This window comes from Streptomyces sp. NPDC093149, assembly GCF_044754145.1.
Lineage (GTDB): Bacteria > Actinomycetota > Actinomycetes > Streptomycetales > Streptomycetaceae > Streptomyces.
Genome location: NZ_JBIVON010000001.1, coordinates 816,606 through 871,826, shown reverse-complemented (window position 1 = coordinate 871,826; position 55,221 = coordinate 816,606). Strand labels below are relative to the sequence as shown.

54 protein-coding genes and 1 pseudogene (2 of these 55 running past the window's edge) are annotated in these 55,221 nt (G+C 69.8%); 26 read left to right on the top strand and 29 right to left on the bottom strand.

Annotated features, from left to right (window positions below):
• The 3 genes from ACIQCZ_RS04195 to ACIQCZ_RS04185 form a co-directional block, all read left to right on the top strand.
• A protein-coding gene (locus ACIQCZ_RS04195) for a hypothetical protein (RefSeq protein WP_402279502.1) crosses the window boundary here: on the top strand, positions 1-1,801 show its 3' portion. 194 nt of this gene lie to the left of the window's left edge; only the last 1,801 of its 1,995 coding nucleotides appear in the window; its start codon lies beyond the left edge, outside the window; it ends in the stop codon at positions 1,799-1,801.
• A gap of 74 nt (positions 1,802-1,875) precedes the next feature.
• Positions 1,876-2,460 (top strand): hypothetical protein, encoded by a 585-nt coding sequence (locus ACIQCZ_RS04190; RefSeq protein WP_402279500.1) that lies wholly within the window; start codon positions 1,876-1,878, stop codon positions 2,458-2,460.
• 20 nt (positions 2,461-2,480) lie between these two features.
• Complete coding sequence (locus ACIQCZ_RS04185; protein WP_402279498.1) at positions 2,481-2,930, top strand: DUF3592 domain-containing protein; 450 nt, start codon at positions 2,481-2,483, stop codon at positions 2,928-2,930.
• Positions 2,931-3,047: 117 nt separating this feature from the next.
• Here the strand turns inward: ACIQCZ_RS04185 and ACIQCZ_RS04180 are convergent, their stop codons facing one another.
• From ACIQCZ_RS04180 to ACIQCZ_RS04170, 3 genes are all read right to left on the bottom strand, one after another.
• A complete protein-coding gene (locus ACIQCZ_RS04180; RefSeq protein WP_402279495.1) occupies positions 3,048-3,776 on the bottom strand; it encodes an Imm52 family immunity protein in 729 nt (242 codons plus the stop codon).
• A 50-nt stretch (positions 3,777-3,826) separates the two neighbouring features.
• Positions 3,827-6,202 (bottom strand): Tox-REase-5 domain-containing protein, encoded by a 2,376-nt coding sequence (locus ACIQCZ_RS04175; RefSeq protein ID WP_402279493.1) that lies wholly within the window; start codon positions 6,200-6,202, stop codon positions 3,827-3,829.
• Between the two features lie 214 nt (positions 6,203-6,416).
• Positions 6,417-7,010: a hypothetical protein gene (locus tag ACIQCZ_RS04170; protein ID WP_376211685.1), complete on the bottom strand. Its 594-nt coding sequence runs from the start codon at positions 7,008-7,010 to the stop codon at positions 6,417-6,419.
• 237 nt (positions 7,011-7,247) lie between these two features.
• Between ACIQCZ_RS04170 and ACIQCZ_RS04165 the strand changes: the two genes are divergently transcribed.
• The 3 genes from ACIQCZ_RS04165 (at position 7,248) to ACIQCZ_RS04155 (ending at position 8,809) form a co-directional block, all read left to right on the top strand.
• The gene (locus ACIQCZ_RS04165) at positions 7,248-7,751 is read left to right on the top strand and encodes a DinB family protein (RefSeq protein ID WP_402279490.1); all 504 of its coding nucleotides are present in this window, start codon (positions 7,248-7,250) and stop codon (positions 7,749-7,751) included.
• Between the two features lie 106 nt (positions 7,752-7,857).
• Complete coding sequence (locus ACIQCZ_RS04160; protein WP_376211690.1) at positions 7,858-8,250, top strand: helix-turn-helix domain-containing protein; 393 nt, start codon at positions 7,858-7,860, stop codon at positions 8,248-8,250.
• 148 nt (positions 8,251-8,398) lie between these two features.
• Complete coding sequence (locus ACIQCZ_RS04155) at positions 8,399-8,809, top strand: VOC family protein (RefSeq protein ID WP_376211693.1); 411 nt, start codon at positions 8,399-8,401, stop codon at positions 8,807-8,809.
• A gap of 147 nt (positions 8,810-8,956) precedes the next feature.
• Here ACIQCZ_RS04155 and ACIQCZ_RS04150 read toward each other — a convergent pair whose 3' ends face one another.
• Positions 8,957-9,826 carry an LLM class F420-dependent oxidoreductase gene (locus ACIQCZ_RS04150; RefSeq protein ID WP_402279487.1) on the bottom strand — a complete coding sequence of 290 codons (870 nt, stop codon included), beginning with the start codon at positions 9,824-9,826 and terminating at the stop codon, positions 8,957-8,959.
• A 741-nt stretch (positions 9,827-10,567) separates the two neighbouring features.
• On the opposite strand from ACIQCZ_RS04150, the gene ACIQCZ_RS04145 reads away from it, so the two are divergent.
• The 6 genes from ACIQCZ_RS04145 (at position 10,568) to ACIQCZ_RS04120 (ending at position 17,620) form a co-directional block, all read left to right on the top strand.
• A complete protein-coding gene (locus tag ACIQCZ_RS04145; protein ID WP_402279485.1) occupies positions 10,568-11,086 on the top strand; it encodes a toxin-antitoxin system HicB family antitoxin in 519 nt (172 codons plus the stop codon).
• A gap of 82 nt (positions 11,087-11,168) precedes the next feature.
• Positions 11,169-12,011 (top strand): DUF4097 family beta strand repeat-containing protein, encoded by an 843-nt coding sequence (locus tag ACIQCZ_RS04140; RefSeq protein WP_402279483.1) that lies wholly within the window; start codon positions 11,169-11,171, stop codon positions 12,009-12,011.
• Positions 12,012-12,084: 73 nt separating this feature from the next.
• Positions 12,085-13,128 (top strand): ATP-binding cassette domain-containing protein, encoded by a 1,044-nt coding sequence (locus ACIQCZ_RS04135; RefSeq protein ID WP_402279481.1) that lies wholly within the window; start codon positions 12,085-12,087, stop codon positions 13,126-13,128.
• Positions 13,125-13,916, top strand: coding sequence for an ABC transporter permease (locus ACIQCZ_RS04130; protein ID WP_402279479.1), 792 nt, complete (start codon positions 13,125-13,127; stop codon positions 13,914-13,916). Before ACIQCZ_RS04135 ends, ACIQCZ_RS04130 begins: the two co-directional genes overlap by 4 nt.
• A 213-nt stretch (positions 13,917-14,129) precedes the next feature.
• On the top strand, positions 14,130-16,784 hold the full coding sequence (locus ACIQCZ_RS04125; RefSeq protein ID WP_402279477.1) for an MFS transporter: 2,655 nt from the start codon (positions 14,130-14,132) through the stop codon (positions 16,782-16,784).
• A 254-nt stretch (positions 16,785-17,038) separates the two neighbouring features.
• Complete coding sequence (locus ACIQCZ_RS04120; RefSeq protein ID WP_402279475.1) at positions 17,039-17,620, top strand: hypothetical protein; 582 nt, start codon at positions 17,039-17,041, stop codon at positions 17,618-17,620.
• Positions 17,621-17,650: 30 nt separating this feature from the next.
• Here the strand turns inward: ACIQCZ_RS04120 and ACIQCZ_RS04115 are convergent, their stop codons facing one another.
• Positions 17,651-18,175, bottom strand: coding sequence for an ATP-binding protein (locus ACIQCZ_RS04115; protein WP_402279472.1), 525 nt, complete (start codon positions 18,173-18,175; stop codon positions 17,651-17,653).
• A gap of 315 nt (positions 18,176-18,490) precedes the next feature.
• Between ACIQCZ_RS04115 and ACIQCZ_RS04110 the strand changes: the two genes are divergently transcribed.
• Both ACIQCZ_RS04110 and ACIQCZ_RS04105 read left to right on the top strand, forming a co-directional pair.
• Complete coding sequence (locus tag ACIQCZ_RS04110; protein WP_376322713.1) at positions 18,491-19,342, top strand: helix-turn-helix domain-containing protein; 852 nt, start codon at positions 18,491-18,493, stop codon at positions 19,340-19,342.
• Positions 19,343-19,353: 11 nt separating this feature from the next.
• Positions 19,354-19,545, top strand: coding sequence for a hypothetical protein (locus tag ACIQCZ_RS04105; RefSeq protein WP_402279469.1), 192 nt, complete (start codon positions 19,354-19,356; stop codon positions 19,543-19,545).
• Positions 19,546-19,613: 68 nt separating this feature from the next.
• Here ACIQCZ_RS04105 and ACIQCZ_RS04100 read toward each other — a convergent pair whose 3' ends face one another.
• The 14 genes from ACIQCZ_RS04100 to ACIQCZ_RS04035 form a co-directional block, all read right to left on the bottom strand.
• Positions 19,614-20,219 (bottom strand): OmpA family protein, encoded by a 606-nt coding sequence (locus tag ACIQCZ_RS04100; RefSeq protein WP_376211779.1) that lies wholly within the window; start codon positions 20,217-20,219, stop codon positions 19,614-19,616.
• Positions 20,220-20,272: 53 nt separating this feature from the next.
• Positions 20,273-20,887 carry a hypothetical protein gene (locus ACIQCZ_RS04095; protein WP_376211726.1) on the bottom strand — a complete coding sequence of 205 codons (615 nt, stop codon included), beginning with the start codon at positions 20,885-20,887 and terminating at the stop codon, positions 20,273-20,275.
• 31 nt (positions 20,888-20,918) lie between these two features.
• Positions 20,919-21,530 (bottom strand): pilus assembly protein TadG-related protein, encoded by a 612-nt coding sequence (locus tag ACIQCZ_RS04090; RefSeq protein ID WP_402279467.1) that lies wholly within the window; start codon positions 21,528-21,530, stop codon positions 20,919-20,921.
• Complete coding sequence (locus ACIQCZ_RS04085; protein ID WP_329818171.1) at positions 21,530-21,760, bottom strand: hypothetical protein; 231 nt, start codon at positions 21,758-21,760, stop codon at positions 21,530-21,532. The genes ACIQCZ_RS04090 and ACIQCZ_RS04085 overlap by 1 nt, the downstream gene beginning before the upstream one ends.
• A 245-nt stretch (positions 21,761-22,005) precedes the next feature.
• On the bottom strand, positions 22,006-23,115 hold the full coding sequence (locus ACIQCZ_RS04080) for a response regulator (RefSeq protein ID WP_402279465.1): 1,110 nt from the start codon (positions 23,113-23,115) through the stop codon (positions 22,006-22,008).
• Between the two features lie 53 nt (positions 23,116-23,168).
• Positions 23,169-24,485, bottom strand: coding sequence for a sensor histidine kinase (locus ACIQCZ_RS04075; RefSeq protein ID WP_376211735.1), 1,317 nt, complete (start codon positions 24,483-24,485; stop codon positions 23,169-23,171).
• Between the two features lie 53 nt (positions 24,486-24,538).
• Positions 24,539-25,426 (bottom strand): DUF5936 domain-containing protein, encoded by an 888-nt coding sequence (locus tag ACIQCZ_RS04070; protein ID WP_376211737.1) that lies wholly within the window; start codon positions 25,424-25,426, stop codon positions 24,539-24,541.
• Positions 25,427-25,440: 14 nt separating this feature from the next.
• The gene (locus ACIQCZ_RS04065) at positions 25,441-26,379 is read right to left on the bottom strand and encodes a type II secretion system F family protein (RefSeq protein ID WP_351080313.1); all 939 of its coding nucleotides are present in this window, start codon (positions 26,377-26,379) and stop codon (positions 25,441-25,443) included.
• A gap of 10 nt (positions 26,380-26,389) precedes the next feature.
• Positions 26,390-27,727 carry a CpaF family protein gene (locus tag ACIQCZ_RS04060; protein WP_351080315.1) on the bottom strand — a complete coding sequence of 446 codons (1,338 nt, stop codon included), beginning with the start codon at positions 27,725-27,727 and terminating at the stop codon, positions 26,390-26,392.
• Between the two features lie 59 nt (positions 27,728-27,786).
• The gene (locus ACIQCZ_RS04055; protein ID WP_402279460.1) at positions 27,787-28,185 is read right to left on the bottom strand and encodes a TadE/TadG family type IV pilus assembly protein; all 399 of its coding nucleotides are present in this window, start codon (positions 28,183-28,185) and stop codon (positions 27,787-27,789) included.
• A complete protein-coding gene (locus ACIQCZ_RS04050; RefSeq protein WP_402279458.1) occupies positions 28,182-28,574 on the bottom strand; it encodes a TadE family protein in 393 nt (130 codons plus the stop codon). Before ACIQCZ_RS04050 ends, ACIQCZ_RS04055 begins: the two co-directional genes overlap by 4 nt.
• 90 nt (positions 28,575-28,664) lie before the next feature.
• Complete coding sequence (locus tag ACIQCZ_RS04045; protein WP_402279456.1) at positions 28,665-29,951, bottom strand: CpaE family protein; 1,287 nt, start codon at positions 29,949-29,951, stop codon at positions 28,665-28,667.
• Between the two features lie 7 nt (positions 29,952-29,958).
• Complete coding sequence (gene cpaB, locus ACIQCZ_RS04040) at positions 29,959-30,666, bottom strand: Flp pilus assembly protein CpaB (RefSeq protein ID WP_402279454.1); 708 nt, start codon at positions 30,664-30,666, stop codon at positions 29,959-29,961.
• A gap of 75 nt (positions 30,667-30,741) precedes the next feature.
• Positions 30,742-31,608 carry a hypothetical protein gene (locus tag ACIQCZ_RS04035; RefSeq protein ID WP_402279451.1) on the bottom strand — a complete coding sequence of 289 codons (867 nt, stop codon included), beginning with the start codon at positions 31,606-31,608 and terminating at the stop codon, positions 30,742-30,744.
• 763 nt (positions 31,609-32,371) lie between these two features.
• Here ACIQCZ_RS04035 and ACIQCZ_RS04030 point away from each other — a divergent pair.
• A complete protein-coding gene (locus ACIQCZ_RS04030) occupies positions 32,372-34,039 on the top strand; it encodes a chitinase (protein WP_402280214.1) in 1,668 nt (555 codons plus the stop codon).
• A gap of 409 nt (positions 34,040-34,448) precedes the next feature.
• Complete coding sequence (locus ACIQCZ_RS04025; protein ID WP_402279448.1) at positions 34,449-34,955, top strand: SigE family RNA polymerase sigma factor; 507 nt, start codon at positions 34,449-34,451, stop codon at positions 34,953-34,955.
• Between the two features lie 16 nt (positions 34,956-34,971).
• Here the strand turns inward: ACIQCZ_RS04025 and ACIQCZ_RS04020 are convergent, their stop codons facing one another.
• Positions 34,972-35,502, bottom strand: a complete 531-nt coding sequence (locus tag ACIQCZ_RS04020; protein WP_402279445.1) for a hypothetical protein — start codon at positions 35,500-35,502, stop codon at positions 34,972-34,974.
• A 74-nt stretch (positions 35,503-35,576) separates the two neighbouring features.
• Here ACIQCZ_RS04020 and ACIQCZ_RS04015 point away from each other — a divergent pair, with 74 nt between their 5' ends.
• Together ACIQCZ_RS04015 and ACIQCZ_RS04010 are read left to right on the top strand one after the other, a co-directional pair.
• On the top strand, positions 35,577-36,800 hold the full coding sequence (locus ACIQCZ_RS04015) for a glycosyltransferase (protein ID WP_402279443.1): 1,224 nt from the start codon (positions 35,577-35,579) through the stop codon (positions 36,798-36,800).
• On the top strand, positions 36,797-38,077 hold the full coding sequence (locus ACIQCZ_RS04010; protein WP_402279440.1) for a glycosyltransferase family 39 protein: 1,281 nt from the start codon (positions 36,797-36,799) through the stop codon (positions 38,075-38,077). Before ACIQCZ_RS04015 ends, ACIQCZ_RS04010 begins: the two co-directional genes overlap by 4 nt.
• Positions 38,078-38,159: 82 nt before the next feature.
• Here ACIQCZ_RS04010 and ACIQCZ_RS04005 read toward each other — a convergent pair whose 3' ends face one another.
• The 3 genes from ACIQCZ_RS04005 to ACIQCZ_RS03995 all read right to left on the bottom strand — a co-directional run bounded on the left by ACIQCZ_RS04005 (position 38,160) and on the right by ACIQCZ_RS03995 (position 40,461).
• The gene (locus ACIQCZ_RS04005; RefSeq protein ID WP_189545226.1) at positions 38,160-38,570 is read right to left on the bottom strand and encodes a RidA family protein; all 411 of its coding nucleotides are present in this window, start codon (positions 38,568-38,570) and stop codon (positions 38,160-38,162) included.
• A 6-nt stretch (positions 38,571-38,576) separates the two neighbouring features.
• Complete coding sequence (locus tag ACIQCZ_RS04000) at positions 38,577-39,335, bottom strand: IclR family transcriptional regulator (protein ID WP_402279436.1); 759 nt, start codon at positions 39,333-39,335, stop codon at positions 38,577-38,579.
• Positions 39,336-39,408: 73 nt separating this feature from the next.
• A complete protein-coding gene (locus ACIQCZ_RS03995) occupies positions 39,409-40,461 on the bottom strand; it encodes a sugar kinase (RefSeq protein ID WP_402279433.1) in 1,053 nt (350 codons plus the stop codon).
• A gap of 127 nt (positions 40,462-40,588) precedes the next feature.
• Here ACIQCZ_RS03995 and ACIQCZ_RS03990 point away from each other — a divergent pair, with 127 nt between their 5' ends.
• From ACIQCZ_RS03990 to ACIQCZ_RS03980, 3 genes are all read left to right on the top strand, one after another.
• Positions 40,589-41,923 (top strand): alanine racemase, encoded by a 1,335-nt coding sequence (locus ACIQCZ_RS03990; protein ID WP_402279431.1) that lies wholly within the window; start codon positions 40,589-40,591, stop codon positions 41,921-41,923.
• 104 nt (positions 41,924-42,027) lie between these two features.
• Complete coding sequence (locus ACIQCZ_RS03985; protein WP_402279429.1) at positions 42,028-43,659, top strand: amidohydrolase family protein; 1,632 nt, start codon at positions 42,028-42,030, stop codon at positions 43,657-43,659.
• A 172-nt stretch (positions 43,660-43,831) separates the two neighbouring features.
• On the top strand, positions 43,832-45,373 hold the full coding sequence (locus ACIQCZ_RS03980; RefSeq protein ID WP_402279426.1) for a S8 family serine peptidase: 1,542 nt from the start codon (positions 43,832-43,834) through the stop codon (positions 45,371-45,373).
• 273 nt (positions 45,374-45,646) lie between these two features.
• On the opposite strand, the gene ACIQCZ_RS03975 is transcribed toward ACIQCZ_RS03980, so the two are convergent.
• A complete protein-coding gene (locus ACIQCZ_RS03975; RefSeq protein ID WP_402279424.1) occupies positions 45,647-46,498 on the bottom strand; it encodes a siderophore-interacting protein in 852 nt (283 codons plus the stop codon).
• Positions 46,499-46,582: 84 nt separating this feature from the next.
• On the opposite strand from ACIQCZ_RS03975, the gene ACIQCZ_RS03970 reads away from it, so the two are divergent.
• Positions 46,583-47,404 (top strand): TetR/AcrR family transcriptional regulator C-terminal domain-containing protein, encoded by an 822-nt coding sequence (locus tag ACIQCZ_RS03970; protein WP_402279422.1) that lies wholly within the window; start codon positions 46,583-46,585, stop codon positions 47,402-47,404.
• 114 nt (positions 47,405-47,518) lie between these two features.
• Here the strand turns inward: ACIQCZ_RS03970 and ACIQCZ_RS03965 are convergent, their stop codons facing one another.
• The 4 genes from ACIQCZ_RS03965 to ACIQCZ_RS03950 all read right to left on the bottom strand — a co-directional run bounded on the left by ACIQCZ_RS03965 (position 47,519) and on the right by ACIQCZ_RS03950 (position 51,845).
• Positions 47,519-48,664, bottom strand: a complete 1,146-nt coding sequence (locus ACIQCZ_RS03965) for an RNA polymerase sigma factor (protein WP_402280212.1) — start codon at positions 48,662-48,664, stop codon at positions 47,519-47,521.
• Positions 48,665-48,672: 8 nt separating this feature from the next.
• The gene (locus ACIQCZ_RS03960) at positions 48,673-49,080 is read right to left on the bottom strand and encodes a YciI family protein (RefSeq protein WP_402279419.1); all 408 of its coding nucleotides are present in this window, start codon (positions 49,078-49,080) and stop codon (positions 48,673-48,675) included.
• A gap of 697 nt (positions 49,081-49,777) precedes the next feature.
• Complete coding sequence (locus ACIQCZ_RS03955) at positions 49,778-50,656, bottom strand: serine protease (protein ID WP_402279417.1); 879 nt, start codon at positions 50,654-50,656, stop codon at positions 49,778-49,780.
• Between the two features lie 286 nt (positions 50,657-50,942).
• Positions 50,943-51,845 (bottom strand): DUF3626 domain-containing protein, encoded by a 903-nt coding sequence (locus ACIQCZ_RS03950; RefSeq protein WP_402279415.1) that lies wholly within the window; start codon positions 51,843-51,845, stop codon positions 50,943-50,945.
• Positions 51,846-51,982: 137 nt separating this feature from the next.
• Between ACIQCZ_RS03950 and ACIQCZ_RS03945 the strand changes: the two genes are divergently transcribed.
• On the top strand, positions 51,983-52,195 hold the full coding sequence (locus tag ACIQCZ_RS03945; RefSeq protein WP_402279413.1) for a DUF4287 domain-containing protein: 213 nt from the start codon (positions 51,983-51,985) through the stop codon (positions 52,193-52,195).
• Positions 52,196-52,371: 176 nt separating this feature from the next.
• Here ACIQCZ_RS03945 and ACIQCZ_RS03940 read toward each other — a convergent pair whose 3' ends face one another.
• Positions 52,372-52,719 carry a winged helix-turn-helix transcriptional regulator gene (locus ACIQCZ_RS03940; protein ID WP_402279411.1) on the bottom strand — a complete coding sequence of 116 codons (348 nt, stop codon included), beginning with the start codon at positions 52,717-52,719 and terminating at the stop codon, positions 52,372-52,374.
• A gap of 96 nt (positions 52,720-52,815) precedes the next feature.
• Between ACIQCZ_RS03940 and ACIQCZ_RS03935 the strand changes: the two genes are divergently transcribed.
• The 3 genes and pseudogenes from ACIQCZ_RS03935 to ACIQCZ_RS03925 form a co-directional block, all read left to right on the top strand.
• A complete protein-coding gene (locus tag ACIQCZ_RS03935; protein WP_402279408.1) occupies positions 52,816-53,697 on the top strand; it encodes an NAD(P)-dependent oxidoreductase in 882 nt (293 codons plus the stop codon).
• Positions 53,688-54,028: pseudogene (locus ACIQCZ_RS03930) on the top strand (arylamine N-acetyltransferase); the annotation flags it as partial. The gene ACIQCZ_RS03935 and the pseudogene ACIQCZ_RS03930, both read left to right, overlap by 10 nt.
• Positions 54,029-54,436: 408 nt before the next feature.
• A protein-coding gene (locus ACIQCZ_RS03925) for a pyridoxal phosphate-dependent aminotransferase (protein ID WP_351080351.1) crosses the window boundary here: on the top strand, positions 54,437-55,221 show its 5' portion. Its footprint extends 427 nt past the window's final position; the window shows 785 of its 1,212 coding nt (coding positions 1-785); it begins with the start codon at positions 54,437-54,439; its stop codon lies off the right edge, out of view.

Here is a 55,221-nt window from a genome sequence, read left to right as displayed (position 1 = left end):
GCTCACGTCGTTCGGCTGGCGGCTCGCCCTGCTGCATGTGCCGAACGTCATCACGACCGTGCTCACGGTGCTGGCCGCGGCCCGCGTCCTGCCCGACGAGCGCCGCGAGTCGCGCCCGCTCACCCTGCTCGCCGCGCTCGGCGTCCCGCTGGCCGCGCTCCTGTACGGATTCGCGGTGTCCTGGCATCTCGTGGGCCTCGAGGGCACGTTGATGCCGGTCGTCACGCTCGTGACGGGTTCGGCCGCGGGACTCGCCGTCGACCGGCTGCTGGACGACCGCGAGGAGCAGGCACCCGTGCCCCACTCGTACTCGTGGCGGGACGGCGGAGCCACCGCGATGGAGTACCTCGGGGTGATCGTCCTCGTCGTCACGCTGATCGGCGCGATGTCCATGGCGGGCGTGGGCGGCCAGATCGGCGAACGCATCCGCTGTGCGATCAGTTCGATGGGCGGCGGCGGTGCCGCCTGCTCCACGGGCGGCGGGACCACCACCGCGAAGCCGAAGACGGACGCCGACTACGAGCCCAAGATGTGCCAGGTCTCCAGCGTCTCCGACACCGTCGGCGACAAGGTCAAGATCGGCTGGTTCGAGTGGGGCAACGAGTACGGCTTCCAGCAGAAGGTCAGCCAGGCCAAGACCGATGTGAACGGCGACGGCAAGGTCGACGAGAACGACAAGCTGGTCTACATGACCTTCACGGACGCCGCCTCGGCCGGCGCGACCGCCAGCACCCCCGGCATCAAGCTCGGCAAACTGGGCAAGGCGGATGTGGACGTCGGCGGCGGTATCAAGATCACCAACGGTGACACCTGGGTCTTCAAGAGCGAGGAAGAAGCCAAGAAGATGCGGGACGACATCGAGGAAATGAAGATGTGGGAGACCTCCACCAAGTACAGCGGTGGTTACGGCGGCGGCTGGTACTCCGGCATGAAGTGGGCCGACAAGAAGAAGGACGTCGAGAAGAAGATCGGCGACAAGAAGATCTCCTACTCGACCATCGGCCTCAACGCGTACGCGGACGGCGGCCTCTCCATCAGCGCGGGCGACGACACCAAGCTCGGCGCCAAGCTCGGCGGCAAGGCCAAGTTCTCCCCCGAGGTGACCATCACCAAGGACGACGTGAACGGCAACGAGTCCTACACCTACACCGCCAAGCTCGAACTGGAGGGCAAGGTCGGCGGTACGGCCGGTCCGCTCGGCGGCACGGCCGCGGCGAAGGACAGCCGGACCGGCGCGATCACCGTCACCCGCGACCAGAAGACCGGCAAGATCGTCCGCATCGACATGACCCAGACCCTCGAAGGCGGCGCCCAGTCCGACAAGGGCGACATCAGCGGCGACAACGGCAAGAAGGACGGCGACAAGCGCGGCGGCAAGGTCAGCGGCACCGACTCCTCCAGCGAGACCGGCATCGAGGTCCTGACCAACTCGATCGTCTTCGGCAAGGACACGGACCAGGCCACCGAGGACAAGCGGGCCGTCGCCGAGCAGTGGCTGAACGGCTCCGGCGACAACACCGCCCCGTTCGAGTACATGTTCGGCGACCACTCCATGCAGCAGAAGCCCACCGGAACCGACCCGTTCGAGCAGCTGATGTTCCAGGACGGGCTGTCGAGCAGCATGAAGTACCACGGTGAGACGGACGCCCAGGAGTTCGGCTTCGAGGTGTCGCTCGGCATGAGTCTCGGATTCTCCATCTCGGACGAGCACAAGAAGGAGACACTGACGGACGCACAGTTCCTCGGGGCTCCGCAGGGCGACAAGCGCTCGTACCTTCCGTACAGCTACTGCGCCAAGTAGCCAAGGCGGTCCGGCTACGGCACGGTACAGCTACGGCACAGCACCGACCACGCACGACGAAGAGGCGATAGGCGATGACGACGACGATGAAGATGTCCCGGGCAATCGGCGCAGCTGCTGCCGCCGCCATCGGCCTCACCCTGCTCACCGGCTGCGGCGGCGACGCCGCCGCACTCCCGGAGGGCTGGGGAAAGCTCGACACCAAGAGCCTCTCCGTCGGCTACCCCGAGAACAAGGGGTACAAGGAGCAGTCCGCGGCCGACCGCGCCAAGGCCAACGCCGCCGTCGCGCTCAAGGAGGAGGGCGGGCTGCACAGCGGCATGGTCTCCGTGCAGCTCGACTTCGCCACGGGCGTGGACGACGCCGCTGAGGCGGCGGCGGCCGCGGGTGCCGGTATCGGTCTCGGGGCGACCCGCAAGAACACCTCGGACGTGCGGCTCGCGGGCGTGGAGAGCGCCCGCGAGGCGCGCAGGATCGACTACGAGTTCACGTCCAGCGGCGAGGACCGGACCCCGGCTCCGGGCACCCCGATGACGGGTGTCGTGGTGGCGGGCGTCGATTCGAAGCATGTGCCGTTCGCGGTCCGGATCAACGCGGTGAAGGGCTCGCTGAGCCGGCAGGACCTCGACGCGTTCGTCGATTCGATCACGGTCAAGTAGCGGATCAGGGGCGCTCGTTCATGCAGATCCTGCCCGGCGGCACGGCCACGTTCCTGCTTCTGTTCGGACTCCTCCTCGGCTCGTTCGCCATCCGGTCGGCGCTCCGTCTGAACCGGGTGCTGCGGCTGGTGCGGCACGGCGAGCACGCCGAGGGACGGTGCGCGGACCGCCGGACCGTCGACCGAGGTCCGGGCATGGACCGGAGTTACGCCACCGAGTACGTCTTCGCGTTCCGCACCAGGGACGGCCACGACATCGAGTTCACCGACCATGCCCCGGGCCCCTTCGGCTTCGAGATCGGGGCGCCGGTCCGCGTCAGCTACGACCCGGCCGACCCTTCGGGGCGCGCCACGGTGGCGGGGCGGGGGGCGTGGGGGCCGGTGGTGATGCCGGCGGTGTTCGCGGTCGTGCTCGGGTTGTTCGCGGTGGGACTGCTGGTCGGATTCGCGGCGATGCGCGGGTGGCTCTGACGAGTTCGGCTCTGCCGGGCTCGGCTCTGCCGGGCTCGGCTCTGCCGGGCTCGGCTCTGCCGGGCTCGGCTCTGCCGGGCTCGGCTCCGAGACCCGCCGCTCATGGGCGCGCGGGGGTCAGAACGTGGCCCGGTCGAACGGCATCGGGAGCTTCTCCAGCGCCCCGGCGGCCCGCAGTCGTGTGTTCGCCTCGATGATCGTCTCGATGTCCGGGGACTCCGTACCGCCATGGGTGAGGTCGATGACCAGTCCCCCGTGTGTGGTGCGGACGTACGTACCGGGCAGCCCCTCGGGTGCGAGGGCGGCACGGCCGGCGGAGAGAAAGACCGCACGGCCGCAGCGAGGGTCGCTGTTCGCCAGCTCGAACCGCTCGGCCACCGCCCGGTACTGGGGCCGGTCGTAGACCTGCCCGGCGTCGATCTCCCAGTTCTCCGCGAGGAGGCGCAGGATCTCCGGAGCGCGCCGGATCACCTCCGCGGTTTCGTCCACCTCGCGCGACCGGAAGGCGAGCAAGACGGAGTTCACCGCGTAACGCGAGGTGCTGCCCGCGTGAATCGCCATGGACACGCGCGCCGCGGCGGGGTTCTGCGCCCACAGCGACGTCGTGTAGCCCACCACGTCGAGGTCGGGGCCCGTGTTCTTCCGCTCGATGTACGCCGCCAGTGCGGGGACCGAGGGCTCCAGCACGGGATCGGACGGGAGGTCGTCACCGGCCTCGTGCCATACGTCGAACGTCGGGCCGTCGATGTCCTTGAGCGCGCCGAGCGTGCCGGACCAGCGTTCGGCGACGGCCGCAACGGATTCCCCGCGAGGGCCCCAGAAGCCGTTGACCACCACGTTCAGCACGACACGTTCTCCTCGGGCTCCGGTCTGCGGTTCCACACCCCGTCCGGCGGTCAGCCGGTCACGTCCCCCGGGGTGTGGATCACCTTAACCGGGATGCCCCGGTCCTCGAACATCTCTCGCGCCGCCTCGGCGACGTCCGGGTCGGACAGGTGCCACTCGACCGGCTTGCCGCGTGCCGCGTCGACCTGCCGACTTGCCTGGTCCGCCCACCGGTCGGCGACCTTCGGGGTGAGCGTCCCGGTGTCGGCGTTGTAGAAGTCCTTGCCCCTGTACCCGTACTTCGCCTCCAGGTAGGTGCCCCGCGAGGCGTCCCAGCCGTCGAAGTCGACCGGCTTCCCGGTGAGTTTGTCCAGCGGAACCCGGTACTCCTTGCCGCGGCCCACCTTGGAGATCTGCTCCTGGTAGCGGGCACCCATCTCGGTCGGGTAGTTCCAGACGCCGGGCTTGATCTCCTGCCAGTTGCCCGCGCCGCCGTCCTTGGCCCCGGCCGGCGGGTCCTTGAGGTCCTTGTACCAGGCCGGCTTCGGCTGGTTCTGAGCGTCTTGCAGGGCCTTGCGGCGCTTGGCCGCGTCGGCGGCCTTCTTCGCCTCGTCGGCCTGCTTCTGGGCCTCGTCGGCGGCGGCCTTCTTCTCCGGGTCGACCTCGTCGCACTTTCCGGCAAAGAACCCGACGGGCACGGACGTGCGGGTCGCGGCCAGGACACCGGTGCCCGAGCCGGGCAGCCCCATGCCCGCACCGCTGCCGTACGGGACCCGCACACGACCGCCCATGCCGACGGTGCAGCCCTTGAGGCCGGCCTTCTCGGCCGCGTCGTCGGCGTGCTGCTGCGCTTCCTTCGCGGCCTTCTCCGCTGCCCCGACATCGCCCGCCTTGGCGGCCTTCTTCGCCTTGGCCGCGGCCTCCGAGGCCTTCTCGGCGACTTCGCCGAGCTTGCCGAGTTTCCCGAGCTTGCCCAGCTTTCCGAACTTGCCGACGAGCTTGGCCTCGCCGTAGCCCGGGATGAAGAGCGAGCCGATGTTCCAGAGGCCGGTGCCGATGGCCTGGCCCTCGTTGCCCTTCTTCCACATGTCGCGGACTTCGTCGCCGATGAACATGTCGTCGAGGACCTTCACCCCGGTGCCACCGGACGCCTTGGTCCAGTCCCAGACCGCACCGAGGTAGTCGCCCTTGGACCACTTGTCCCCGGCGTCCTTGGAGTCCTGGCTCCACTTGTCGCCGAGGCTCTTGCCGTAGTCCATCAGGCCGTTCCACGCCTTGATGGGGTGGGCGATCGTGTCGAAGGTGCCGGTGATGTCGCCCCACAGGCCGTCGCCGACCAGGCCCTCGAAGAAGCCGCCGGTCTGATGGGCGGCGCAGGAGAAGAACGCGCCGACGCCGGAGGTGCAGCTCTCACCGGGCTTCTCGTCGCCGCCGTTGCCGCCGTCGCCGTCCGGGATGTCGCCGCCGTCCGGCTCCCCGGAGCTGTCCACGTCGTCGCCGCCGTCGTCGACCTTGATGGCGGTGTCGCTCCCGCCGGAGGCGCCGGCCGCGCCCGAGCCGCCGGAACCGGAGCCCGCGGTGCCGGAGCCGCCGGAGCCCGACCCTCCGGAGTTCGCGCCGCCGGAGTTCGCGCCGCCACCGACGACCGACCCGCCCGAGTCCGTACCGCCGGAGGCCGAGTCGGAACCGCCCGAGTCCGTACCGCCGGAGGCCGAGTCGGAACCGCCGGAGTCCGTACCGCCGGAGGCCGAGTCGGAACCGCCGGAATCCGCGCCCCCGGCCGTCGTGCTCCCGGACGTCGCACCCCCGTCGTGCCCCTCGTTCCCGGCCACGACGTCGCCCCCGGGCGCGGGGCACGCGCTTCCGGTGAGCTTGCAGATCGCGTTCTGCATTTCGCCCGTCAGCTGGGCGCCGATGCCCGTGGCGACGAGCCCGCCGATGAGGGCCACGACCACCAGGACCATGCCCAGGTATTCCATCGCGGTCTGGCCGTCGTCGTCGCGGCGCCATCTGATCATCCGCGCGATGCTGAACCGCCGGTGCGGCAAGCGCTGTTCGAGGGGGAGGTCGAACCATTCGCGCGAGCTCGGGCGGAACAGCAGGACGATCACGGTGACGGGCATCACCAGTTGCGTGACGCCTCGCCCGCCGCCGTCACCGCCGAGGGTCGCCAGCGCGCCGAGGGTGAGCCAGACATGTATGGCCAGAAGCCCGCGCCAGATCCAGATACCGCCGGTCCGCAGGTACAACGAGAGCACGAACGCGCCCACACTCGGGAGCGCCGCGTACAGCAGCAGCCCGAACAGTTGGCCGTCGACCTCGTTCACCGCCGAGGCCACCGTCAGCACTCCCGCGCCGCCCAGGACCGCGGCGGCGAAGAGGATCCGGACGAGGATCAGCACCGCCTGCAGCGGGCGCGGCAGCGGCTGCCTGCCCTGCTGGACCACAGCGGCACCCCCACCGGCGCCACCCGAAATCGCAAATCCGCCCATGCCAGACACGACGAGTCCCCCAGCTTGTCGGTGTGCAGCCACAGTTCAGCCACTCCACTCATCCGACCACATCGGCACCCTTCGGGCATGGGCCTCAGGGCCCAATGCAAGGCTCAAAGTTGGCTATTCCGACGGGAGTTGCGGCTACGGAGAAGCGGAACGGCTCCGGCTACCGGCTGGGGACCTCGCTCCCGAACAGCATCCAGGGCGACTGGTCATAGGAGTGAACGCCCGCCAACTGGGGTTGCATCGCAGCTATTTCATGCCGCACCGCGAGGGTGTCCGGCCAACTGTCGAAGTAAGTGGTTCCGTTGATGACGACGCCGCTCCAGTCGGTCGCCGCGGAAGCACCCTCCCGGTCGACCACGAAGCCGATGCAGAGCACGGAGGCCCTTCCTATCGCCTCCCTGATCGCCCGCGCGGCCACCTCCTGCTCGTCCCGCGTCAGCCGCCCGAAGCCGAATTCGAGAGCGACGACTCCGTCCGCCATTCGCCGGATGCGCGCGGGCACATCGGTTCCGCTGTGCATCCACAGGACGAAGTCGACCCTGTCGAGCCGTTGCAGGCCGGCCAGGAGTACGAGCTGTTCCCTGGTCACCCACGAAGGAGTGCCCCATGGGTCCGGCCCCGGGCCGAGGAGTGTGACCCGCCTCGTGACGGGGTGGCGGAGCCGCAGTCCCGCCGCGTCCAGGTCGCCGAAGAGCGACTCGGCGTCCGGGCGGCTCCAGCCGAGATGGTACGAGTAGAAGAAACCGTCACTCATGGATACATCACCATCGATACATCACCCCAGGGAACGAATTCAGATGGAGGTGCAGATCAACGTGCGTATGGGCGCGCCGGACGGACGCCCGTGACGGGCGCGGGCCGGGTGTGCTCACGGTTGGGTCACGTACGAGCGTAATGAGACCGGCATGTCCCGGCGTGGGCCCACGGACCCAGGGGCGGACCCCAATAATGCGGTGGACAGGGGCGGGGCCGTCGCACATCGTGTACGCCGATGACACGCACCGATTCGCCTCCCGCATGGGACGAGCGCACCCAGTTGGCCACCTTCCTCGACTACGCCCGCGACACCGCACGCGCCAAGTGCGAGGGCATCTCGCCGGAGGACGCCCGCCGGGCCCCGCTGCCCGGCTCACCCCTGATGACGATCGCCGGACTGATCAACCACCTCAGCTGGGTCGAGTACCACTGGTTCGAGGTGATGTTCCTCGGCGGCGAGGACGAAGGGCCGTGGACGGACGAGGACCCCGACCGTGAGATGCGGATCGCGGTGGACATGCCGCTCGCCGATGTGCTGTCGCAGTACGAGGCGCGGACCACGCGCTACCGCGAACTGGTCGCCTCCCACGACCTGGACACGTCGGCCCGACGCCCGCGCCGGGACGGCCGCCTTCCCGATCTGCGCTGGATCGTCCTGCACCTGATCGAGGAGACCGCCCGGCACAACGGCCATCTCGACATCATCCGCGAGATCGTGGACGGCACCACCGGCGCGTAGGGCCTGCGGGTCCCGCATGCGGGTACGGGTACAGGCCCAGGTCCGGAACCGGGCCTGTGCCTGTGCCTGTGCCTGTGCCTGTGGGGAACCGTGGTGTGATGGCACGGTGAGCCGCGCCGCAGAAGAGACCAACCGCCGCATGCTCCGGGCACGGGACGCGATGGACCGCGCCTACGCGCAACCGCTGGACGTCCCCGCCCTGGCGCGGATCGCCCATGTGTCCCCGGCGCACTTCACGCGTACGTTCCGGGCCACGTTCGGCGAGACGCCGCACCGCTATCTGCAGCGTCGCCGTGTCGAGCGCGCGATGTTCCTGCTGCGGGAGACCGACCGGAGCGTGACGGACATCTGCTTCGAAGTCGGCTTCGGCAGCCCGGGAACCTTCAGCCGTACGTTCCGCGACATCGTCGGCCGGTCGCCGAGGACGTACCGCAGGGAAGCGACACCTGCGGGTGTGCCGACGTGTTTCACCATGACATGGATGCGGCCGAGCGACTGACCGCAGGCACCACCGGCACCGCCCGCACCACCCCTCTGCGCCCGTGTCGCCCACCCGCCCGCACTGCTCGCGCCGTCCGTCGGCCGCGCCGTTCGACAGAGCAGTTTTGGATAAGTTCTCGCCGGGCCTGCCCAGTAGCGTGATGCACATGTTCAACGCCATCACGCATTCGCAGATATACGTCCTCGACCAGGACGAGGCCCTCGACTTCTACGTCGGCAAGCTCGGCCTGGAGGTCAACACCGATGTCGACATGGGCGTCATGCGCTGGCTGACCGTCAGCGTCCCCGGTCACCCCGAGCGCGAGATCATGCTGGAGAAGCCGGGTGCCCCGGCGATGTCCGAGGAGACGGCACAGCAGGTACGCGAGTTGGTGACCAAGGGCGCGACGGGCGGCTGGCTCATCCTCACCACGGACGACTGCCGCAAGACGTACGAGACGCTGCTCAGCCGGGGCGTCGAGTTCACCGAGGAGCCGACCGAGCGCCCGTACGGAATCGACTGCGGCCTGCGTGACCCCTTCGGCAACCGCATCCGCTTCACCCAGCTGAAGGCCTGAGCACTGTCCCGGTAGGGGAGGTGGGGGCCGGAGCGAGGACGCGCCGGCCCCCAACCTGCATGCGGCCGGAGCGGGCGCGGACCGGTCCTGCGCGTACGTGTGACCGGAACGGGCGCGGACCGCCCTCCCGACGCGCGTCCCGCGCGGCTACCCGATCGCGGCGATGCCGGGCGCGATGTGCTCGGCGAGCTGGTGGGTGAAGCTGACCGGGTGCCGGTCCGGCAGCACCTGGATCTCGCTGATGCCCAGGTCCGCGTACGCTTCCGCCTCCACGAGAAAGGCGCCGGGTTTGTCCAGCACGGGGCCGTTGTACATCACGGTCTTCTCAATGGCGTCGTAGTCGCGGTCCTCCGCGTCACAGTGCGCGCGCAGCACATCGAGCTTGTGGGCCACTTCGTCCTGGTCGGTGGCGAACAGGTTGCAGGCGTCCGCGTACCGGGCGGCCAGGAGCAGGGTCTTCCGCTCGCCCCCGCCACCGATCATGATCGACGGGCGCTCGCCGATCGGCTCGGGTACGCACAGCGTCTCGGCGAGCTGGTAATGACGGCCCCGGAACGGGCCGTTGTCGTCGCTCCACATCTGGAGGCAGATCAGGATCGTCTCCTCCAGCCGTTCGAAACGCTCGGCGACCGGGACCACCGGCACGCCGAGCCCGTACTGCTCGCGCTCGTACCAGGAGGCACCGATGCCCAGCCTGGCCCTGCCGCCCGACAGCACGTCGAGGCTGGTGACGATCTTCGCCAGCAGCCCGGGGTGCCGGTACATCACGCCCGTGACCATCAGCCCGAGCGTCATGCGCTCGCTCACCGCCGCCACGAAGCCGAGCGTCGTGTACCCCTCCAGCATCGGGTCGTCGGCGACGGTCTGCCCGGTCTCCATCTGGAAGTAGTGATCCATCACGGTGAACGACGAGATTCCCCCCTGTTCGGCGACCCGTACCGACTCCGCGAGCGTCGGCGCGATCAGCGCGGGGTCGGCCGGCGTCGAGTAGTTCCAGTAGTGCAAGCCGAGCTTCACGTCCGTCCTCCGCGGGTCAAGGGGGAGCAGGCCGGGACGGCGTCGCTGCCCGGTTGGGGGGTCGGCCGGATTCGCGCTCCGGGCCCGTCGGCGTTCCACCTCCTGACCACCTGTCCCGCAGCCACCGTCCGTAGTCGGTAGTCACGCTACGCGCCCAAGTGGCCATCGGCATTTCGGTACGCCCTCCCGCCGGAACGTCGGCCGTGAGTGGCCGCTCCGCGCCGTACCCGGGCCCTCACGCCGTCGTCGGCGTCTCAACGGCAAGCCCTTCACCGCCGTCGACATCGCCCTCACGGGTCTGCGTACTCGTCCTCCGCATCGGCCGAGGCGCGACCTCGGCGCGGAAAGGCGCCGCACATCGGCTTGGTGACAGGCCTCGACGAACTCGGAGCCGAAGGCCGTCGCCGCCTTCACCGTTGGCCCTGAGGTTGCGCATGGCATCACATGGCGTCGGATGGCGCAGCCTGGCACCACCCGGTGCCACCCGGCACCACCCTGCGCCACCCCTCGCCGCCCGGTGCCACCCTGTACCACCTGGTGCCACCCCTCACTGCCCGGCGCCACTCGTTGCCACACGACACCGTTCCGCGCCCCCAAGTACGCATGAGCACGCATGGCACCACAATCACCCAGGTAGGCGCCAGGGCGTTTTCGCAGGCCAGAGGGGCTGCGCCAATAATCGAGCCAGAGATGTCACACCAAGGCTTGCACTTGGCGCCACTGTGGTGCCATGATGGCGTCATGGACCTCACCCCGTATGTCGACACGCTCCGCCGCGAACTCGCGGTGGCTGCCGAAGCCGGCGGCGACGAAGCGCGCAAGCTGGCCGAGAGGCTCACCGCTCCCCTGGAGTCGGCGACCCGGTTGACCATGCTCAACGTGCTCTCCGCCGCGATGGACGAGATCACCCGCGAACTCGCCCCCGGCTCGGTCGACGTACGGCTGCGCGGGCTCGACCCCGACTTCGTGGTGACACCACCGCCCACCGACGGCGGCACCATGGAAACAGCCGCCGCACCCGTCGAACCATTCAGGGCCCCGGCACCCGCCGAGGGCGACGAGGGCGGCACCGCCCGCGTCAATCTGCGTCTGCCGACCCACCTCAAGGCGCGCGCCGAGGAGGCCGCGAGCCGCGAGGGCCTGTCGGTCAACGCGTGGCTGGTGCGGGCCGTGTCGGCCGCGGTCGACGGCGGCGCCCGGCCGCGTACGGCGGAGAAGGCCCGGACTGTCGGACAGAGCATCACGGGCTGGGTGCGCTAGCAGCGCCCCCGCCCGCACCGCTTCACCCACACCACGCCCCACCAGCGGGGACGCCCCAAGGACTCAAGAGGACGGGACAGCCATGCCTTCTTTCGACACTCCCGAAGCGATCTCGGTCACCGCACGTGTGGAGGCCGGTTCCATCCAGTTCACCGCGGGCGACCGCCTCGACACCGTCGTCGAGATGCGGCCCCGCAACCCGGAGAAGGACCTGGACGTGCGGACCGTCGAGCAGACCGAGGTCACGTACGCGGGCGGTGTACTGACCGTAAGGACACCCAAGTCCAATCTGTTCGGCCGCACCGGCGTCGTCGACGTGACGGTCGAACTGCCCACCGGCTCAGGCATCGACATGACCGGCGCCTGGACCCAGGTGCTCGGCGAGGGCCGGCTCGGTGAGGTCCGTGTGAAGACCTCGTCCGGCGACGTCCGCCTCGACACGACCGGCCCGCTGAAGCTGACCGCGTCGCACGGCTCGATCACCGTGGACCGGATCGAGGGGACGGCCGAGATCACCACCAGCTCCGGCAGCCTGCGCGTCGGCCTCGTCGACGGCCCCGCCGTCCTGAAGAACTCGCACGGCACCACGACGGTCGGCGCCGCGACCGGCGAGCTGCGGGTGAGCGGCGCCAACGGTGACATCGAGATCCGGCGCGCCGAGGACTCGGTCACCGCCACCACCGCCCACGGCACCCTGCGCGTGGGCGAAGTGGCCCGCGGCACTGTCCAGCTGGAGACCTCCTACGGCGCCATCGAGGTCGGCGTCCGCGAGGGCACGGCCGCCTGGCTCGACGTCACCTCGGTCTCCGGCCAGGTACGCAACACGCTCACCGCGTCCGAGGCCCCGGAAGAGACCGAGGACACCGTCAAGGTCCGCGCCCGCACCCGGCACGGCAACATCGACATCCGCCGCGCCAGGGTCTGAGCACCTCCCTGCCCCGCACCACCCCCAACCCGCCCACTCCCCTGCCACTTCATCCTTCGAACGGGAGGACTCCATGCGCTCTTCTGTCATGCCCACGTCCAGGTTGGGTGACGGTCGCCCGTCGCCGGCCGCCGTCTCCGCCGTCGGTCTGCGCAAGTCGTACGGCGACAAGACCGTCCTCGACGGCATCGACCTGCACATCCCGGCCGGGTCCGTGTTCGCACTGCTCGGACCCAACGGCGCGGGCAAGACCACTGCCGTCAAGATCCTTTCCACCCTCATCACCGCCGACGGCGGCCAGGCCCAGGTCGCGGGCCACGACGTCGCCGCCGACCCGCAGGCCGTGCGTGCCGCGATCGGCGTCACCGGGCAGTTCTCCGCCGTCGACGGGCTGATCACCGGCGAGGAGAACATGCTCCTCATGGCGGACCTGCACCACCTCTCCCGCAGCGAGGGCCGGCGGGTCACCGCCGAGCTGCTGGAGCGCTTCGACCTCGTCGAAGCCGCATCGAAGCCCGCCTCCACCTACTCCGGCGGCATGAAGCGCCGCCTGGACATCGCCATGACCCTGGTCGGCAACCCGCGGGTCATCTTCCTCGACGAGCCCACCACCGGCCTCGACCCGCGCTCCCGCCACAACATGTGGGGCATCATCCGCGAACTGGTCACGGGCGGCGTCACCGTCTTCCTCACCACCCAGTACCTGGAAGAGGCCGACGAGCTCGCCGACCGGATCGCCGTCCTCAACAACGGCAAGATCGCCGCCCAGGGCACCGCCGACGAGCTCAAGCGGCTCATCCCGGGCGGGCATGTACAGCTTCGCTTCTCCGCCCCGTCCGCCTACCGGTCCGCCACCGTCGCACTGCGCGAAACCACCCGCGACGACGAGTCCCTCACGCTGCAGATCCCCAGCGACGGCAGCCAGCGCGAGCTGCGCTCCATCCTCGACCGGCTGGACTCCGCCGGCATCGAGGCCGACGAGCTCACCGTGCACACCCCCGACCTCGACGACGTGTTCTTCGCCCTGACCGGCTCCACCGTGCCCACCCAGTCCAACCAGTCCAACCAGTCCAACCAGCCCAGCCAGCCCAGCCAGCCCAAGGAGGATGTCCGATGAGCTCCCTGTCCCTCGCCGTACGCGACTCGTCCACAATGCTGCGCCGCAACCTCCTGCACGCGCGGCGCTACCCGTCCCTCACCCTGAACCTGCTGCTCACGCCGATCGCGCTGCTGCTGCTCTTCGTCTACATCTTCGGCGACACGATGAGCGCGGGCATCGGTGGCGACGGTGCCGACCGCTCCGAGTACATCGCCTACCTCGTGCCGGGCCTCCTGCTGATGACCATCGGCAGTACCACCATCGGCACCGCGGTGTCCGTCTCCAACGACATGACCGAAGGCATCGTCGCCCGCTTCCGCACGATGGCGATCCACCGCAGCTCGGTGATCACCGGGCATGTCATCGGCAGCGTGCTGCAGTCAGTCATCAGCGTGGTCCTCGTCGGCGCCGTCGGCGTGGCCATCGGCTTCCGCTCCACCGACGCCACCGCCCTGGAATGGATCGCGGCATTCGGGCTGCTCGTGCTCTTCGCCCTGGCGCTCACCTGGATCGCGGTCGGAATGGGCATGGTCAGCCCGAACGCCGAGGCAGCCAGCAACAACGCGATGCCGCTGATCTTCCTCCCGCTCATCTCCAGCACCTTCGTCCCGGTCGACGCGATGCCGGGCTGGTTCCAGCCCATCGCCGAGTACCAGCCCTTCACCCCCGCCATCGAAACCCTGCGCGGCCTGCTGCTCGGCACCGAGATCGGCAACAACGGATGGCTCGCCATCGCCTGGTGCCTGGGACTGGCCACGCTCGGCTACTTCTGGTCGAAGGCGGTTTACAACCGCGACCCCAAATAGCCGAGCCGGCCCGCGCGAGCCCGCCTCCCGCAACTCGTCCCGCCCGGGGCGGCGTACTCCGACACCGCGTCGGCGTACGCCGCCCCGTCCGCACGTTCCTCGCGGGCGGGCTGCAGACCGCCGCGGCGTTCGCGGTACTGCTCGTCGACAGGACGCAGGTCCGCCCTGCTTCCTTGAGCAACACCGACTGCATGGCGTTCACACACTGCATAGATGATTCACCGTGATTCGGCACCGAGGCCCGTACTCCTCAACTACCTTGCTGCCGTGGACCAATTGATCACCGAAGATCCGACGAGCATCGGCCCGTATCGCCTGATTGCCCGTCTGGGCGCGGGCGGCATGGGCCTGGTGTATCTGGGCCGCTCTGAAGCCGGGCGCACGGTGGCTGTGAAGGTCGTACAGGCCGAGCACGCCCAGCACCCGGAATTCCGCAAGCGGTTCGCACGCGAGGTGGCGGCCGCCCGGCGGGTGGGCGGTACCTGGACGGCAGCCGTGCTCGACGCCGACACCGAGGCCCAGGTGCCCTGGGTGGCGACCCAGTACATCCCCGGGCCCGATCTGACCACCGTGGTCGCCAAGGACTTCGGGCCGTTGCCCGAGCACTCGGTCCGCACCCTCGCCAACCGCCTGGCAGTGGCTCTCCAGTCCGTCCACGGGGCGGGCCTGATCCACCGCGACCTGAAACCGTCCAACGTGCTGGTGACGGTGGACGGCCCGCGCGTGATCGACTTCGGTATCGCACGGGCCATGGACAGCCTCGCCGGGGACAGCCTGCACACCCGCACCGGGATGCTCATCGGATCCCCCGGCTTCATGTCGCCCGAGCAGGTGCGAGGCCTCGAACTCACCCCGGCCAGCGATGTGTTCTGCCTGGGTGCCGTCCTCGTCTACGCCGCCACCGGCCGCCTCCTCTTCGGTGCCACGGAAACCGGCCTGAACGCACACCTCTTCCGCATCGCGGAGGAGGAAGCGGACCTGACCGGCGTACCGGAGTCACTCGTCGATCTCGTACGCGCATGCCTGCACAAGGACCCGGCGCAGCGGCCCACGCCCGCCGAGGTGGCCGCCCGCACGGCAACCGACCAGGACGGCGAATGGCTGCCCGGCTCGGTACTGGCCCAACTCGGACGACACGCTGCCCAGTTGCTGGACTTCGCCCCCGAGACACGGACCGCGCAGCCGGACCCTCGCATCCCTGCCCAGGCCCAGCGTCCCCCGCAGGCCCAGACACTTCCCCCGCCTCCCGCGTACACCCCGACGACGCCGGCGGACCTCCACCCGGCTCCGCCGGGTTTCGCACCGTCCGCGGGCCCGGCGCCAGGTGCCTGGCCTCCGTCACCGGCCCCGGCCGGCGTCCATGGCCCGCACCCCAGGCGGTGGTGGGGACTGGCGGTGGCCGCGCTGGCACAACTGCTGATGCTGATCGGTACGACGACCACGAACTTGGCACTGCCGTCCCTCTACGTCGAGCTGCACCCCGGTGCCGACGACCTGGACTCGTTGTCCCTCGCCTCCGCCCTGGCATTCGGCGCGCTGCTGCTGCTCGGCGGACACATCACTGATCTGCTCGGCACCAAAAAGACGTTGATCACCGGTCTGGTCGGCTACGCGGTGGCGGGCGCGATCGGCGGCTCGGCCCCTTCTTTCGACGTGCTCATCGGAGCCAACGTCCTGCGGGGCGCGTCCGTCGCGCTGCTCTCATCGGCCGTGCTGGCCCTGGTGTCGATCAGCTTCACCGATCCGAAGGAACGGGGCAGGGCCTTCGGGATCTATGCGGCGATCGCCGGCGGCGGAACGGCGATCGGCCTGTTCGCGGACGGATGGCTGGCCGCAAGCCTGAGTTGGCGCTGGTGCTTGTACGCCGGCGTCCCGCTCGCCGTGACAGCCGTGATCGGTGTGGCCGCCCTGGTGCACGACGGCCCGGTCCGCTCCCCTGCCCGCCTCGACGTTCCGGGCCTGCTGCTCGGCTCCGGCGGGCTTGCCGCCCTCGTCTACGGCTTCGGCCGGGCCGAGTCGCGCGGCTGGACCGATCTCCTGGTCGTGGTCCTCCTCGTGGGCGGGCTCGCCCTGCTCCTGGTCTTCGCCTGGTGGCAGACCGCGACGGCCGGCCCACTCCTGCCGCGATACGTCTTCCAGGACCGCAATCGCGTCGGCTCCTGCCTCGCCCTGGTCTTCATCGGCATGGGCATGTTCGCCCTGCACCAGGTCCTGACCAGGTATCTGCAGGGTGCCCTCGGCTATGCCCCGTCCGAGATCGGCGTGGCCCTGCTGCCCATGGCCGGTGCGGCCGTCATCGCCGCCACCCAGGTCTCCGCCCGCCTGTACCGCCGACTGGCGCCCCGCGTCCTCATCGTGCCGGGCCTGGTGCTGGCGGCCATCGGTCTGGCGCTGCTGACCGGCCTCGACGCCGACAGTGCCTACGCGGCCCAGGTGCTGCCCGGCACTCTCCTCATCGGCTTCGGTCTCGGCCTGGCCCTCGTGCCGCTCTTCGCCACCGCGACCGGCGGGATCACCCCGCAGGACTCCGGTGGTGCCTCGGCGATGGTCAACACGGCCCAGCAGTCGGCCGCCTGGGCCGCCTCGCCCCTGTTCGGCGGCATCCTCGCCTCGGCGGTCTCCGCCCGGCTGGATCACACGTCAGGCATTCCTGAGGCCTTGACCAAAGCGGCCGAGCAAGGCGTCCTGCTCAGCCGACAGAACCTTCCGGCGTCACTGCCCAGCATCGTCAGGGAGACCGACAGGGCGGTCCTGGGCGGCTACTCCGTCATCCTTTGGTGGGCGGTCGGCCTGACGCTCCTCGCGGGCCTGCTCGCCGGCCTGCTGGTCACGGCCAAGGCTCCGAGTGGTGACCCCGGCTCCCGTTGATCCCGTGCGCCGACCGATTCACCGGCCCGGCGGGGTGCGGGCACTCGGCCGGAAGCGTGAAGCTCAGCCAGAGGCCGTGCGTCTCCTACCGCACGGCCTGCACATACGAGTCAGAGATGGACCTTTTCCGGACACGATTGCGCCACGTCGCTTCCATCGAGGTCGCAGAAGACATCCTCGATGCTGACCGTTCATGCGCCTTCGGCGCCGTCGAAGCCTCCGGCATCTCCGGCGCCCCCCGGGGGAGGAAACACGTGCACGCACACGGGTCACGCATACGCGTCCTCGCCGCGACACTGACCGCGGCAGTGATCGCGGGGGCCGCCACGGCATCGGCGGCTTCCGTTCCCCGAGCGCCCGCAGCGGCGGACCGGGCCGAGCTGTCCCGGCTCGCACAGAGCTATCTGCAACAGCGCGCCGACCTGGTCACCCGGCCCGCCGCGCAGGCCCCCGTCCCCGAACCTCCGACCGCCGCCACCCCGTCGATGCGCGCCGGTCTGCGGACGGAATTCGCCGTGCTGGTCCGTCGGGGCCGCGCCTACCAGCAGGCCGACGGCGGGTACATCCGCGCGACGGTCGAGGTGAAGGTGAACGACGCGACCCTGAACGGGCGCACCGCGTCGCTCCACCTCACGGAGGACACCCGCCTCCACCACCCGTTGACACCCGCTCAAGTGGCTGCGGGCGCCCCGGAGTACGAGGCGTACGCGCTCCCGCACACGCTGACCTTCACCCGCGCCCCTTCGGGATCCTGGCTGCTCGCCTCGGACAGGCCCGAACCGAACGACGGGGGACTCGCGCCGAGCACCCAGGTCGCCAGGCCCCACACGACGTGAACGTCCCGACGCCCCGCCTCGCGGCACTCGTCACCTCGGCAGCGAAACCCAAGCCTTGATGCCCCCTCTGGGCAGGCCCGCGTCACAGACGCCCCACTCCCCTCCCCAGTCGTCGACAACAGCCGCCAGCAACCAGAGCGCCCTCCGGCGCCGCGTCTCGCAGAGCGTGGCGGTGTCCGGGTCGCGGTGACGGGGATGCTGGTCCCAGACGAGGAGACGGAGCCCGTCGCCGCGGTGGCGCAGGGATACGTAGAGCTCCTTGCGCGGGCTCATCCTGGCAGTGACGGCGATGAGTTCGGCCGCCGCGTGCGTGGCGGGCCAGACGTACAGGGAGAGCCCGTGCGCGTCCAGGGCGGCAGCGATCACCGTACGGCCGATGAACGAGCTGCGAACGTCGCCGGGCAGGGTGAAGCTCAGCGCGAGGCCGCGCGCGGAGCGCCCCTTGGAACGCAGATAGGGCTGGGGGTGCTGCTGAGTGTCGGGATGCGGATACGGGACCGGCGTACACACTTCGGCGGCGGCCGGGCAGAGCGCGGTGAGTGGAGATGAGTGCATGACGGACTCCCCTGATACGGGTGGCGAGTTGGCGGCGGTCCTCTTGCGCGTGGGTGCGCACGGGTGGCTCACACGGTTGTGTTGCGGACGAGCAGTGGCTTGTCTCCCTGACACGGGACTGCCCCTCCCAGGGAAGGAGGTTGCGGGCAGGACCGCGCGATGCACTTCCGGCTCGTCGCTGCGTGAGCGGTGCGTAACCTAACGTAGCCCTCAAGGGGCAAAATAACCCTGCGTCTCTAGTAAATGAACCCTTTCGTGGCCGACCGATACGCGAACGCGGCAGACTGCCGGTGACCGTATGCGGAAAGGAACGGCATGGCAGCAAGGACGTCTCCTACCGAGCGTCAGAGACGACTCGGTTCCGAGCTGCGGAGGATGCGTACATCGGCCGACGTCTCTGCCGAGTTCGCGGCCGGCTTGCTCGGCGTGGACCGGGGCAAGATCTCGAACATCGAGGCCGGTACACGCCCCATCAGTCCAGATCGCCTGCGCACGCTGGCCTGCAACTGCGACTGCAACGACGAGAAGTACGTCGACGCTCTCGTCGAAATGGCTCAACCGCGCGGACGTGGCTGGTGGGAGAGGTATCGAGGCACGCTTCCCCAAGGGCTTCTCGACATCGCCGAACTGGAGGCGTACGCGCTCCGTATGCGAGCTGCGTACTCCATGCATGTCCCGGGACTGCTTCAGACCTCGGACCACGCATTGGCCCTCTTTCGAGTGGTGATTCCCCAATTGCCCGAGCGTGAGGTGGCGTTGCGGCTGGCACATCGGGTGGAGCGTCAGGAGGTCCTGAACGGTGACACGTCGCCGCCGTACACGGGCATCGTCCACGAGGCGGCACTTCGTATGCAGTTCGGCGGACGCGCCGTCGCACGCGCCCAACTCGAGCACTTGCTGGAGAGGTCCGAACAGCCGAACGTGACACTGTTGGTGATCCCCTTCGAGGCCGGAGCCTTCCCCGGCGCCGGGCAGACCGTCCTGTACGCGGAAGGACCGGTGCCTCAGCTCGACACCGTGCAGATCGACAGCTCTCACGGACCCGTCTTCGTCCACTCGGAGACGCAGTTGGCGAAGTATCGGGCCCACCTGGACTGGATGGAGGGAATCGCGCTGTCGCCGGACAAGTCGCGGGACTTCATCCACAACATCGCACGCCAACTCTGAGGAGATGACCGATGTCGGATGTCAACTGGGAAGACTCGTTCTGTGGCGAAGGAAACTCCTGCTACCGGATAGGGACCGATGAGCAGGGCAACAGCTACATCGCGGTCGTCGGCGCGGAGGAGCAGTACCTCACCGACAGCCGCGAGGCGCTTCAGCAGATGATCCGCGACATCAAGGCCGGCAAGGCCGACCACCTGCTGTAGCAACAAGAGGGGCCCGGCACCGCGACGTGCACGCGGTGCCGGGCCCCTGTTGTGTGCGGTGTGGGACCTCAGGAAGATCCACCACGCGGGAAGGAGACCTCCACGCGGCGATTCTTCTTGCGGCCCTCTTCCGTGCTGTTGTCGGCGATCGGGTACTGCTCGCCGTATCCACGGATATCGAAGGTGACGTTCGATCCCAGCTGCTTGACCAGCACCGACTGCACGGAGTTGGCACGCTGCTTGGACAGGACGTCGCCGTGTGCCGAGGAACCGAGATTGTCGGTGAAGCCGAAGACGCGCACCTTCGTGGCGTTCTGCTTCTTGATCTCGGTAGCGATGGCAGCGATACGCGCGTTGGCTGCTGAGCTCAGCTTTGCGCTGTCCTTGCCGAAGAGGACTTCGGCCTGGAGCGCGAACTTGATGTTCGCGTTGCTGTCCTCGCGGCGCTCCTCGCCGCCCTCGTCCTCGATCACCTGGATGATGTCCAGGACCTTGGCCGGAGCGAGCGTGGCTCCCTCGACCATTTTGAGGTCGGGGTCATTACCGTCCACCGCGACCGGCGGCTTGTCGGACGCTTCAGTACCCGGCGGCACGCTCGGTCCGTCATCCGCCATGGCCGTCGATGCCCCGATGACCGACGTGCCGGCCATCAGCGCGACTGTGGCGACGGCCATGCCCACCAGCTGAATTGGTCGACGACTCATACGCATGTAGGTCATGTCGTCCGTCACCCGGAGATCTTCAGCGACGTGGTGGCAAACGTCGGCAGGTTGAAGTCGACTTCGGTCGTTGTGCTGGGCGGTGCCGGGAACTGCATGAACACGGGAACCGTCTTGCCCGGCTGGACCGCTGACATCCCCGTTGTGCAGAGGCAGCGGCCGTCCGTGTCACGGAGAATGTAGTAGCGCTTCTTCCCCGCCTTGTCCACGAGCGTCGCGCCACCCACGGAGTTGAGGTTCTTGCTGACGATGACGCTTTCGTTCCCGGCCCATGCGGACGGGTTGACGGTGGCGTCACCCTGATTCTTCAACTCACCTTGCACCGTGACGAAGCCACCGGAATCCCGCTTCACCTGGTTGACGACCAGCAGCATGCCCTTGTCGCCCCTTGCCTCGGCGAGCTTCACATTCGGGTCCACGTTCTCCCCGGCCGCGGTGTCCTCCTGCTTCGCTCCCTTGTCCTCATCCGAGGGCTGCGAGGACGCGGGGGAGGACGGCGAGCCGGTGTCCTTCGACTTTCCTCCGTCATCGGTACCGCAACCGGTGACGGCCAGGGCCAGTGCCGCCGTCATCGAGACGGCTGCCACTGCCCTTCGGGACTTCGTGGAGCGCCGAATGCTCATCGCTTCTGATTCCTTTACTCGTCGTTCACTGTCAACTGTCGACCAGGTGCACGTCAAAGAGAATCTTGCTCACCCGAGGCCAGTCCAGAGGTTCGCCCGTCCTGATCGTGAGCATCTCTCCTCCCCTGCACGAGAAGTAGTACACGTCCTCGATGGAGTCGTCGTTGAGGTCCACGGACCGCCACGTGGGGCAGCGCCACTCGATGACGGCAGTGGCGTGTCCATTGGCGAACGTGCGCTTCATGCCGGGAACCACGGACGCCCCCACAGGCTTGAGGGTCTTGACCCCGACACTGATCTCGTCCCGCTCGCTGCCGGTTGACGGAGGATGGCAGTATTCGACCTCCGCCTCGTTCTCTGCGGCGAACGCATACGCCGCAGGGCACCCGGTGACCGCGTGCCCCTGCAGGAACATGTCCAACATTCTCTCGGGAAGCGAAGCGAGGAACGGACCCTGGAACTGCGCACGGGACTGCTGGGCAGCAGCCAGAGCGGCAGCATCCGCCGCCCCCTGGGCTCCATTGCGCAAGGCCGCGGCCTTGCCGACGGTAAAGAAGGCAAACGCGAGGAAGAGCAGGCCCGCCACCATCACAACGTAGATGGGGAAAGCCTGCCCTGCCTCGCCGCGAAGCTTCGCGGTCATTAGCCGGCCTTGATCTGCGACACCAGGTCGGAGATCTTGCTCGAGATCGAGCCACCGATGCCCGAGGCCGCGATCGCGCCGATGATCGCCACGACCACGAGGATGATGCCCAGGTACTCGAACGCCGTCTGGCCGCGGTCCTTGGCCTCGTAGCGCTTCTGGATGGCGCTGACGGTGGTGTTGGCCCAGCCGTTGATGCGAACGGCGGTCTTCAGGGTGATATTCGACATGGTGTTCCCCTCCGGGTTCGGCCGGCCGGTAGCCAGCCGACTCGCAAGTTTCTTGGGTGCCGCCCGCGGAACCGGCTTCCTCCTGGCCGGTGCCGCTGGCGACATGAGAAACATACGGCGGCACACCCTGCCCGCCGGAGGGTCCCAGGGCCCATTCCCGGGCCCAAAGGGTCAGTTGGGCCTGTCCCGCCCGTACGCGCCGGGCCCCACGCCCCGCACGCACCACCGCATTGGCCTTCTGCCGCTCAGCCACGATGACCACCGAGCCCGCGCACCCCTGGTCCCGCCGTGGGGGCCGTGCCGAGCCAGCGGGCGATGGCCTCGCTGCGGCTGGCACTGTGAAGCTTGGTGAAGATGCGGTTGATGTGGTTCTTGACCGTCTTCTCGCTGATGAAGCAGGTGGCGGCGATCTGCTGATTGCTCATGCCGGACGCGATCAGCTCCATGACCTCCACCTCCCGTGAACTCAGCCCGTACTGCTGCCTGTTGAGCTTCGTGCCCGGTTCCCCGGTCATGGAAGACTGTGCCACAACTGGTTGCATCTGCGAAAGACCCTGTGGTGTACGGACGGGTCGCGGCGCAGGTGGCGATGGTTCCGGCTTGGGCGCGTGTGCAGGCGCACCGTGTTGCTGAACGGAACTCTGGGCGTGGCCGTCGTACCCGGAACCCTGGTAGGGAACGCCTGTGGCCAGCGCGGTTCCGAGCCCCTCCGGAAGCGGTCGCGACTGTGGTCCCGGGCCCTGGCGCATGTGGGCGAGCAGAGCGTTCGCCGCGGTGGCGGTGAAGTGGGCCCGCCCGTCCTTCGTGTCGCGTACGGCCTGCACCAACTGGTCGGCCGTGAACTCGCCGTGGACCAGATAGCCGCTCGCGCCCAAGCGCAGCGCCTCGTGGACGATCTCGTTCTCGCGGCTGTAGGTCAGCATCATCACGGGTGCGATCCGTACGAGGTGCGGCAGCGCGGAGATGCCGTCCACACCAGGCATCCGGACATCGAGCAGGACGACGTCCGGACGGTGCTGGACGGCCATGTCGTAGGCCTGGCGGCCGTCTGCGGCCTCCGCGACGACTTCGATGTCGTCGCGGCCGGAGAGCAGGACGCCGAGGCCGGCCCGGACCACTGGGTTGTCGTCGGCGACGACGACCCTCAGGGCGCCGGGAACCGGTTGACTCGGCACCTCCGGGAAGGGGTGCGGGGACTCGGATGCCGCGGACTGCTGGGGGACGGTTGCTTGGACGGGGAACGCGGAAGAGCCGGTCTCCGAGGTGAGCGGGGTGACGTGCGAGGACGTGTGCTGGGACGCGTGGTGCTGTGCGGCCCGGTTCTGGCCCGACGCGCGGGAGACGTCGTCCGGCATCTGCGACCTCCTCTCAAGTGTCTATGGGGGGGTGAGGGTGAAAACGGAGCGGTTCATTCGGGCTGCTCCGCGCCGGCAGTGGCGAGCAGAGCTGCGATCGGGAGTTCCAGGCGGACCTCGGTACCCTTGGTCGCCTTTCCCTTTCCGATACGGATACGGGCGCCGATGGACGCGGCACGCTCGACCATTCCGACCAGGCCGAAGTGCCCTGCGTGCCGGAGGTCGTCGAGCGTCGTGCCCGGAGGCAGGCCGCGCCCGTCGTCGTACACGCTGACGCGCAGGACGTCGCCCTTCACACCCGCGAGTACGACGAGGTAGGTGGGTTGTGCGTGACGGTGGGCGTTCTCCATCGCTTCGGAGGCGATGGTGAGCAGCTGGCGGGCGACGACCTGCGGGACGTGCGGGATCGGTGCCTCGTTGAGCAGTCGGAAGGTTGCCGTGAGTTCATGGCGTCGGGTGAAGTCCTCCGCGCGTGCCCGCAGCTCCCGTACGACATCCACGCCTCCGTCCAGTCCGGATTCGCGGCGCAGGTCGGAGAGCAGTTCACGGGACTCGGCGGCGGCACGACGGGCGGCGCGGGCGACCAGTTCTGCCTGGTGCTTGACGGTGAGCGGGTCCATCCGGTCGGAGGAGACCGCCAGGCCGTCGGCTGCCAGTGCCAGTCCATGCAGGGTCTTGGCCACCGAGTCGTGCATTTCCCGGGCGAGACGAGCGCGTTCGCCCTCCACCGCCTCACTGACGGCGAGCCGCGCTTTGGTCTCGGTGAGAGCCTGACTGGCGGTTCCGAAGCGGAGAAGGAGGTTGCGCAACGTGACCCCGACCGCTCCCGCTATCACGCAGAAGCCCGGCAGGAGGAACGCCGTCGCATTGGCGGCTTCCAGTCTCGGATCGGTCCCGTACACACCGAGGACGATCGCGGTCTGGAGCGCCGCGAAGATGGCGGCGCCCCGCCAGCCGTGAACCAGCCCGGCCAGCATCGGGGTGCACACGGTGACGTAGGCGAGAGTGGATTCCGGTGAGGCGGTGATCAGCAGCAGAGCACCGAAGAAGGCGTCTATGCCGAGCAGCCAGGGGTGACGCAGCAGAACCGGGCCGAAGCGTTCCCAGTCACGGAACAGTACGTAACTGCCCATGAAGGTGACGAGGATGGCCGAGCCGATCAGCCATGTGGCCAGACCCGCGGCAGTGTGATCGATGGCGAACGGTGTGGCTACGGCGATCATGGCGAGCCGGAAGCCGAAGACCTGGCGGCACATCGCCTGAAGCGCGTTGAGCTGGATCGCGAACGCCGGGCGCGAGCCGGGATCGGCAATCGCCTGGCGTACCTGCGCGTTCAGTCCGGTCTGGATGCTGCCGAGCTGGAACGACATGAGCCTCTCACCTCCCCTCGGCGGGGTTCTGCCCACCGTCCGCCTCGTTCACGTCATCCGCCCATGAGGGTGCTGAAGTCGACGTTGACCCCGTAGACGAAGCCGACCGTCAGCATCACCAGCGTGCCGGGCAGAAGGAACGTGGTGACCGCGAACGTCGCCTTGGGAACGGCCCTGGCCGCCTTCCGGCGGGCGTTCTGGGCATCCGTGCGCCGCATGTCGTTGGCGATCTGGATCAGGGTCTCGACGATCGGCGCACCGAGCTCCTCGCCCTGCTGGAGCGTGGTCACGAACATCGCGACCTGCTCCGAGTCATTGCGCTTGCGCAGCTGCTCGAACGCCTCGCGGCGGCTGACACCCATGTCCATCTGGCGCAGGGTGATGCGCAGCTCGTCGGCCCAGGGGCCCTCGTACTTGTCGGCGACCCTCGCCAGGGCCTGCCGGAAGCCGAGGCCGGCGGAGACGACGACGGCGAGCACATCGAGGAAGTCGGGAAGGGTCCGGTCGATGTGGTCCCGGCGGATGCGGACCGCGGACCAGATGCCGACCTCGACCCAGAACAGTCCGAAGGCGATCAGTACCAGGGAGAGAAAGATCTGCCCCCGGATGATCATCGAGAAGGCGCCGAGCAGGCCGAGCCCGCCGTAGACGGCCCGGCGAGCGGCGTAGCGGTCGATGGTCAGACCGCCCGGGTTACCGGCCATGTCGATCTGGCGGCGCTTCTTGTTGACCGACTTGGGGCCCATCATGCGCAGCACCATGGGGGCCCAGCGCATGCCGAGACGGTCGATGCCGGAGCCGACCGCACTGGTACGGGTCGAACCGACTTCCAGCGCGATCGCGAGGTCACCGGGGAGCTTCGCATCGGCCCGGTACATGCGGATACCCGCGATGGCTCCGAAGACCGCGAGACCTATGACACCTGCGAGCAGCAGATCCATGTGTGCACCGCCCTTCAGACGTCGATCTTGGAGAGGCGGCGGATCACGATGAATCCGACCGCGTACAGGGCAAGGGAGACGATCACCGCGACCTGGCCGATGAACGCGCCGGTCATGCGGTCGAGGGCACCGGGCATCACCGCGTTCATCAGGAGCATGGCGCCCAGGCCGAAGGCGGGAACGGCATAGGCCGTGACGGTGACCTGGGAGAGCTGGGTCTTGACCTCGCGCCGGGTCTCCTTGCGTTCCTCCAACGTCTCGGTGAGGTTGCGCAGCGAGCTGACGACCGTACCGCCGGCCCGGTTGGACAGGACGAGCGTGGTGACGAGGACGACGAGTTCACGCGACGGCAGCCGGTCCGTCAGCTCGCTCATCGCGTCTTCGAGCGGCTCGCCGACGGCGAGGCGGCGGGACACCCTGGCCAGTTCTTCTCCCGCCGGGTCCTCCATCTCGTCGGCCGCCATACCGATGGACGTGCGCAGAGCAAGACCGGCCTGCGTCGCGTTGGCGAGGATACGCGCGAGCTCAGGGAGCTGGTTGATGAAGTGCTCGGTGCGTTTGGTCCGCTGCCAGTTCAGGAAAGCGTTGGTGCCCCAGAGGCCGATGAGCGCGGCGACCGGGCCGAAGAAGCTGGCGAGCAGGGACGAGGCGATCATCCAGAGCCCCGTCATGGCGACGACGGCGTAGACGAAGAACTCGCCCGGTGTGATGTCGAGGCCGGTGGCGGCCAGTTTCAGTTCGAGCTTCCGGCCCAGGCCGGTCTTCCGCAGTCGGCTGTCCAGTGCCCGGAACCGGCGACGGCGGCCCGCCTCCGGTACGTGTCCGGTGTGCGAGAGCCGGTCCACCAAGGCGTCCCGGTCGGCCTTGCCACCGCTGTAGGCGTGCAGCCCCGCGACGCCGGTGACACCCGCGAGCAGCGTGACGCCGATGGTGAGAAGAGGGAGATTAGTCATGGCACGGTACCTAGTTGGCCTCTCGGGTGGCGAGCTGTTCGGCGGAATCGGCAACCCCGAAGGCCTGCGGAATGGGCTGGCTGGCCATGTAGAGGCGCTCGGCGATCTTGCGCGGGATCGGGAGGTACTTGAACTCGCCGTTGATCCGCCCTTCGGCGTCCATGGGCTGGGCGTCGAACCGGGCAACGGACACGATGCGGTAGGGGTCCCTGCCGTGCGAGTCGAGAACGGCGATCTCGGTGATCTTGCGGGAACCGTCGGCGTGCCGGGTGAGCTGGACGATGACGTCGACGGCGCTGTTGATCTGGTCGTGCAGCGCCTCGAACGGGATCTCGATCTCGGACATCGAGGCCAGGGTCTGCAGACGCATGAGCGCGTCCTCGGCGTTGTTGGCGTGGACCGTGGCGAGCGAGCCGTCGTGACCGGTCGACATCGCCTGGAGCATGTCAAGCGATTCACCGCCACGGACCTCACCGACGACGATGCGGTCGGGGCGCATACGCAGGGAGTTGCGGACCAGGTCACGGATGGTGATCTGGCCCTTGCCCTCGACGTTCGCCGGCCGGGACTCCAGCCGGATGACGTGGCTCTGCTGGAGCTGGAGCTCCGCGGAGTCCTCGATGGTGACGATGCGCTCACTGTCGGGGATCAGGCCGGAGAGCGCGTTGAGAAGTGTCGTCTTTCCGGTACCGGTGGCTCCGGAGACGATCACGTTGAGTTTCGCCTGGACGAGCCCGGACAGCAGGATCAGCATCTGCTCGTCGAGCGAGCCGACGTTGATCATTTCCTGGAGGGTGAAGGCCCTCGGGAACCGTCGGATGGTGAGCGTCGCACCGGTCAGCGACAGCGGCGGGATGATGACGTTGACACGCTCACCACTGGGTAGACGCGCGTCGACCATGGGGTTGGACTCGTCGACGCGGCGGTTGACCGTCGACACGATGCGTTCGATCGTCTGCATCAGTTGTTCGTGCGAACTGAAACGCATCGGAAGCTGCTCGACCTTGCCCCTGCGCTCGACGAAGATCTGGTCCGGCCCGTTCACCATGATTTCGGTGATGGACGCGTCTTCGAGGAGCGGTTCCAGAATGCCGAGCCCGAGGGCCTCGTCGACGACCCGGCGGATCAGCTGGGTGCGCTCGACGGTCGAGAGGACCGGTCCTTCACGGCTGATGATGTGGCTGAGCACGCGCTCCAGCCGCGCTCGCCGGTCTGCGGCGGCGAGCGACGACATCTCGGCCAGGTCGATCTCTTCGAGCAGCTTGGCGCGGTAGGTGGCCACCATGTGGCTGTCCTCCCGCGCCCCGCCGTTCTTCTCGGGGGCGGTCATGCGTGCCCGCAGACTCATTGCGTAACTCCTCGCTCGGACTTGCTAGTGGTGCTCCGGTTGTGCCATGCGGGCCCGGCTCACCCTCGCGGCATGGTGGAACTGCGGGTGGCCCAACCCCAGTCGTCGATTCCGGGCACAACGGAGGGGATCCTCACGCGAGTGGTGTACGTCACTTCACCGGACCCACCATGGCGGCGGAACTTCGCGTTCTTGTAGCTGCTGAGCCAGTCGCTCATCGCGTCGCGCCCCGCCCGCTCGGAATCGCCTCTCGACATGTCCTGGGTGGCGGTACGCGCGGCCGCGCGGGCACCGGTGCCCGCCTGGTTGGCGGCGTACGCGGCGACTCCCAGCTGAATCGCGAAGAGGCCCACCAGGAGGAGCAGCGGAATGAAGCCCATGTACTCGATGGCGACTTGACCGCGGTCCCGGCGGGGTGCGGCGGTCCTCCGGCCCGGTGTGTGTGCGTGCATGCTCATCGCTCGGCCTCCAGCGGCGACGCGGCGTTGCCCTCGATGGTCATCGGCCAGTTGAGTACTCCGGGAACCAGTACCGGCACCCGCAGCTTCACCGTGGCCTTGTACAGCGCGCCGGTGCTTTCGCACTTCGTCCGCTTCATCGAGTCCCGCCAGACCGTCGGCAGGTCCTCCTCGGCCGCGTCCCGGCATGCCTGTCCTCGCATGCTCTGCGCGATGGCGCCCTTGTGTGCCGCCTGGTCCGCCGAGTTCCCCGCCAGGGAGAACGTGTAGCCGATCAGCGCGCACTGCCAGAGCGCGATCATCAGCAGGATGATCAGCGGTGTGACGCCCAGGAACTCGATCGCGGTCTGGCCGCGGTCGCGCCCCCGGCCGAGGAGACGCACGCGCATACCGCCCCGGATCGGGGCGACGTCACCGTAACGCCTTCCCTGTATCTCCGTGTCTTTCGTCTCGGTAAATGCCATCGGTCAACTTGCCCCCTAGGTCGTCGGCCGGTTCCGGGAGTCGCTGCCGCGGTCGCGTCGACGCCCGATCGAGCCTCGGTCGTTCTTGAACTTCGCGCCGCTCTTGGCGCCGTTCTTTTCCGCCTTCTCAGGAACCTTGACGATGCCGAGCTCGCCCGCAAGGGCCCAGAGGGCCTGTTTGACCGTGCTCTTGGAGTCGAGTTCGTGCAGTCGGCCGGCGTCGACGACGGCCTGGAGCTCCTTGAAGTTCGCCGGAATCGCGGTGTTGGCCGTGCTGGTGCCGGTGATCTTCTCGATCAGCTGCGGTTGGATCTCGGTGTTGCGGATGAAGCGGTTGACGACGGTGACCGTCTCCTCGGCCTTCCGGATCTGGAGCCGGTCCCACATGCGGACCAGGCGCTTGGCGCCGCGTACCGCGATCACATCGGGTGTGGTGACCAGCAGCGCCGTGTCGGCCATCTCGATGGCCGCGGCGCTGGCGCCCTGGAGCTGGCTGCCGCAGTCGATCACCACGACCTCGTAGCGCGACCGCAGGGCGCTGACGATCTGCCGGGCCGAACGGTCGCTGACCTCCTCGGCGCTCTCGCCCTCACCAGGAGCCAGCAGCAGCGCGAGGCCGGTGCCATGGCTGAACACGGCGTCGGAGAGGACGCGCGGCGAGATGTCGGTGATCGCCGACAGGTCGACGATGGAGCGCCGGAACTGCACATCGAGGTAGGAGCCGATGTCACCGGCCTGGAGGTCCAGGTCGACCAGGGCGACGGAGCGTCCGGACGCCTGGGCCGCTAGGGCGAGTTGTACGGCGGTGACGGTGGCTCCGACGCCGCCCTTGGCGCCACTGACCGTGATGACCGTACCGCCGGGGCCGGTGAAGACATCGGCCCCGGTGCTCAGGTGGCGGCGGACGCCGACCGACCACTGGGCGGCGGACTGGACCCGGTTGGCCAGTTCCTCGTAGCTCAGGGGCAGGGTGACGACACCTCGCGCCCCCGACTCCATGGCGTTCGAGAACAGGCCGGGGGTGACGTCGGCGGTGATCAGCACGACCCCGATGGCGGGGAAGCGCAGGGAGACCTCCCGGATCAGTTCCAGTGCCGGCACCGGGCCGATCCGCTCGTGGACCAGCACGACCTCGGGCAGTTCGTCGAGCGACTCGCCGGCGAGCCGGGCGAGGGTGTCGATGAGCTGGGTCGAGTCGCCGACCGGTGCGGCCGGTTCCGCGTCGGGAAGCTGGCTGAGCAGGGTGGTGACGGATCTGGCCGCGTCGACGTCACCGACGGCCGGGAGGATCCTGGTGGTCATGCGATCCTCACTTGTCCTTGTCGAGCGTGTAGGTGCGGTCGCCCGGACGGATGGTGCTGTCGCTGCCGGAGGCCAGGAGCGCGAGGCGTACGTGCTCCGCGAAGGACTCGGCGTAGGCGATGCGCTGGGTGTCGAGCGTGTTGAGCGCGAAGGTGATCGGGACGGCCTCGGTGCCCATGTTGGACTTGCCGTCGCGGTTCGGTTCCAGAGCGGTCAGCTTGCCGACGTCCAGCACCTTGGCGTTGGAGACGATGACCTTCGACTGGGAGGGGTCGCCGTCACGCTCACCGGCGAAGGTGGCGTAGATGTTGACCGTGGCACCGGGGGTGATCTTCCCCGCGACGCCGGTGGCGGCGTCGATCATGATGGCGATCTCCTGTTCCCCGGGCTGCAGTGCGGGGCGCTTCTGCATCATGTCGGACTGGAGCAGCGAGCCCTTGCGCAGCTGGGTGACGGCGATCTTGCCGCTCACCTCGGAGAGGTCGGTCACCGCGTTGGTGGAGAGCCAGCGCTTGGGCATCGAGATCTTCTCGAACTGCCCGGCCGACAGAGCGGTGTAGGGCGCCACATCGGACTTCAGCTGGTAGGCCGAGACTTCGGGCCCGACCTTGGTGTTCACGTCGCTGATCACCGAGAGCACGCCGGCGAAGGCGCCGAAGGCGCACAGAACCGACAGAAGCAGGAGTATCACGCCGCGGCGCTGGCGGGAGTTCATGGGCCGGACAACCTCGTTCGAATCGGATGCGTGGGGCAGCGGACAGGAGGGCGTCTACGGAGGAAAGCGGAAGCGCTAGGACTGCGGTGGTGCGAGCGCTCCCTGGCTGAGGACACCGGCGGAGTGCATTCGGCTCTCGGCCGCGGGTAGCGGGGAGGAGCAGAACCCGCAGCGGTCACCGATGAGTTCCATTCCGCACCAGTGGCAGTTCTCGCGACGCACGGAGGCCACCAACTGGTACAGGACGGAGATGTCTGGCAGATAGGCCGCGAATTCCACCAGTTTCCCGGTTCCCCACCATGCGGGGGATCCGGAGGGAAGCGCGGCTTCGTGAATGGACTGGACCTGCCACGCGGGCGCGAGGGTCTGCTTCACCCAGTCCGACTGCGACTGCCCTTTGGCGGTCAGCAGGTGGGTGGCGAATTCCGGGCCGGTCGGCGGGTCGGCCTTCGGACCGACCTTGACCAGCTGTGGTTCCGGGCTCGCGACCACGGCGAACTGGGATCCCGGCACCCAGGACTTGGCGTGCGTCCTGAGGTCGACCGGCACCCGGTCGAACTTCGTGACGGAGTTCAGCAGGGCGCCCGCGTGGATGTAGTGGGACAGCAGCCGGGCGGCGGAGGCGACCACTCCAGGGCTGAAGTCACAGATGGACAACTGGCGCAGCTGACGCACGAGTACGGCGACACCCAAGGGGGGGAGGTCCACCTTGAGCAGCGCGATGCGGTCGCTCTCCAGAACGGAACGCACAGCATACAGCCGACGCTCGTGGGCGGGCGCGATGCCGGTCGGGTAGACGGCGACGACGTAGCCGTGCTGTTCGAGCAGCACGTGCATGTCACCGATGGCCATCTCCAGCGCCTGGGCGTCGGGAGCCTGCAGCAGGGCAGCCGTCGGTGTCTGCTGGTCGGTCGGAGGTAGTACCAAATCAGCACTGGTCACTGCTATTGCGGTCGGCACGCTGTTCCCCGTTTCGGCTCCGGCCAAACGCCGGTCATGACGTAGGCCGCAATCGCTCCTGCTCCGCGGTTCTGCATCAGCACTTTATCCACGTCGTACCTGGCAGAGAACACTTTTCGGAGGCCAGTACGACAACAGCCGCGGGACAGCGGGGCCGCGCCCGGTGCTAAAACGGATCAAATCGAAAATCGTTAACTCCTGTACCACTGCGGAGTGTTACGAATCCACCTTCCGATTACCCGCGTCCCCGGAATTCGTCTTCGCACGTCAGACCGGACGCGGTACCTCCCGCACGACGCTCCGGCCGAGGCCGGGTCGTCACTGTGAGGACATCTGGATCACGTCACCCGCACGGGGGCGCACGAGGTCAACAAAACGTCAATTCATTTGCCGTTCAGGGCGGTTCCGGAACCTCTGCGGGGCGGAGCGCGGGCGGGTGGCGGAGCCGTCGGCGCGCGGCCGATCGAGGGCCGCCGTCACGGCTGTCACTGCCAGAGGTCTTGACAACTCGATTGGTCTGGACCAGTTTATCGGCCAGCGGTGGCCACCGTCGTTCACGTCCACTCCCCCGTCATCCCCGTGTCGCTCCCCGGACAGCCCCGGCACGCCGGTCGACCCCGCCGGCTCGCCCCGAGGCAGCTCGCACAGCTCCCAACTCCCCCACGGAGGCAGCAAAGTGGAATCTTCCCCCGCCAGCGGCCACAGAGCCCGCGGTCGCCACACCCGCCCGCTCCTCGGCGGTGCCATGGCCGTCCTCGCGGCCGGTGCGCTCACCGCCACCGGTCTCGTCGGCAGCGCACAGGCCGCCGACGTCAACGTCGCCAAGAACGCCGGCTTCGAGTCGGGGCTCGCCAACTGGACCTGTTCCGGCGGCAGCGGCACCACCGTCTCCTCCCCCGTGCACAGCGGCACCGCCGCCCTCAAGGCCACCCCGGCCGGCCAGGACAACGCGAAGTGCACCCAGACCGTGGCCGTGAAGCCCGACTCGACGTACACGCTCAGCTCCTGGGTGCAGGGCGGATACGCGTACCTCGGCGCGAGCGGCACCGGGACCACCGACGTGTCGACCTGGTCCCCCGGCTCCAGCGGCTGGACCCAGCTCACCACCAGCTTCAGGACCGGCCCGAGCACCACCTCGGTCACGGTGTACACGCACGGCTGGTACGGGCAGGCCGCCTACTACGCGGACGACATCTCGGTCAGCGGCCCCGACGGGGGCGGCGGCACCGACCCCACGCCCGAGATCCCCGGCGCGCCCGCCGGACTCGCGGTCGGCGCGACCACGTCCTCCTCCGTGTCCCTGTCCTGGAACGCGGTGTCCGGCGCGACCGGCTACACCGTCTACAAGGACGGGTCGAAGGCCACCACGTCCACCGGTACCTCCGCCACGATCACGGGTCTGTCCGCCGACACGGCGTACCAGTTCGCGGTCACCGCCACCAACGCGGCCGGAGAGTCCGTCAAGTCCGCCTCGGTCAGCGGCCGTACGGCCAAGGACGGCGGCGGCAACCCCAACCCGGGCACCTCGGTGCCCAAGCACGCGGTGACCGGCTACTGGCAGAACTTCAACAACGGCGCGACCGTGCAGAAGCTCAGCGACGTACCGGCGAACTACGACATCATCGCGGTCTCCTTCGCCGACGCCACGGCCACGCCGGGTGCCGTCACCTTCAACCTGGACACGGCGGGCCTGAACGGCTACACCGTCGACCAGTTCAAGGCCGACATCAAGGCCAAGCAGGCGGCCGGGAAGAACGTCATCATCTCGGTCGGCGGCGAGAAGGGGTCCGTTGCGGTCAACAGCGACGCCTCCGCCACCAACTTCGCCAACTCCGTCTACGCGCTCATCCAGGAGTACGGCTTCAACGGCGTCGACATCGACCTGGAGAACGGGCTCAACTCCACCTACATGACCAAGGCGCTGCGCTCGCTGTCGCAGAAGGCGGGCTCCGGCCTCGTCATCACGATGGCGCCGCAGACCATCGACATGCAGTCGACCTCGGGTGAGTACTTCAAGACGGCGCTCAACATCAAGGACATCCTGACCGTCGTCAACATGCAGTACTACAACAGTGGTTCGATGCTCGGCTGCGACGGCAAGGTCTACTCGCAGGGTTCGGTGGACTTCCTCACCGCGCTCGCCTGCATCCAGCTGGAGGGCGGCCTCGCCCCCTCGCAGGTCGGTCTCGGCGTCCCCGCCTCCACCAGCGGCGCAGGCAGCGGCTATGTGGCCCCTTCGGTCGTGAACGCGGCCCTGGACTGCCTGGCCTCCGGCACCAACTGCGGCACCTTCAAGCCCTCGAAGACCTACCCGGGCCTGCGCGGCGCGATGACCTGGTCGACCAACTGGGACGCCAAGTCCGGCAACGCCTGGTCGAACGCGGTGGCCCCGCACGTGCACGGCCTGCCGTAACCACCGGCCGGCATCAGTGACCAGCAGCGCCGCCGCTCCCCCGGCGGCGCTGCTGCACGTGTGCGGCCGGGCTCGGGGACATCTCCGGGGACTCTCCAGCCCTCCGACCGGCCCCCGGCCGAGCGACTTCGGCATCCCGCACGCCGGCGACCTCCCCCTGACCGGCCTCACGCTCGACACCATCGCCCCGTACCGCGCCGACGGTTCATGGCGAAGGTCAGCGGCACCGTCACCGGGTCGCGCCTCATGAACGTCCGGAGCCGCGACGCGGCAAAGGTTCCCTCCGAGCATCTCGCGCCCGTCGTCGACATGTCCTGTGATTCAGATCACGGGCCGCAGGTGCATCGTGGGCCGCGAGCCAGTGCCTTTTACAGGCTGTAGGCGACCGGCGAGAACAGGGACAGTGCGGATGGAGCAGAGTCGAGCCCGTGCGTTCGACGAGTTCGTGGCTGCCCGCTGGTCGGCGCTGGTCCACCTGGCCCGTCTGCTCGTCGGAGGCGATCGGCATCGGGCCGAGGACTTGGTGCAGGAGTCCTTGGTCAAGCTCTGGTTCGTCTGGCCGAAGGTCGCGGATGAAGCACCGGATTCATACGTACGCAAGGTGATGACGCGTGCGGCGGCACGCTCGGGACAGCGGCGTTGGTGGGGTGAACGCCCCGTCGAACAGCTGCCCGAGTCGGCGGCGGTCGGCGATGTGTCCGCGGACGTGGTGGAGCGTTCTCGACTGGAGGCCGCGCTGGCCCATTTGTCGCCGAAGCAGAGGGTGGCGGTGGTGCTGCGCTACTACCAGGACCTGCCCGAGAGTCAGGTGGCGGAGGTGCTCGGGTGCCCGGTGGGCACGGCTCGGTCCCATGCCGCACGCGGAGTGGCGCAGCTGAGGCAGCTCCTGGGCCATGTGAGCGAGCCGGTGCGGTGAAGGAGAACCCCATGGATCACTTCGAGCAACAGCTGGCACAGATGATGCGCGACACCGAATCACCCGTACCGTTCGAGCCGAAGCACCGGGAACGTCTCCGGGCAGGGGTGCGTGTCCGCTCTCGGAGACGGGCCGCGCAGAGGGCAGCCGGCTCCGTCCTGGCCGTCGTCGGCCTCAGCGTCGGGCTGCTCCTGCTGCCCAGCCATGCGAGCCGGGTCGAGCCCAGCCACCCCGGCCCACAGCCCGCGACGAGCCCGTCGCCCTCCGCCTCGCCCGCGACACCCGACGCGTCCCCGAGCGCACCCTCCTCCTCGGGCGCCTCCACTGCCCCCGCGCTCCCGGGCGGGACCGCCGCGACCACGCCGCCGGCCACGACCGGGAGAACAGCCACGGCCACCGAGATCCCGCCCAGGAGCACGGAGGACGCGTCGCCGCCCTCGACCTCGGCCCCGCCGCCGACCTCGACCCCGCACTCGACCTCGACCCCGCCTTCGGGTACGGCGACCGCGCGGAACCAGCCGTCGACCGCCCCGCCCTCGCTCGCCACCCCGTAACACCTTCGCGCACCGTCGCCCCGAGTGCCTTCAGCCTGCCCCGCATCAGATCAAAAAGGGACAAAATATGAGAAACCAAGGGTCACTTGCCCTGAAGGACCTGAGCCGGCTGCCGCACCGCGCACCGGTGGCGACGCACCACCCGGAGCCCGTCCTGGACGTGGTCGTCCCCGTGTTCAATGAGGAGAAGGATCTGGAGCCGAGCGTGCGGCGGCTCCACGCACACCTGGGCGAGACCTTCCCCTATCCGTTCCGTATCACCATCGCCGACAACGCCAGCACGGACAGCACCCCGCGGATAGCCGCTCGGCTGGCAGACGAACTCCCCGAGGCACAGTGGCTTCGGCTGGCCGAGAAGGGGCGCGGCCGGGCGCTGCGTACCGCCTGGTCGCTCTCGTCGGCCCCCGTACTCGCGTACATGGACGTGGACCTGTCCACGGAACTGACGGCGTTGCTGCCGCTCGTGGCCCCGCTGCTCTCCGGCCATTCCGATATCGCCATCGGCACCCGTCTGGCCCCCGGTTCCCGGGTGGTGCGCGGCCCCAAGCGAGAGATCACCTCTCGTTGCTACAACGCCCTGCTGCGCTCCGTCCTCGCCGTGGGCTTCTCCGACGCGCAGTGCGGATTCAAGGCGGTGCGGCGTGATGTGGCCGAGCGACTACTGCCCCTCATACAGGACTCGGAGTGGTTCTTCGACACCGAACTGCTGGTGATTGCCGAGCGTGCCGGGCTGCGCATCCATGAGGTGCCGGTCGACTGGGTGGACGATCCCGACACCCGGGTCGACATCCTCGCCACGGCGCTGGCCGACCTGCGCGGCATCGCCAGGATCGGCGGTGCACTGGCGCGGAACAGGCTGCCGCCGGGCGGGTCGCTCCGGGACGGGGGCGCCGACACACCGGGCAGGCTCGCCACCCAACTCGTGTGCTTCGCCGCCGTAGGAGTCGTCAGCACCCTCGCCTACCTGCTCCTCTACGCGGCGCTGCGCCCGATGGCCGGATCCCAGGCCGCCAACGCACTCGCGCTGCTGGTCTGCGCCGCCGCCAACACGGCCGTGAACAGGCGGCTCACTTTCGGCCTCCGTGGCCGCGGCGGTGTGCTGCGCCACCAAGGCAGGGGTTTGGTCGTCCTCCTGATCGGTCTGGCGCTCACCGGCGGATCGCTCGCCGCCCTGCACCACGCGGTGCCCTCGGCCGGGCAGGCCACCGAACTCGCCGTGCTCCTCGCCGCCAACCTGGCCGCGACGCTGCTGCGGTTCCTGCTCTTCCGGGCGTGGGTGTTCCGCGCATGATCAACACCACCGCCCGTACGACCGCGACCGCCACCCCGGGCCGGAACGCGGGGCTGTCGCAGCAGCCCCCCACCGCGGGCCCCGACCGCCGGCGCCGGCTGCGCCGTACAGCCGAGCACTACGGACCCGTACTGGCCGTCTACGGCACGCTCAAGTTCATCGGCTTCGCCGCCTTCATGTGGCTGCTGCACTCCGCCGGGGACTACCGCACAAGGAACCCGCGCTTCGGCGGCGGCGTCCATCCGTGGGACGTCCTGGCCAGCTGGGACGGCTGGTGGTACCAGCAGATCGCCGTGCACGGGTACGACCCTCGGCTGGTCCCGATCCCCGGCGCCACCGGCCCCATCACCCTCGAAGGGAACTCGGCGGCGTTCTTCCCGCTCTACCCGGCGCTGATGCGGCTGGTCTCCGAGCTCACCGGCCTCGGCCCGTACGGCGCCGGCCTGCTGGTCTCCATCGTCGCCTCCCTGGCCGCCGCGCTGGGCATCTACGCCGTCACCGAACGCCTCGGCGGCAGACGGGCCGGGCTGGCCGCAGCCGGGCTCTGGGCCGTCTGGCCCGGTTCCGGCGTGGAGTGGGCGGTCTACTCCGACTCCCTCTACGTGGCCCTGGCCGTCTGGGCCTGCCATGCCGTCCTGAGCCGCCGCTGGCTCACCGCCGGTCTCCTCACCTGCGTGGCAGGGCTCAACCGGCCCACCGCCGTGGCGCTGATCGCCGCCGTGGCCGTCGCAGCCCTGCTCGCGCTGCGCCGTCGCCGGGACGGCATCCTGCGTCCGCTGGCCGCGATGGCCGTCGCCCCGCTCGGCCTCCTCGCCTATCTCGGCTGGGTGGGTCACCGCATGGGGGACTACGGCGGCTACTTCAGACTTCAGTCCGGTGCCTGGGCCCATGAGTGGGACTACGGCCGGCACACCCTCGACGTCCTCACATCCGTCCCGGTGGGCCACTTCGACTATCTCTCCGCCTGGCCCTTCGCGGACCTGATCGGCGTCGGTGTCGTCCTGCTCGCGCTCGCACTGCTCACGCTGCTGATCCGGCTGCGTCCCCCGGCCGTCCTGATGGTCTACACCGTCCTCACCCTCGTCCTCGTCCTGGGCAGCCAGCAGATATTCGGCAACGTCTCCCGCTATCTGCTCCCCCTCTTCCCGCTCTTCCTCCCGCTCGCCCTCGCCCTGCGCCGCCTCAGACCGACCCACCAGCTCGTGCTCCTCGGTATCGCGGCCCTGGCTTCCGGCTCGTACGCGGGCTACGGCCTTTTCGAACTCGGCGTCCCGTAACCGACGGGCCCAGGAACGGGCACGGCGCTCCCGTGGTGCGGGGCGCCGTGCCGTGGGCGGTGGAGCGGGTGCGGCAAGTGGATCAGCCGAGGACCGCGAGCGCGTCGATCTCGATGAGCAGGCCCTTGGGGAGGCCGACGTAGACCGTCGTACGGGCGGCGGGGGCCGCCTTGAGGTTCTGCTCGGCGAAGTAGCTGTTGTAGATCTCGTTCATCTCCGCGAAGTGGTCGACGTCCGTGAGGTAGACGCGCATCATCATCACGTCGTCCCAGCTCGCGCCGCCCTCCTCCAGGATCGCCTTGACGTTGGCGAAGGTCTGGAGGGTCTGCTCGCGCAGCGTGGGACCGGCGGGGGTGGGGGCCTGGCCCTCCACGGCGGGGAGGAAGCCGACCTGGCCGGCGACCTGGAGGATGTTCCCCTTCTTCACTCCGTGCGAGAACTTCGCGGGCGGGGTGGTGTGGGTGCTCGGGGTGAGGGCGATCTTCTCGGTCATGGCTGTTCAGGTTCTCCTGGGTTGGTCGGTGCCGGAGTACTCCCGGCTGATGGTGTCGGCGGTGCGGCGCACCAGGGGGAGCAGGGTGAGGAGTTCCTCGGCCGTGACGACGACATTGGGCGCGGAGACCGACATCGCGGCGACGACCCGCCCGTCGGCGCCCCTGATGGGGGCGCCGATGCAGTTGATGGACTCCTCGTGGCCGCCGAGGTCGGTGGCCCAGCCCTGTTCGCGGACGGCGGCGAGTTCCTTGAGGAAGGCACCGGCGTTCGGGATCGAACGGGACGTGTACATGGGGTAGTCGAGCTTCTCGGCGATGGCGCGCCGCTCGGGCTCGGTGAGGTCGGCGAGGAGCAGCTTGGCCACGGCGGCGACGGTGATCGCGACGGGCTTGCCGATCCGCGAGTACATCCGGACCGGGTAACGGCTCTCGACCTTGTCGATGTAGAGGACCTCGTGCTCCTCGTACACCGCGAGATGCACGGTGTGGCCGCAGCTCTCGTTGAGTTCGACGAGGTGGGGGTGGGCGATCTCCCGTACGTCGAGGTTCTCGACGGCCTCCTGCGCGAGCGCGAAGAGGCGGGCGCCGAGGCGGTAGCGCTGGTCCTGCTGGCGGTAGACGAGTCCGTGCTCGTGGAGCGTGCGGAGCAGGCGCAGCGCGGTGGACTTGTGGACGCCGAGCCGTTCGGCGACCTGTCCGAGGTCGGCGGGTCCCTGGGCGAGCAGCGGCAGGATGCTCAGTGCCCGGTCGACGGTCTGACTCATGTGCGTGCCTCGCTGTTCCCGTCCCGGCCCTCGCCCGGGACGCCCCTCTCGTCCGTTCGCTCTCCGCGCCCGCTCACGTCGTACGTACCTCCTGGTCGTGCCCCGTCCACCCGGGGCCGAGACGAAGTCTCCCCCAGGCGTCGTCGTCCAGAGCGGCAAGGGCGTCGGCGTGCGCGCGGGCCGGAGGTCCGGTGAGGTCGCCGGGGACGGTGAGGACGGCGGCGGCCATCAGATGGCCGTGCCGGACGCGGTCGCGTACGGGGAGGGCGCGCAGGGTGGCGGAGAGGAACCCGGCGGCGAAGGCGTCGCCCGCGCCGACGGGGGCGACGACGTCGACCCGGAGGGCGGGGACGGTGGTGACGGTGTCGGCCCCGTCGGCCCGCGAGAACACCGTCGCCCCCTCGCCGCCCCGCTTCACGACCAGCACCGCCGGTTCGGGCAGCGCCGCGCGGATCGCCTCCGCGCCACGCACCTGCCACGCCTCCTCCGCCTCGTCCTCGCCGACGAAGACCAGGTCGCAGCGGCGGGCCAGGTCCAGGAGGACGCCGGAAGCGGCGTGGGCGTCGCGCCACAGGCCGGGGCGGTGGTTGACGTCGAAGGAGACCAGCGGGCGGCCGGGCCGGGGCGCCGTCAGGTCGTGGAGCAGGGCCAGGCAGTCGGCGGAGAGCGCCGCCGTGATGCCGGACAGGTGCAGGACGCGGGCGGCGGGCAGCGCCTCGTACGGGACGTTGTCCGGGGACATCGCGGAGGCGGCGGATCCGGCCCGGTAGTAGGCGACCTCGTGCACATCGGTGGCCCGGTCCGTCGCCGTGCGGAAGTAGATCCCGGTGGGCCGGTCCGGATCGCGCCGCACGGCGGAGGTGTCGACCCCGTACCCGGTGATCGCCTCCACGAGGTGATCACCGAATCCGTCGGCGCCGACCCGGCTGACCCAGGCCGTCCGGTGCCCGGCCGCGGCGAGCGCGCAGGCGACGTTGGACTCGGCGCCGCCGATGCCGCGACCGAAGGAGGGTACGTCGGCGAGGCGTCCGGGCTGCGACGGCAGGAACGTCACCATGGACTCGCCGAGGCACACGACCTCGGCGGCCGTGGCGGTCTCGGCGGTCCTGGCCGGGGTTCCGGACACTCGGGGCTCCTCGCGGGGTAGGTGGACTTCGGTGATGCGGGGCGGCGGTCGTGGGAGCGGTGGAGCCGGCTCTCGGCATTGACCCGGCGTCGGCTCGGATGTTAGACAGCGTCAAGCGATATACGCAATGAGTGTTGCATATGCTGCAACGACTACTTCGATCGAGGAGGCCCCCTTGGCCGCCGACCGTCCTGTGGCCGGACTTGCCGACGAGCTGGTCGACCACCGCTTCAAGGCGCTCCCTCCCGACGCGGAGGGCCTGACCGTGGGCGCCCTCGCCGCCGAGCGGCGCAGCCTCTTCACCGGCGGCTTCACCACCCCGGTGCTCGCGCTGTCCGCCGAATCGGTCGAGCACAACCTCGCGCTCCTGGAGACGTACGCGGAGCGCCACGGGCTCGCCTTCGCCCCGCACGGCAAGACCTCCATGTCGCCGCAGCTCTTCGACCGCCAGCTGGCGCACGGCGCCTGGGGCATCACCGCCGCCGTACCGCACCAGGCACGGGTCTACCGGGCGTACGGGATCCGGCGGATCTTCCTCGCCAACGAGCTGGTCGACGCGGCGGCCCTGCGCTGGCTGGCCGGCGAGCTGGACGCCGACCCGGAGTTCCGCTTCATCTGTTACGTCGACTCGGTGCGCGGCGTGGAGCTGATGGACGAGGCGCTGCGGGCGGCGGGCGCCTCCCGTCCCGTCGACGTCGTCGTGGAGCTGGGCGCGGGCGAGGGTGCCCGCACCGGCGTCCGGACCGAGGCCGAATGCGCGGCGGTCGCCGACGCGGTGGCCGCCACCGGGACCCTGCGTCTGGTGGGCGTGGCCGGCTACGAGGGCGAGGTGCCGGACGCGTCCGGCGAGCGGGTGCGCGAGTGGCTGCACCGGCTCGTCGCGCTGGCCGTCGACCTCGACCGGGCGGGCCGGTTCGCGGCGACGGCGGCCGAGGGCATCGTGATCAGCGCGGGCGGCAGCGCGTGGTTCGACGCGGTGGCGGACGTGTTCGCGGACATCCCGGACCTCTCCGCCCCGGTGCTCAAGCTGCTGCGTTCGGGGGCGTACGTCTCGCACGACGACGGCCACTACCGCCACCTCACCCCGTTCAACCGCGTCCCCGAGGAGGGCGCCCTCCAGCCCGCCTTCCGGCTCTGGGCGCAGGTCGTCTCCCGGCCCTGTGCCGAGCAGGCGTTCCTCAACGCGGGCAAGCGGGACGCGGCGTACGACCTCGACCTCCCGCAGGCGCAGGTCGTACGGTCCGGCCGCGACGGCACGGTCCGGCCCGCGACGGGGATCACGGTCAGCGGCCTGTCGGACCAGCACACCTGGCTGCGCACGGAGCCGGACGCGGAGCTGGAAGTGGGCGACTGGGTGGGGATGGGCCTGTCGCATCCGTGCACGAGCTTCGACAAGTGGCAGCTGATTCCGCTGGTGGAGGCGGACGGCACGGTCACGGACTACATCCGCACCTTCTTCTGAACCCTTCCCGGGTCCGGGGCTCCGGCCCCGGACCCGGATCCGGATCCGGATCCGGCCCCTCGAACGCCGGAGGGGCTCGATTCCGCTGAAAGGCGGCCCATTTCATGGACCTGGTCATCCGCAACGCCCTCGTCGTCGACGGCACCGGCACGCCCGCCCGCCGCGCCGACGTGGCCGTCGACGACGGCCGGATCGCCGGGATCCACCCCGAACACGCACCCGGCCCGCGCCCCACCGCCCGCCGCACCCTCGACGCCGACGGGCTCGCCCTCTCCCCCGGCTTCATCGACATGCACGCGCACAGCGATCTCGCGCTGCTCCGCGACCCGGACCACAGCGCCAAGGCCGCACAGGGCGTCACGCTCGAAGTCCTCGGCCAGGACGGCCTGTCCTACGCCCCGGCCGACGACCGGACGCTCGCGGAGGTGCGGAGGGCGATCAGCGGCTGGAACGGCGGTGCGCCCGAGGACACGGATCTCGACTTCGACTGGCGCACGGTCGGCGAGTACCTGGACCGGCTGGACCGCAACTTCGACGGCCGGGGCATCGCGGTCAACGCCGCCTACCTCGTCCCGCAGGGCACAGTCCGGATGTACGCGATGGGATGGGAGGACCGGCCGGCCACCGAAGCCGAACTGGCCCGGATGAAGGAACTCGTCGGCCAGGGCATGGCGGACGGCGCGGTCGGCATGTCCTCAGGCCTCACGTACACCCCCGGCATGTACGCGGACGACGCCGAACTCACCGAACTGTGCCGGGTGGTGGCCGAGCACGGCGGCTACTACTGCCCGCACCACCGCTCGTACGGGGCGGGGGCGCTCGACGCGTACGCGGAGATGGTACGGCTCACCCGGAACGCGGGCTGCGCCCTCCACCTCGCCCACGCCACCATGAACTTCGGTGTGAACGAGGGCCGGGCGCCGGACCTTCTCGCCCTTCTCGACGACGCCCTCGACGCGGGCGCGGACATCTCGCTGGACACCTACCCGTACACCCCCGGCTGCACGACCCTCGTCGCGATGCTGCCGAGCTGGGCGAGCGAGGGCGGGCCCGAGGCCGTCCTCGCCCGGCTCGCGGACGACGCGACGGCAGAACGGATCCGGCACCACCTGGAGGTGCTGGGCTCGGACGGCTGCCACGGCGTGCCGATCGAGTGGGACACGATCGAGATCTCGGGCGTCAGCGTGCCCCGTCTCGCCGACCACGTCGGCCGTACGGTGGCCGAGTCCGCCCGGCTGCGGGGCGAGGCGCCCTGGGTGACCGCGCGCCGGCTGCTCGTCGACGACCGGCTCGGCTCGACCATCCTCCAGCACGTGGGCCACGAGGAGAACGTCCGGCAGATCATGCGCCATCGGGTGCACACCGGCGGCAGCGACGGCATCCTCCAGGGCGACAAGCCGCATCCTCGCGCGTACGGCACGTTCCCGCAGTATCTCGGCCGGTACGTGAGGGAGTTGGGCATCCTGTCCCTGGAGGAGTGCGTCGCCCACCTCACCTCCCGCCCGGCGACGCGGCTGCGTCTGGCCGACCGGGGGTACGTGCGCGAGGGCTACCGCGCCGACCTGGTCCTCTTCGACCCGGAGACGGTGGCGGCCGGCTCGACGTTCGAGCAGCCGCGTACGTTGCCCGTCGGCATCCCGCACGTGCTGATCGACGGCCGCTTCGTCATCGAGGACGGCCGCCGTACGCAGGTGCTGGCGGGCCGGGCCGTACGGGGAGCGGGCCGCACCCGCTGATCCGGTCGGAAGGCCCCCACGACCACAACGGCGACCGGTCGTGGGCGCGACCCGCACGGGTGGCAGGCGCGTGAACGGGTTCCCTGCGAACAGTCAAGTGACCTCTTCGATCAACTTGTTGAGTCTCCCGACGCGTCATACCACCCGTACCGCGAACCAACTGGAGACCTCTATGACAGCGCCGCGCGCGTGCTCCCGTCGCCTCGTCGCCCTTCCACTGGGGATGGTCATGGCGACCGCCCTCGCCATCCTGCCCGACGTCACGGCGTCGGCGGCCGAGGCGGTCCCGACGGCCGCGACGGCCACGACGGCCACGACGGCCGACGCGACCTCCCTCAGCTACATCGTCAACGTCGATACCGGAAAAGGCCCGTCCACGACGGTGAAGAAGGCCATCGCCGACGCGGGCGGCACCATCGTGATCTCGTACGACCGGATCGGCGTGATCGTCGTCCACTCCTCGAACCGCGACTTCGCCCGGACCGTCCGCAGGGTTCCGGGCGTGCAGTCGGCCGGCGTCACCCGCAACGCGCCCCTTGCCCCGCAGTCGACGACCGAGGCCGGCGCGACGCGGGTGCTCAGCGCCGAGGAGGTCGCGAGCGCTCGGGCGGCCGAAGGCCAGGACCCTCTGGAGCCGTCGCAGTGGGACTTGCCCGCCATCAAGGCGGACAAGGCGCACGAGAAGACGCTCGGCAGCCGCGACGTCACGGTCGCCGTCATCGACACCGGCGTGGACGACACCCATCCCGACCTCGCCCCGAACTTCGACCGCGAGGCGTCCGTCAACTGCGTCTCGGGCAAGCCGAACACCGCGGACGGGGCCTGGCGGCCGAGCGCGTCGGAGAACGCCGCCCACGGCACGCATGTCGCGGGTGTGATCGCGGCGGCCAAGAACGGCATCGGCATGACCGGCGTCGCGCCCGGCGTGCGGGTCGCCGGCATCAAGGTGGCCACCCCGGAGGACTACATCTACACCGAGGCCGTGGTCTGCGGCTTCGTCTGGGCGGCCGAACACCATGTGGACGTCACCAACAGCAGCTACTACACCGACCCCTGGAACTTCAACTGCCTCGACGACCCGGACCAGAGGGCACTCGTCGACGCCGTCACCCGGGCCTCGCAGTACGCGGAGCGCAAGGGCACGGTCAACGTCGCGGCCGCGGGCAACGAGCGCCGCGACCTGGACGCGGACTCCCTCACCGACCCCGCCTCCCCGAACGACGGCACGCCGGGCGACCGCGTGATCGACCCGCACAAGTGCTTGGTCCTGCCGCCCCAGCTGCCCGGTGTGGTGACCGTGGCCGCGACCGGCGCGAAGGGCATCAAGTCGTCGTTCTCCAACTACGGTCTGGACGTCATCGACGTCGCCGCGCCCGGAGGCGACTCCATCCTCTACCAGCCCCCGGCCGCGCCGGCCGTCGATGGTGGGATCCTCGGCACGATGCCCGGCGGCACGTGGGCCTACAAGTCGGGCACGTCGATGGCGTCCCCGCACGTCGCGGGGGTGGCCGCCCTCATCAGATCGACGCACCCGCACGCCACCGCCGGCCAGGTGAAGGCCCTGCTGTACTCCGGGGCCGACGCCACGCCGTGCACGGATCCGTACGACATCGACTCCGACGGCAAGATCGACGCCGTGTGCAAGGGGCCGAAGAACCACAACGGGTTCTACGGGCGCGGGATCGTGAACGCGTTGAACGCCGTGACGAGGTAACGGCCCGGTGCACGACAGAGAGTGGATCAGGCCGTAAGCGGCTTCCGCGCGCGAGGGGCCTGGCCGTCGACTCCGTCGGTCGATGCCGGCCCCTTCATGAGGCCCGTCGCCGTCGGGCGACGGGCCTCAGTGATTCGTAGTCCTGGTGGAGCAGCGTGCGGAGTCGGACGCGGTGCATCGCAAGGCGGAGGGACGTCCGCACACCGGATGTATGCGGACGTCCCGACAACGCGGCGAGGCGCCGCCTGTCGTCGCGCGCCCGGTCACGAGCCCTCAGGACGGGTCCTGGTCCTCCGCCGCTCGCTCCTTCGCCCAGGCCAGGTCCTCCTCGGTCGGGGCGTCGTCCTGGGTGAGGCGCTCCCGCCAGTAGCCGCTGAACTCCACGGCCCGCTTGGGCAGTCCGCACTCCTCGACGAGATGACGGCGCAGGACCCGTACCGCCCCGGCCTCACCGGCCAGCCATGCCACGCCGGATCCGGCGGGCAGCACGGCGCCCCTCACCGCGTCCACCAGCTGCTCGCCGCGGTCCCGGTGCACCCAGTGGACGGCCACCTCGCCGGGCGATGCGAGCGCCTGCTCCTCCGCCTCGTCGGCGACCTCGACGTACGCCACCGCCCGCGCCCCGGCCGGGAGGGATTCCAGGAGTGTCCCGATCGCCGGGAGCGCCGTCTCGTCCCCGGCCAGCAGCAGCCAGTCGGCGGCGGGCAGCGACCGGGCGTACGCCGACGACGGACCGACCATGCCGAGAACGTCCCCCGGGCGCGCGTCCCGGCCCCAGCGGGCGGCGGGTCCGTCGTCCCCGTGGAGCACGAAGTCGACGCTCATCACGCCGCTTTGGCGGTCGTACGCGCGGACGGTGAAGCTCCGCATCAGTGGACGCTCCGGTTCGGGGATCGCGAGGTACGCCTCGTACCACCGCATGCCGTAGACGTCGTCGGCGTCCGGCTCCGGAAGACGGGGCGCGCCCTGCCCCGCCCTCGGGAAGCAGAGCTTCATCTGCTGGTCGGGCCGGTCCTCCAGGAGTTCCGCCAGCGCGTCCCCGGTGAAGGCGACGCGCGCCGTCCGCGGGGTGATCCGCTCCACCCCCACGACCTGTACGTACGACACGGGCAAGGCCTGACCCATCGCGGCACCCACTCTCTGCGACTGATACTTTATGGCATAAGGAATTGACTTGGCGAAGTTACTTTATGGCGTAAGGAGTCGCAAGTGGTGGTCTTTGCCGGACAGGGCGATGCCCGCCGTTCGATGTTCCTGCTCTGGCGCGCCGAACAGCCGGCGCGACCACGCCGCACACCCGCGCCGGGTCCCAGACCGGGGCTGAGCGTCGACGCGATCGTGACCGCCGCGATCGCCGTCGCCGACGAGGACGGCATGGCCGCGCTCTCGATGCGCGCGGTGGGCGAGCGGCTGGGACGAACCGCGATGGCGCTCTACACGTATGTCCCCGGCAAGAGCGAGCTGCTGGACCTGATGTACGACGCGGTCCACGCCGAACTGCCCACGGAGTACGCCGGTGCCGGCGACTGGCGTGCGGCGCTGACCGATTGGGCGCACGACACGCTCGCGTTCCACCTCCGCCACCCCTGGGTGCTCCAGGTCTCCCAGGCCCGCCCCGTCCTCGGTCCGCACGAGTACGCCGCCCTGGACACTCTCGTACGCCTCCTGAACCGCACCGGGCTCGACGCCGCCCTCCTGCGGCGGCTGGTCGGCACGCTGTCCCACTTCCTCCGCGGCTGCGCCGGGACGGTCGCCGAGGCGCGGCAGGCGGCGGCGGAGACGGGCGAGCCGGACGAGGAGTGGTGGTACGCCCGCTCGGCGCTGCTGGGCGAGGTGGCACCCGACTTCGCGGACCGCTATCCGGGCCTGAGCGCCATGGAGAGGGCGTCCGCCCCGCAGCCGGCCCCGGCCGCTCCCGGTGACGAGGCGATGCCGTACCTGGAACGCGAGGCACGGGAGACGTTCACCGTCGGACTCGGCGTGCTGCTCGACGGGATCGATGCGGCGATCCGCAGCGCCGCCGACCGGTGAGCCGGTGCGGGCCGCACGGCAGCGCGCGTGCGGCCCGTACCGGCCGCGGACGACCCTCCCCCGCGGTACCGGCGCACTCGGCCGTCGGGTGCCGCGGGATCCGGGCGCGACCCGTCAGCCGCGCCCGCGGGCGTTGAGCCGGGCGGCCCGGCGCGTCAGGTGGTCGCGCTCGGCGAGGTTGGTGGCCTTCCGGGCCGCCTCGGCGTACAGCCGTGCCGCCGTCGCCAGGTCGCCGTCGCGCTCGTGGAGGTACGCCGCCACCGCGGTGTGGCGGGGCAGCGAGTCGTTCAGCGCCGCGAGCGCCGCCAGGCCGGCGCGCGGTCCGTCGGCCTCGCCGACGGCCACCGCGCGGTTGAGCCGGACGACCGGGCTGTCGGTCAGGCGCGCGAGCTCGTCGTACCACTCGACGATCTGCACCCAGTCGGTCTCCTCGGCGGTGGGCGCGTCGGCGTGGAGTGCCGCGATGGCGGCCTGGGCCTGGAACTCGCCCAGCCGGTCGCGGGCGAGGGCCGCCTGCAGGATCTCGACGCCCTCGGTGATCGCCCCGGTGTCCCACCGGCCGCGGTCCTGTTCGGCGAGCGGCACCAGGCTGCCGTCGGGCGCGGTCCGGGCGGCGCGCCGGGCGTGGTGGAGCAGCATGAGGGCGAGCAGCCCCGCCACCTCGGGGTGGTCGATCGCGGCCGCGAGCTGCCGGGTGAGCCGGACGGCCTCGGCGGCGAGGTCGATGTCGCCGGAGTAGCCCTCGTTGAAGACCAGGTAGAGGACGCGCAGCACGGTGGCGACGTCGCCGGGCCGGTCGAGCCGCACACTGGACACGGTGCGCTTGGCCCGGCTGATGCGCTGCGCCATGGTCGCCTCCGGCACCAGGTAGGCCCGTGCGATCTGGCGGGTGGTCAGTCCGCCGACGGCGCGCAGCGTGAGCGCGACCGCGGACGACGGGGTCAGCGACGGGTGGGCGCACAGGAAGTAGAGCTGGAGCGTGTCGTCCACCGCGGGCACGGGTCCGGGCCCCGGCTCCTCGTCGACGAGATCCTCACGCCGGCGCCGGGCGGCCTCCGACCGGGTCGCGTCGAGGAACCGGTGCCAGGCCACGGTGACCAGCCAGCCCTTGGGGTCGCGCGGCGGGTCGGCCGGCCAGACGCGGACCGCCTCGACCAGCGCGTCCTGCACGGCGTCCTCGGCCGCCGCGAAGTCTGCTCCGCGGCGGACGAGGATCCCGAGCACGCTCGGCGTGAGGCTCCGGAGCAGGCTCTCGTCCATCGACGAGGTCACTCCGTGACGGTGGGCCGCGTGGTCAGGAACGGGCGCAGTTCGAGCCACTCGTGGATCGGCTTCCCGCCCGCCCCGGGGGCGGCGGACAGCTCTCCGGCCAGCTCGACGGCGCGCTCGTAGCTGTCGACGTCGATCACCATCCAGCCGGCGATGAGGTCCTTGGTCTCGGCGAACGGACCGTCGGTGACCGGCGGGCGGCCCTCGCCGTCGTACCGCACGAACGTCCCCTCCGGGGAGAGCGCCTGCCCGTCGACGAACTCGCCGGTCCGTTCGAGCCGGGCCGCGAAGTCCTCCATGTACTGCACGTGGGCCGAGATCTCCTCCGGCGTCCACTGGTCCATGCACACGTCGTTGACCGGAGCCGGGGCGCCGCGGTAGTGCTTGAGCAGCAAGTACTTGGCCATCGTGTTCTCTCCTCGGTGCTGGTGCGACCCATCTTGGCCGCGTTCACTGCTGGGACGAAGCCGGGCACGGGTTCTCGACATCGCCGCCCGAGATTTTTTGGCCCTTGTGGACGAGCCCGGGTGAGCCCTCTCGCGGAGTCCGGATCCACGGAGCGGCGCGAGGGCGGGACGGAGCGAGGCCTTCCGGGGCCGGCGGCACCGGGCGCCTGCACCGGGAGACGGCTTCGCGCGTCACCGCGTGTGTGGTCCTGGCGCGTCCCGGTACGCCCGGACCGATGAGTTGTCCGGTATGGAGAGCATGCGCGTCCGCGACGTCGCCCGCGATCCCGGCCGGCGTGCTCGTTCCGCGAGTAACGCAAGGGGATCCGTGACGAGCCGCACGACGCGGTCGCGGCGCCCGATGCCGTCCCCGTCGTGGGGCCGGCGGGCAACGCGCTCGACGGGCTCCGGCGCCGTGTCCGGCCGGTCACGCCCGGACGTCGCGGGCGCGACGACGCGCGAGGCCCGCTTCTGCTCCGTCATCCCGGCGACCGGAGAAGATCATGTTTCCCCCGACGCCGCGCGGAGACCACGGAAGAGCCCGCCGGATTCCGGCGGGCTCTTCCGTGCGCGGTGCGATCCGGTTCTCCGCGGTGCGGCGGGTCACCGCCGTCGATGCCCGAACGGCGGCGACGGCGGCGACCACGGGGTCACACACTCACGGCTTGGGCAGGGCACACCCCGGCCGGCTGAGGTCGAACTTGTTGCCGGTGCCGATGCACGGCACGATGCCGTAGGTCTCCTGGGCGTAGTTGATGCCCTGGCGCACCGTCACATTGCCGCTCTCGTCGACCTCGCACGGATTGTTGTCCGTGCACCGCTGGCCGTCCTCGTTGCCGGTGTTGTTGACGGCGACGACCTTGCCGGTCGCGTTGTCGATCACCGGGGAGCCGGACGTGCCGCCGATGGTCTGGCAGGCGGAGGTGTAGCGGACCGAGTCCTTCCAGGTCCACGAACCTTCCTTGAGACGGTAGACGAATCCGTCCACGTTGCAGGCGTACGTGCGCTTCCAGTAGCCGGAGACGACGGTGATCGCGGTGCCCTGGACGGGGTGTGCGGTGTTCAGCTCCAGCGCCTTGATGCCGTAGCTGCTCTCGATCTGCGCGTAGGTGCGGGTAAGTTGGTACACCGATATGTCGGTGTCGGTCATCGTCCCGTACGCGATCTTGCTCGCCCGCAGGGTGCCGACACCGCTGCCGGCGGCGTTCAGCAGGGTGAAGCTTCGGGTGGACGGCTGGTCGAACACCACCTCGCCCGGTCCCGGGAAACCCGACTCCATGCAGTGCCCGTTGGAGAGCACGAGCGCGGGGTCGTTGGGCTGGGAGTCGGGCGTACGGACGACGGAACCGGAACAGTTGCTGAGCGCGACGGTCCCGGCGAAGTTGACCGCCTTCGCCTTGATCTGTTCCTTGGGCTGGATCTGCGCCTTGACCGTGCCGGTCGCCGCCGCGTCGTGGCCGGTGGCCGCGGTCGCGGGTGCGATTCCCGTCCCGAGGAGCAGAACGGTGAAAAGCGCGCCGACGAGAGGCTTCTTCATGTGGGGGTCCCCTCTAGTGACCTGCGCAGGGCCCGAACGGCCCCTGCGACCGAAGTTCCTTCGGTTTTGACATGCGCATGTTGGCGCACGTGAGGGGCCCCCACAAGGGGCGGTTTCCGGCCGTCCGGCCGCGGACCGCCCGATACCGGGCCGTCGGATCCGGGCCGTCCGTTCTCAGGCCTTGGAGCGCTCCGCCGGGGTCCAGAGTTCCGCTTCGGCCTCTCCGCCGTCCTGCGACAGCCTCGCGTGCGGGATCCCGGGGCCGGGCCTGCTCCGAATGCTCACGTCAGGAAGCCGCGCCCTGCCGGACCCGACCGTCCGTGCCCGGATCGGTCGGATCGGCCGGGCGGTGCGGCGGGGCGCCGAAGCGGGCGAGGCAGTGCCAGACCCTCTTGAGCGACTGCGCGTCGTACCGGCCGCCGCGAACGGCGTCCCCGATGACGCGCGGGTCGAGCACACCGTCCTGCGCGATCTCGGCGCCGAGCTCGACGATCTCCGCGCCCCGATAGTCGGGACGGCGCCGCAACTGCTCGACGGTCAGCCGGAATCCCTCGTGCCACTCCGTGCGGCAGGGGAGCCGGCCGGCCGCCTCCTCGACCGGCGTGGACCGGTAGCCGGGGTCCAGCACCAGGGCCTCGACATGGCGGTCGAGGACGACCGGGCCATGTATCTGCGCCTCGATGTAGTCGTCGAGCGCGTCCCGGTCGTCGGCCTCGGCCAGTTCGATGAGGTGCGTACCGGAGGCGACTCCGAAGTCCGTCGGCTCGGCGGCGCTGTCCGGGTAGCAGAACGTGGCCCGAGGCAGGGTGTCCGCAGTCAGCCGGAAGTACGAGGAACCGAACCTCGGCGCCGCGCCGACAGCCTTCCGACGGAAGTTCAACGCGCCGTACACCGGACGCTGTTCGGCGGGCGCCGCATCGTACGCGCCGCCGAAGATCCGGCTCTCCCAGCGCCACCGGTCGCCGCCCGGGTGCGCGGTCAGGCCGCCGTTGCTGGTACCGGTGACGAACTGCGACCGGTAGACACCGTCCTCGGCCAGCCGGTCCAGGATCGGCCGACCGCCCACCAGCCGGTCGGGGTGGAAGTTCAGAGTGAGGGGCAGGTCGGGGTCGAGCGGCCGGCCCGTGGACCGGGACGCGACATGGCTCAGGGCCCGTGCCTGCGGCAACGGGGAAGGAGCTGCGTTCATCGGCGCAGTGTGCCGGAGCGCGGTCCGCCGCCGCACTCGGATTGCGGTCGGCCGGTGACGACGGGAGCACGGTCCGGCCCGCCCGGCCGCCGGATATCGCCCGGACGGTCACCGCCGGCGATGGCAGAATGCCCGCCATGACTGATGCCGTGAAGGGCCCCGCGAGCTATTTCCCGTCGATCGAGAAGAAGTACGGCCGCCCGATCGCGGAGTGGAAGGACCTGATCCGTTCCTCCCCGTCGACCAAGCACATGGAGATCGTCAACTGGCTCAAGTCCGAACACGGTTTGGGGCACGGACACGCCAACGCCCTGGTCGCGCACACGCTCGCCGAGGACAAGGGCGCGTAACCGCCCGGTGCACGATGGGGAGTGGATCGGCGAGCGTTGTCATGCGGCTTCGGGTCCGAGGCGGAGCAGGGAGGCGACGCGGAGCGTCGTCCACCGACGGCAACGCCGGAGGCGAAGCCGCATGACGCCGGGAGTCAGCCCGCCATCGCGCACCAGGCCGTGACCGCGGGCGCCCGTCAGGGCTGCGGCCGCTCGGCGCCCACGAGGATGTTCTCCCTTCCCCAGGCGCCGAGCGGCGCCAGTGCCTCGTTGAGCCGGGAGCCCAGCGGGGTCAGTGAGTACTCGACGCGCGGCGGCACCTCCGCATGCACCTCCCGGTGCACGATGCCGTCCTCCTCAAGCTCCCGCAGATGTGACGTGAGCACCTTCTCCGTCACCCCCGGCACCATCCTGCGCAGCTCGCCGAAGCGGCACACCCGCTCGTTGAGCGCCCAGAGGATCAGCACCTTCCACTTGCCGCCGATCACGTCCATCGCGGCGTCGATCCCGCAGACGTACGCCCCCGGCCTCCGTACGGTCCCCATGGCCCAGCCCTCCCACCTGCTCGCTCACCCGGCGGTAACCACCCACTTCGAAGTGCGTACTTGATCACTTCCGGGCCTGCGACAAGCCTAATCGGCATGACCGACAACGCATTCGAGAAGTCGCCGCTCACTCTCCTCGGGCTCGGTGCCATGGGCACCGCACTCGCCCGTGCCTGGCTCGCCGCCGGGCATCCGCTCACCGTCTGGAACCGCGGGCCGGGCCGGGCCGAACCGCTCGCCGCGGAAGGGGCCCTGGTCGCCCCGACCGCCGCCGAGGCGGTGGCGGCGAGCGGGCTCGTCGTCGTGTGCCTGCTCGACGACGCCTCGGTCGACGAGACCCTGACCGGCGTCGACCTGGCCGGAAAGGATCTGGTCGACCTCACCACGTCCACCCCCGCCCAGGCCCGCGCCCGCGCCGTCTGGGCCCGCGAGCGCGGGGCCCGCTTCCTGGACGGCGGGATCATGGCGGTCCCGCCGATGATCGGCGCCCCGGGCTCCGGCGCGTACGTCTTCTACAGCGGCTCCCGCGCCCTCTTCGACACCCACCACGACGTCCTGGCCGTACCGGCCGGCACCTCCTACGTCGGCGAGGACGCCGGTTTCGCCGCCCTGCACGACGTGGCGCTGCTGAGTGCGATGTACGGGATGCTCGCCGGGATCTCCCACGCGTTCGCCCTGGTCCGCAAGGAGAACATCGATCCGACGACTCTCGCCCCGCTGCTCGCCGACTGGCTCGTCGCCATGACTCCCTCCGTGCACGCGTCCGCCGCCCAGCTGGCCGACGGCGACTACACACGGGGGGTCGTGTCCAACCTCGCCATGCAGGTAGCGGGCAGTGCCACGCTGCTGCGCACGGCGGAGGATCAGGGGGTCAGCAGCGAGCTGCTGACCCCGTATCTGGACCTGATGGGACGTCTTCTCGCGGACGGGCGGGGCAACGAGAGCACGACGGGTGTGGTGGACCTGCTGGTCCGCTGACGCACCCGTTGTGGGAGCTCCAGGCGTACACCGCCGACGGGGGGGGTGGGAGGGCCAGTACGCCTTCACCCTGGAGCCCTTCGAGGCACCGGACTACGAGGTCATCAACTGGCACATCGCGACCAACCCGCGCTCCCCGTTCCAGCATCAGGTGTACGTCCAGCGCACCACCCCGGACGCCCATCTGTCGCTGACCGGCCGCACGCTGACGGTCACGGCGCACGACGGCACCCGCGAGGAACGGCAGCTGGCGGACGGCGACGAGGTGCTCCACGTGCTGGCGGCCGACTTCGGCATCCAGCTGCCGCAGGGCACACGACTGCCCGAGTGATTCACGGGGCGCACGCCTGTCCGAGTGACACCGGCAGCCGGGAGCGTGCCCCATCGGGGGCGCGCCTCCCTCACGGGCCGGGGCGTACAGGCCGGGGCGTACAGGCCGGGGGCGTACGGGCCAGGGGCCGCACGGGCCGGAGGCGTACGGGCCGGGGCGCGCCCCTCTTCGCGGCGCTCACCCCTCGAACACTTCCGCTCACGTGGCGCATCTCACCCGTCCGTCTCCGTCACGTCCTCGTTCCGGCCCTTTCCAAGCCCCGCCCCGTCCCCCACCGGCGTTCTCACGGTCCGGGGACGGTGGACGCATGGCTATGGAAGTCGGGCGACGACGCGCCGGGCACCCGGGTGGGGCAACCGGGGACGGAAGGCCGGGCGGCGCGCGAAACACGGTCGTAAGCTCCCAGACATGCAGGTCATCCAGTCCACGAAGCTCGCCAATGTCTGTTACGAAATCCGGGGCCCCGTGCTGGAGGAGGCGATGCGGCTGGAAGCCGCCGGTCACCGCATCCTCAAGCTGAACACCGGCAACCCTGCCGCGTTCGGGTTCGAGTGCCCGCCCGAGATCCTCGAAGACATACTGCGCAACCTCGCCGGGGCGCACGGTTACGGCGACGCGAAGGGACTGCTGTCCGCGCGGCGGGCGGTGATGCAGCACTACCAGACCAAGGGGATCGACCTCGACGTCGAGGACATCTACCTGGGCAACGGCGTCTCCGAGCTGATCCAGATGTCGATGCAGGCGCTGCTCGACGACGGCGACGAGGTCCTCGTACCGGCTCCGGACTATCCGCTGTGGACCGCGTCGGTGTCGCTGGCCGGCGGTACGGCCGTGCACTACCGGTGCGACGAGCAGGCCGACTGGATGCCGGACCTCGCCGACATCGAGCGGAGGATCACCGACCGCACCAAGGCGATCGTGATCATCAATCCGAACAATCCGACGGGTGCGGTCTACGACGACGAGATGCTGCGCGGGCTGACGGAGATCGCCCGGCGACACAACCTGGTCGTCTGCTCCGACGAGATCTACGACCGGATCCTGTACGACGGAGCGACCCACACCCCGACCGCGACGATCGCCCCCGATCTGATGGTGCTCACCTTCAACGGGCTCTCCAAGAACTACCGGGTGGCCGGGTACCGGTCCGGCTGGCTGGCGGTCTGCGGCCCCAAGGCGCACGCCTCCTCGTA

Excerpts from the sequence above, each read along its gene's own strand:
- ACIQCZ_RS04080 (WP_402279465.1), bottom strand. The coding sequence starts at position 23,115 with ATGCCGGACGACGTCTCCCGCGCGTCGGGCCAGAACCGGGCCGCACAG.
- ACIQCZ_RS04005 (WP_189545226.1), bottom strand. The coding sequence starts at position 38,570 with ATGACCGAGAAGATCGCCCTCACCCCGAGCACCCACACCACCCCGCCC.
- ACIQCZ_RS04045 (WP_402279456.1), bottom strand. The coding sequence starts at position 29,951 with ATGACCACCAGGATCCTCCCGGCCGTCGGTGACGTCGACGCGGCCAGA.
- ACIQCZ_RS04130 (WP_402279479.1), top strand. The coding sequence starts at position 13,125 with ATGAGCTCCCTGTCCCTCGCCGTACGCGACTCGTCCACAATGCTGCGC.
- ACIQCZ_RS03980 (WP_402279426.1), top strand. The coding sequence starts at position 43,832 with ATGACAGCGCCGCGCGCGTGCTCCCGTCGCCTCGTCGCCCTTCCACTG.
- ACIQCZ_RS04110 (WP_376322713.1), top strand. The coding sequence starts at position 18,491 with ATGGCAGCAAGGACGTCTCCTACCGAGCGTCAGAGACGACTCGGTTCC.
- ACIQCZ_RS04170 (WP_376211685.1), bottom strand. The coding sequence starts at position 7,010 with ATGAGTGACGGTTTCTTCTACTCGTACCATCTCGGCTGGAGCCGCCCG.
- ACIQCZ_RS04145 (WP_402279485.1), top strand. The coding sequence starts at position 10,568 with ATGGACCTCACCCCGTATGTCGACACGCTCCGCCGCGAACTCGCGGTG.
- ACIQCZ_RS03945 (WP_402279413.1), top strand. The coding sequence starts at position 51,983 with ATGACTGATGCCGTGAAGGGCCCCGCGAGCTATTTCCCGTCGATCGAG.
- ACIQCZ_RS03940 (WP_402279411.1), bottom strand. The coding sequence starts at position 52,719 with ATGGGGACCGTACGGAGGCCGGGGGCGTACGTCTGCGGGATCGACGCC.
- ACIQCZ_RS04095 (WP_376211726.1), bottom strand. The coding sequence starts at position 20,887 with ATGAGCATTCGGCGCTCCACGAAGTCCCGAAGGGCAGTGGCAGCCGTC.
- ACIQCZ_RS04185 (WP_402279498.1), top strand. The coding sequence starts at position 2,481 with ATGCAGATCCTGCCCGGCGGCACGGCCACGTTCCTGCTTCTGTTCGGA.
- ACIQCZ_RS03960 (WP_402279419.1), bottom strand. The coding sequence starts at position 49,080 with ATGGCCAAGTACTTGCTGCTCAAGCACTACCGCGGCGCCCCGGCTCCG.
- ACIQCZ_RS04030 (WP_402280214.1), top strand. The coding sequence starts at position 32,372 with ATGGCCGTCCTCGCGGCCGGTGCGCTCACCGCCACCGGTCTCGTCGGC.
- ACIQCZ_RS04000 (WP_402279436.1), bottom strand. The coding sequence starts at position 39,335 with ATGAGTCAGACCGTCGACCGGGCACTGAGCATCCTGCCGCTGCTCGCC.
- ACIQCZ_RS04165 (WP_402279490.1), top strand. The coding sequence starts at position 7,248 with ATGACACGCACCGATTCGCCTCCCGCATGGGACGAGCGCACCCAGTTG.
- ACIQCZ_RS04105 (WP_402279469.1), top strand. The coding sequence starts at position 19,354 with ATGTCGGATGTCAACTGGGAAGACTCGTTCTGTGGCGAAGGAAACTCC.
- ACIQCZ_RS04015 (WP_402279443.1), top strand. The coding sequence starts at position 35,577 with ATGAGAAACCAAGGGTCACTTGCCCTGAAGGACCTGAGCCGGCTGCCG.
- ACIQCZ_RS04075 (WP_376211735.1), bottom strand. The coding sequence starts at position 24,485 with ATGTCGTTCCAGCTCGGCAGCATCCAGACCGGACTGAACGCGCAGGTA.
- ACIQCZ_RS04115 (WP_402279472.1), bottom strand. The coding sequence starts at position 18,175 with ATGCACTCATCTCCACTCACCGCGCTCTGCCCGGCCGCCGCCGAAGTG.
- ACIQCZ_RS03950 (WP_402279415.1), bottom strand. The coding sequence starts at position 51,845 with ATGAACGCAGCTCCTTCCCCGTTGCCGCAGGCACGGGCCCTGAGCCAT.
- ACIQCZ_RS04085 (WP_329818171.1), bottom strand. The coding sequence starts at position 21,760 with ATGTCGAATATCACCCTGAAGACCGCCGTTCGCATCAACGGCTGGGCC.
- ACIQCZ_RS04135 (WP_402279481.1), top strand. The coding sequence starts at position 12,085 with ATGCGCTCTTCTGTCATGCCCACGTCCAGGTTGGGTGACGGTCGCCCG.
- ACIQCZ_RS04140 (WP_402279483.1), top strand. The coding sequence starts at position 11,169 with ATGCCTTCTTTCGACACTCCCGAAGCGATCTCGGTCACCGCACGTGTG.
- ACIQCZ_RS04025 (WP_402279448.1), top strand. The coding sequence starts at position 34,449 with ATGGAGCAGAGTCGAGCCCGTGCGTTCGACGAGTTCGTGGCTGCCCGC.
- ACIQCZ_RS03965 (WP_402280212.1), bottom strand. The coding sequence starts at position 48,664 with ATGGACGAGAGCCTGCTCCGGAGCCTCACGCCGAGCGTGCTCGGGATC.
- ACIQCZ_RS04070 (WP_376211737.1), bottom strand. The coding sequence starts at position 25,426 with ATGGATCTGCTGCTCGCAGGTGTCATAGGTCTCGCGGTCTTCGGAGCC.
- ACIQCZ_RS04125 (WP_402279477.1), top strand. The coding sequence starts at position 14,130 with ATGATTCACCGTGATTCGGCACCGAGGCCCGTACTCCTCAACTACCTT.
- ACIQCZ_RS04155 (WP_376211693.1), top strand. The coding sequence starts at position 8,399 with ATGTTCAACGCCATCACGCATTCGCAGATATACGTCCTCGACCAGGAC.
- ACIQCZ_RS03990 (WP_402279431.1), top strand. The coding sequence starts at position 40,589 with ATGAGTGTTGCATATGCTGCAACGACTACTTCGATCGAGGAGGCCCCC.
- ACIQCZ_RS04100 (WP_376211779.1), bottom strand. The coding sequence starts at position 20,219 with ATGGCCGTCGCCACAGTCGCGCTGATGGCCGGCACGTCGGTCATCGGG.
- ACIQCZ_RS03975 (WP_402279424.1), bottom strand. The coding sequence starts at position 46,498 with ATGGGTCAGGCCTTGCCCGTGTCGTACGTACAGGTCGTGGGGGTGGAG.
- ACIQCZ_RS04090 (WP_402279467.1), bottom strand. The coding sequence starts at position 21,530 with ATGACCGCGAAGCTTCGCGGCGAGGCAGGGCAGGCTTTCCCCATCTAC.
- ACIQCZ_RS04055 (WP_402279460.1), bottom strand. The coding sequence starts at position 28,185 with ATGAGCATGCACGCACACACACCGGGCCGGAGGACCGCCGCACCCCGC.
- ACIQCZ_RS04010 (WP_402279440.1), top strand. The coding sequence starts at position 36,797 with ATGATCAACACCACCGCCCGTACGACCGCGACCGCCACCCCGGGCCGG.
- ACIQCZ_RS04190 (WP_402279500.1), top strand. The coding sequence starts at position 1,876 with ATGACGACGACGATGAAGATGTCCCGGGCAATCGGCGCAGCTGCTGCC.
- ACIQCZ_RS04065 (WP_351080313.1), bottom strand. The coding sequence starts at position 26,379 with ATGACTAATCTCCCTCTTCTCACCATCGGCGTCACGCTGCTCGCGGGT.
- cpaB (WP_402279454.1), bottom strand. The coding sequence starts at position 30,666 with ATGAACTCCCGCCAGCGCCGCGGCGTGATACTCCTGCTTCTGTCGGTT.
- ACIQCZ_RS03955 (WP_402279417.1), bottom strand. The coding sequence starts at position 50,656 with ATGAAGAAGCCTCTCGTCGGCGCGCTTTTCACCGTTCTGCTCCTCGGG.
- ACIQCZ_RS04060 (WP_351080315.1), bottom strand. The coding sequence starts at position 27,727 with ATGAGTCTGCGGGCACGCATGACCGCCCCCGAGAAGAACGGCGGGGCG.
- ACIQCZ_RS03985 (WP_402279429.1), top strand. The coding sequence starts at position 42,028 with ATGGACCTGGTCATCCGCAACGCCCTCGTCGTCGACGGCACCGGCACG.
- ACIQCZ_RS04050 (WP_402279458.1), bottom strand. The coding sequence starts at position 28,574 with ATGCGCGTGCGTCTCCTCGGCCGGGGGCGCGACCGCGGCCAGACCGCG.
- ACIQCZ_RS03935 (WP_402279408.1), top strand. The coding sequence starts at position 52,816 with ATGACCGACAACGCATTCGAGAAGTCGCCGCTCACTCTCCTCGGGCTC.